Origin of the sequence: Candidatus Symbiopectobacterium sp. 'North America', from assembly GCF_015762685.1 — a bacterium.
In the GTDB taxonomy this organism is placed as follows: domain Bacteria; phylum Pseudomonadota; class Gammaproteobacteria; order Enterobacterales; family Enterobacteriaceae; genus Symbiopectobacterium.
This window is the reverse complement of record NZ_PEHF01000026.1, coordinates 57672-115342: the sequence shown is the minus strand read 5'-3', so window position 1 is coordinate 115342 and position 57671 is coordinate 57672. Positions and strand designations below refer to the sequence as shown.

The 57671-nt window shown below is 52.8% G+C and carries 47 protein-coding genes and 13 pseudogenes (1 of these 60 only partly in view); 28 read left to right on the top strand and 32 right to left on the bottom strand.

Annotated features, from left to right (window positions below):
• Positions 1-72: 72 nt before the first annotated feature.
• Positions 73-1131, top strand: a pseudogene (mltB, locus tag CS369_RS06140) (lytic murein transglycosylase B); the annotation flags it as partial.
• A gap of 2 nt (positions 1132-1133) precedes the next feature.
• Here the strand turns inward: mltB and CS369_RS06130 are convergent.
• From CS369_RS06130 to nifJ, 10 genes and pseudogenes are all read right to left on the bottom strand, one after another.
• Positions 1134-2489: pseudogene (locus CS369_RS06130) on the bottom strand (glycoside hydrolase family 1 protein).
• Between the two features lie 72 nt (positions 2490-2561).
• Entirely contained in the window at positions 2562-4031 is a 1470-nt protein-coding gene (locus CS369_RS06125) for an FGGY-family carbohydrate kinase (protein ID WP_196906391.1), read from the bottom strand.
• 35 nt (positions 4032-4066) lie between these two features.
• Positions 4067-4708 (bottom strand): PTS transporter subunit EIIC, encoded by a 642-nt coding sequence (locus tag CS369_RS06120; RefSeq protein WP_280514735.1) that lies wholly within the window; start codon positions 4706-4708, stop codon positions 4067-4069.
• 35 nt (positions 4709-4743) lie between these two features.
• Positions 4744-4974, bottom strand: coding sequence for a PTS transporter subunit EIIC (locus CS369_RS24500; protein WP_196906389.1), 231 nt, complete (start codon positions 4972-4974; stop codon positions 4744-4746).
• A gap of 20 nt (positions 4975-4994) precedes the next feature.
• Complete coding sequence (locus CS369_RS06110; protein ID WP_196906388.1) at positions 4995-5318, bottom strand: hypothetical protein; 324 nt, start codon at positions 5316-5318, stop codon at positions 4995-4997.
• 106 nt (positions 5319-5424) lie between these two features.
• Complete coding sequence (locus tag CS369_RS06105; protein ID WP_196906387.1) at positions 5425-6357, bottom strand: PRD domain-containing protein; 933 nt, start codon at positions 6355-6357, stop codon at positions 5425-5427.
• Position 6358: 1 nt separating this feature from the next.
• Complete coding sequence (locus tag CS369_RS06100) at positions 6359-8143, bottom strand: sigma-54-dependent transcriptional regulator (protein ID WP_196906386.1); 1785 nt, start codon at positions 8141-8143, stop codon at positions 6359-6361.
• A gap of 155 nt (positions 8144-8298) precedes the next feature.
• Positions 8299-8592 carry a PTS sugar transporter subunit IIB gene (locus CS369_RS06095; protein WP_196906385.1) on the bottom strand — a complete coding sequence of 98 codons (294 nt, stop codon included), beginning with the start codon at positions 8590-8592 and terminating at the stop codon, positions 8299-8301.
• Between the two features lie 15 nt (positions 8593-8607).
• The gene (locus CS369_RS06090; RefSeq protein ID WP_196906433.1) at positions 8608-8979 is read right to left on the bottom strand and encodes a PTS lactose/cellobiose transporter subunit IIA; all 372 of its coding nucleotides are present in this window, start codon (positions 8977-8979) and stop codon (positions 8608-8610) included.
• Between the two features lie 294 nt (positions 8980-9273).
• Positions 9274-12779 (bottom strand): annotated as a pseudogene (nifJ, locus tag CS369_RS06085) (pyruvate:ferredoxin (flavodoxin) oxidoreductase).
• Between the two features lie 477 nt (positions 12780-13256).
• On the opposite strand from nifJ, the gene nifH reads away from it, so the two are divergent.
• From nifH to nifM, 10 genes and pseudogenes are all read left to right on the top strand, one after another.
• On the top strand, positions 13257-14138 hold the full coding sequence (gene nifH, locus CS369_RS06080; RefSeq protein ID WP_196906384.1) for a nitrogenase iron protein: 882 nt from the start codon (positions 13257-13259) through the stop codon (positions 14136-14138).
• A 57-nt stretch (positions 14139-14195) separates the two neighbouring features.
• The gene (nifD, locus tag CS369_RS06075) at positions 14196-15644 is read left to right on the top strand and encodes a nitrogenase molybdenum-iron protein alpha chain (protein WP_196906383.1); all 1449 of its coding nucleotides are present in this window, start codon (positions 14196-14198) and stop codon (positions 15642-15644) included.
• A 55-nt stretch (positions 15645-15699) separates the two neighbouring features.
• Positions 15700-17268 carry a nitrogenase molybdenum-iron protein subunit beta gene (nifK, locus tag CS369_RS06070; RefSeq protein ID WP_196906382.1) on the top strand — a complete coding sequence of 523 codons (1569 nt, stop codon included), beginning with the start codon at positions 15700-15702 and terminating at the stop codon, positions 17266-17268.
• Between the two features lie 73 nt (positions 17269-17341).
• Positions 17342-17560 carry a putative nitrogen fixation protein NifT gene (nifT, locus tag CS369_RS06065; protein ID WP_196906381.1) on the top strand — a complete coding sequence of 73 codons (219 nt, stop codon included), beginning with the start codon at positions 17342-17344 and terminating at the stop codon, positions 17558-17560.
• Between the two features lie 13 nt (positions 17561-17573).
• A pseudogene (locus CS369_RS06060) lies at positions 17574-18236 on the top strand (NifB/NifX family molybdenum-iron cluster-binding protein).
• 3139 nt (positions 18237-21375) lie between these two features.
• Positions 21376-22121: pseudogene (locus CS369_RS06055) on the top strand (aminotransferase class V-fold PLP-dependent enzyme); the annotation flags it as partial.
• 24 nt (positions 22122-22145) lie between these two features.
• Positions 22146-23305, top strand: a pseudogene (nifV, locus tag CS369_RS06050) (homocitrate synthase).
• Positions 23274-23531 (top strand): nitrogenase-stabilizing/protective protein NifW, encoded by a 258-nt coding sequence (locus CS369_RS06045; RefSeq protein ID WP_196906380.1) that lies wholly within the window; start codon positions 23274-23276, stop codon positions 23529-23531. The pseudogene nifV and the gene CS369_RS06045 overlap by 32 nt, the downstream one beginning before the upstream one ends.
• On the top strand, positions 23528-23971 hold the full coding sequence (locus tag CS369_RS06040; protein ID WP_196906379.1) for a nitrogen fixation protein NifZ: 444 nt from the start codon (positions 23528-23530) through the stop codon (positions 23969-23971). Before CS369_RS06045 ends, CS369_RS06040 begins: the two co-directional genes overlap by 4 nt.
• The gene (gene nifM, locus CS369_RS06035; protein ID WP_196906378.1) at positions 23971-24762 is read left to right on the top strand and encodes a nitrogen fixation protein NifM; all 792 of its coding nucleotides are present in this window, start codon (positions 23971-23973) and stop codon (positions 24760-24762) included. Before CS369_RS06040 ends, nifM begins: the two co-directional genes overlap by 1 nt.
• Here the strand turns inward: nifM and CS369_RS06030 are convergent, their stop codons facing one another.
• The 3 genes and pseudogenes from CS369_RS06030 to CS369_RS06020 form a co-directional block, all read right to left on the bottom strand.
• A complete protein-coding gene (locus CS369_RS06030; RefSeq protein WP_196906431.1) occupies positions 24763-24984 on the bottom strand; it encodes a GNAT family N-acetyltransferase in 222 nt (73 codons plus the stop codon).
• On the bottom strand, positions 24985-25176 hold the full coding sequence (locus CS369_RS06025) for a hypothetical protein (RefSeq protein ID WP_196906377.1): 192 nt from the start codon (positions 25174-25176) through the stop codon (positions 24985-24987).
• 145 nt (positions 25177-25321) lie between these two features.
• Positions 25322-25854, bottom strand: a pseudogene (locus CS369_RS06020) (flavodoxin).
• A gap of 392 nt (positions 25855-26246) precedes the next feature.
• On the opposite strand from CS369_RS06020, the gene CS369_RS06015 reads away from it, so the two are divergent.
• The 4 genes from CS369_RS06015 (at position 26247) to CS369_RS06000 (ending at position 31802) form a co-directional block, all read left to right on the top strand.
• Positions 26247-27734: a PAS domain-containing protein gene (locus tag CS369_RS06015; RefSeq protein WP_196906376.1), complete on the top strand. Its 1488-nt coding sequence runs from the start codon at positions 26247-26249 to the stop codon at positions 27732-27734.
• Positions 27731-29296 (top strand): nif-specific transcriptional activator NifA, encoded by a 1566-nt coding sequence (nifA, locus tag CS369_RS06010; protein WP_196906429.1) that lies wholly within the window; start codon positions 27731-27733, stop codon positions 29294-29296. The genes CS369_RS06015 and nifA overlap by 4 nt, the downstream gene beginning before the upstream one ends.
• A 592-nt stretch (positions 29297-29888) precedes the next feature.
• Complete coding sequence (gene nifB, locus CS369_RS06005; RefSeq protein WP_196906375.1) at positions 29889-31289, top strand: nitrogenase cofactor biosynthesis protein NifB; 1401 nt, start codon at positions 29889-29891, stop codon at positions 31287-31289.
• A gap of 159 nt (positions 31290-31448) precedes the next feature.
• A complete protein-coding gene (locus CS369_RS06000; protein WP_307833665.1) occupies positions 31449-31802 on the top strand; it encodes a nitrogen fixation protein NifQ in 354 nt (117 codons plus the stop codon).
• A 4-nt stretch (positions 31803-31806) separates the two neighbouring features.
• Here CS369_RS06000 and CS369_RS05995 read toward each other — a convergent pair.
• From CS369_RS05995 to CS369_RS23175, 3 genes and pseudogenes are all read right to left on the bottom strand, one after another.
• Positions 31807-33985, bottom strand: a pseudogene (locus tag CS369_RS05995) (TonB-dependent siderophore receptor).
• Positions 33986-34166: 181 nt separating this feature from the next.
• Positions 34167-34631 carry a TetR/AcrR family transcriptional regulator gene (locus CS369_RS23180; RefSeq protein ID WP_244664813.1) on the bottom strand — a complete coding sequence of 155 codons (465 nt, stop codon included), beginning with the start codon at positions 34629-34631 and terminating at the stop codon, positions 34167-34169.
• A complete protein-coding gene (locus CS369_RS23175) occupies positions 34625-35368 on the bottom strand; it encodes a TetR/AcrR family transcriptional regulator (protein ID WP_244664812.1) in 744 nt (247 codons plus the stop codon). Before CS369_RS23175 ends, CS369_RS23180 begins: the two co-directional genes overlap by 7 nt.
• A gap of 126 nt (positions 35369-35494) precedes the next feature.
• Between CS369_RS23175 and CS369_RS05985 the strand changes: the two genes are divergently transcribed.
• On the top strand, positions 35495-36739 hold the full coding sequence (locus CS369_RS05985) for a multidrug effflux MFS transporter (RefSeq protein ID WP_196906374.1): 1245 nt from the start codon (positions 35495-35497) through the stop codon (positions 36737-36739).
• A gap of 56 nt (positions 36740-36795) precedes the next feature.
• Here CS369_RS05985 and yghU read toward each other — a convergent pair whose 3' ends face one another.
• From yghU to CS369_RS05955, 6 genes are all read right to left on the bottom strand, one after another.
• Positions 36796-37626, bottom strand: coding sequence for a glutathione-dependent disulfide-bond oxidoreductase (gene yghU, locus CS369_RS05980; RefSeq protein ID WP_196906373.1), 831 nt, complete (start codon positions 37624-37626; stop codon positions 36796-36798).
• 217 nt (positions 37627-37843) lie between these two features.
• Positions 37844-38425: a hypothetical protein gene (locus CS369_RS05975; RefSeq protein WP_196906372.1), complete on the bottom strand. Its 582-nt coding sequence runs from the start codon at positions 38423-38425 to the stop codon at positions 37844-37846.
• Positions 38426-38521: 96 nt separating this feature from the next.
• The gene (locus CS369_RS05970) at positions 38522-39301 is read right to left on the bottom strand and encodes an Ig-like domain-containing protein (protein WP_280514734.1); all 780 of its coding nucleotides are present in this window, start codon (positions 39299-39301) and stop codon (positions 38522-38524) included.
• A gap of 15 nt (positions 39302-39316) precedes the next feature.
• Positions 39317-39922, bottom strand: coding sequence for an Ig-like domain-containing protein (locus CS369_RS05965; protein ID WP_196906370.1), 606 nt, complete (start codon positions 39920-39922; stop codon positions 39317-39319).
• 12 nt (positions 39923-39934) lie between these two features.
• Entirely contained in the window at positions 39935-40756 is an 822-nt protein-coding gene (locus tag CS369_RS05960; RefSeq protein WP_196906369.1) for an inverse autotransporter beta domain-containing protein, read from the bottom strand.
• A gap of 33 nt (positions 40757-40789) precedes the next feature.
• Positions 40790-41206, bottom strand: coding sequence for a hypothetical protein (locus CS369_RS05955; protein WP_196906368.1), 417 nt, complete (start codon positions 41204-41206; stop codon positions 40790-40792).
• 496 nt (positions 41207-41702) lie between these two features.
• On the opposite strand from CS369_RS05955, the gene CS369_RS05950 reads away from it, so the two are divergent.
• From CS369_RS05950 to CS369_RS05940, 3 genes are read left to right on the top strand one after another with little or no spacing between them, the layout of a single operon-like run.
• Complete coding sequence (locus CS369_RS05950; RefSeq protein WP_196906367.1) at positions 41703-42056, top strand: DUF1971 domain-containing protein; 354 nt, start codon at positions 41703-41705, stop codon at positions 42054-42056.
• Positions 42056-42421 (top strand): DUF1971 domain-containing protein, encoded by a 366-nt coding sequence (locus CS369_RS05945; RefSeq protein WP_307833664.1) that lies wholly within the window; start codon positions 42056-42058, stop codon positions 42419-42421. The genes CS369_RS05950 and CS369_RS05945 overlap by 1 nt, the downstream gene beginning before the upstream one ends.
• Positions 42418-42600, top strand: coding sequence for a DUF1869 domain-containing protein (locus CS369_RS05940; protein WP_196906366.1), 183 nt, complete (start codon positions 42418-42420; stop codon positions 42598-42600). Before CS369_RS05945 ends, CS369_RS05940 begins: the two co-directional genes overlap by 4 nt.
• Before the next feature lie 52 nt (positions 42601-42652).
• Here CS369_RS05940 and CS369_RS05935 read toward each other — a convergent pair whose 3' ends face one another.
• From CS369_RS05935 to dctP (CS369_RS25080), 7 genes and pseudogenes are all read right to left on the bottom strand, one after another.
• Complete coding sequence (locus CS369_RS05935) at positions 42653-43462, bottom strand: 3-keto-5-aminohexanoate cleavage protein (RefSeq protein ID WP_196906365.1); 810 nt, start codon at positions 43460-43462, stop codon at positions 42653-42655.
• A gap of 16 nt (positions 43463-43478) precedes the next feature.
• Complete coding sequence (locus tag CS369_RS05930) at positions 43479-44141, bottom strand: aspartate/glutamate racemase family protein (protein WP_196906364.1); 663 nt, start codon at positions 44139-44141, stop codon at positions 43479-43481.
• Between the two features lie 13 nt (positions 44142-44154).
• The gene (locus CS369_RS05925) at positions 44155-44562 is read right to left on the bottom strand and encodes a heme-binding protein (RefSeq protein WP_196906363.1); all 408 of its coding nucleotides are present in this window, start codon (positions 44560-44562) and stop codon (positions 44155-44157) included.
• A gap of 54 nt (positions 44563-44616) precedes the next feature.
• The gene (locus CS369_RS05920; protein ID WP_196906362.1) at positions 44617-46086 is read right to left on the bottom strand and encodes a TRAP transporter large permease; all 1470 of its coding nucleotides are present in this window, start codon (positions 46084-46086) and stop codon (positions 44617-44619) included.
• Between the two features lie 18 nt (positions 46087-46104).
• Positions 46105-46488, bottom strand: a complete 384-nt coding sequence (locus tag CS369_RS05915) for a TRAP transporter small permease (protein ID WP_196906361.1) — start codon at positions 46486-46488, stop codon at positions 46105-46107.
• Positions 46489-46607: 119 nt separating this feature from the next.
• Positions 46608-47021, bottom strand: coding sequence for a TRAP transporter substrate-binding protein DctP (gene dctP, locus CS369_RS24495; RefSeq protein ID WP_280514731.1), 414 nt, complete (start codon positions 47019-47021; stop codon positions 46608-46610).
• Between the two features lie 94 nt (positions 47022-47115).
• Positions 47116-47493: pseudogene (dctP, locus tag CS369_RS25080) on the bottom strand (TRAP transporter substrate-binding protein DctP); the annotation flags it as partial.
• Between dctP (CS369_RS25080) and CS369_RS23170 the strand changes: the two are divergent.
• The 5 genes and pseudogenes from CS369_RS23170 to CS369_RS05890 all read left to right on the top strand — a co-directional run bounded on the left by CS369_RS23170 (position 47425) and on the right by CS369_RS05890 (position 51624).
• Positions 47425-47595: a hypothetical protein gene (locus tag CS369_RS23170; protein WP_244664823.1), complete on the top strand. Its 171-nt coding sequence runs from the start codon at positions 47425-47427 to the stop codon at positions 47593-47595. The pseudogene dctP (CS369_RS25080) and the gene CS369_RS23170 sit on opposite strands and share 69 nt — an antisense overlap.
• Before the next feature lie 481 nt (positions 47596-48076).
• Positions 48077-49384 (top strand): annotated as a pseudogene (gene otnK, locus CS369_RS05905) (3-oxo-tetronate kinase).
• Positions 49384-50004 (top strand): annotated as a pseudogene (gene otnC / locus CS369_RS05900) (3-oxo-tetronate 4-phosphate decarboxylase). Before otnK ends, otnC begins: the two co-directional pseudogenes overlap by 1 nt.
• An 18-nt stretch (positions 50005-50022) precedes the next feature.
• Entirely contained in the window at positions 50023-50805 is a 783-nt protein-coding gene (otnI, locus tag CS369_RS05895; RefSeq protein WP_196906426.1) for a 2-oxo-tetronate isomerase, read from the top strand.
• A gap of 102 nt (positions 50806-50907) precedes the next feature.
• Positions 50908-51624, top strand: coding sequence for a DeoR/GlpR family DNA-binding transcription regulator (locus CS369_RS05890; protein WP_244664810.1), 717 nt, complete (start codon positions 50908-50910; stop codon positions 51622-51624).
• 13 nt (positions 51625-51637) lie between these two features.
• Here the strand turns inward: CS369_RS05890 and CS369_RS05885 are convergent.
• Both CS369_RS05885 and CS369_RS05880 read right to left on the bottom strand, forming a co-directional pair.
• Positions 51638-52006: pseudogene (locus CS369_RS05885) on the bottom strand (NUDIX hydrolase).
• Between the two features lie 37 nt (positions 52007-52043).
• Entirely contained in the window at positions 52044-52628 is a 585-nt protein-coding gene (locus CS369_RS05880; RefSeq protein WP_196906359.1) for an NUDIX domain-containing protein, read from the bottom strand.
• Between the two features lie 72 nt (positions 52629-52700).
• On the opposite strand from CS369_RS05880, the gene CS369_RS05875 reads away from it, so the two are divergent.
• Positions 52701-53456 (top strand): DeoR/GlpR family DNA-binding transcription regulator, encoded by a 756-nt coding sequence (locus CS369_RS05875; protein WP_196906358.1) that lies wholly within the window; start codon positions 52701-52703, stop codon positions 53454-53456.
• An 8-nt stretch (positions 53457-53464) separates the two neighbouring features.
• Here the strand turns inward: CS369_RS05875 and CS369_RS05870 are convergent, their stop codons facing one another.
• The gene (locus CS369_RS05870; RefSeq protein ID WP_244664809.1) at positions 53465-55192 is read right to left on the bottom strand and encodes an HD domain-containing phosphohydrolase; all 1728 of its coding nucleotides are present in this window, start codon (positions 55190-55192) and stop codon (positions 53465-53467) included.
• 387 nt (positions 55193-55579) lie between these two features.
• Here CS369_RS05870 and CS369_RS24485 point away from each other — a divergent pair, with 387 nt between their 5' ends.
• The 3 genes and pseudogenes from CS369_RS24485 to nrfA all read left to right on the top strand — a co-directional run.
• Entirely contained in the window at positions 55580-56146 is a 567-nt protein-coding gene (locus CS369_RS24485) for an EAL domain-containing protein (protein ID WP_280514729.1), read from the top strand.
• Entirely contained in the window at positions 56130-56435 is a 306-nt protein-coding gene (locus CS369_RS24480; protein WP_280514728.1) for an EAL domain-containing protein, read from the top strand. The genes CS369_RS24485 and CS369_RS24480 overlap by 17 nt, the downstream gene beginning before the upstream one ends.
• Before the next feature lie 365 nt (positions 56436-56800).
• Positions 56801-57671: pseudogene (gene nrfA, locus CS369_RS05860) on the top strand (ammonia-forming nitrite reductase cytochrome c552 subunit) (it continues 552 nt past the right edge of the window).

Here is a 57671-nt window from a genome sequence, read left to right as displayed (position 1 = left end):
TGACTTTCTGATGCGTTATTTGGCTGTTGTGTTACCCCTGCACCCTCGGCGGCTGATCCTGCCACCCAACCGCCGGTATCCGGTGGCTTTTTGTTGCAACCTGAGCATACCGGACCACTGCAACAGGGCGATTTTGTATTCAACAAAGAAACTGACCGTTTTGTTGCCCGCATGGTGCAAGAGCACGGGTTCGATCGCCAGCAATTGCACGATGTTTTGATACAGGCCAAAAAGCTCGATTGGGTGATCCGTTTGATGGATCAGCAAGCGCCGGTCTCTGCCGGTGGACCTCCGACCCCAAACGGTGCCTGGGTGCGCTATCGCAGCAAGTTCATTACGCCGGATAACGTGCAAAATGGGGTGATGCTCTGGAATCAGTACAGCGATGCCTTACAACGCGCCTGGCAAACCTATGGCGTGCCGCCCGAGATCATCGTCGGCATTATTGGCGTGGAAACCCGCTGGGGACGAGTGATGGGAAAAACCCGCATTATCGACGCCTTGGCCACGCTGGCATTTGCCTATCCGCGCCGTGCCGACTATTTTGCGGGTGAGTTGGAAACCTTCCTGCTGATGGCGCGTAAAGAGGGGGACGATCCGCTCTCGCTCAAAGGCTCCTATGCGGGTGCCATGGGTTACGGTCAGTTTATGCCATCGTCGTTTAAGCAGTATGCCGTCGATTTTAACGGTGACGGACATATCAACTTGTGGGATCCGGTCGATGCTATCGGAAGTGTGGCCAACTATTTCAAGGCGCACGGCTGGACTGCTGGTGCCGAGGTAGCGATCCCGACACAAGGACAAGTACCCAACACCTGGGACAGTGGTTTCAAAACGCGCTATCCGGTGGCGACGCTAACGGCGGCCGGGCTGCGTACTGCCCAACCGCTGATTGGTTATACCGAGGTCAGTTTGCTGCGTTTGGATATGGGCAACCAATTCCAATACTGGTTCGGCTTGCCGAATTTCTATACCATCACCCGCTACAACCACAGCGTCCACTATGCCATGGCGGTGTGGCAACTAGGGCTGGCGGTGAAGCAGGCTAGCCAGCCAGTGGGTCGCAGCCCAGCCTGCGCTGGGAATAATCATCACTCAGGGGCGTTGCCGTTATTGCGGATCAATGCCTGATACTAATAGAAACTGTCCTTCTTGATGCGTGTTAACGGGGTGGGATCGAACTCATCCCGATCGATATAGACAAAGCCGTAGCGCTTCTTGAAACCATCGTTCGAACTGAGCACATCGATAAAGGTCCAGGGGGTGTAGGAGAGAACCTGCGCGCCGTCCTGAATGGCGAGAAGCATCTGCTCGATGTGATCGCGAATATAGGCTATACGGTATTCGTCGTGCACCTGACCGTCTGCCGTGAGTTCATCCGGTGTACCCAACCATTCTCTGTCACCATCAGCGGTAGCGGATAGCGTTCGTGCAGTTCACGGAAGGCCAGGCGAAAGCCGATCGGGTCCGATCTGCCAGCCATATTCTGTCGCCTTCAGGTAGGGGTTCTTTTCGCGCTGATAGTAACCGGGGACTATGGACGCCAAACGATCGCCAGTTTCGTCTTTGATGCGTTCAATTTCCTGTGCGGTGATGTCTGCTGGACAGGCGCTGGCAACGTTGGTGCGATAGTAGTTAAAGGCGATGAAATCCGGCGCATGCTGGCGCAGGTAGTCAAAATCACCGTCTTCCACCTGCGGATACCAGCCGTGCTGTTGCAAAAATGCGGTGTAGTAACCGGGATAGTCACCATAGCAATGCACGTGCAGCATGGCGTGGTTGCGCAGATCGTGGTTCTGACGCGCGGCTAAAACATCTTCAGGGTGCGGTGAGGCCGGGTAGATAGGCACATAGGAGACCGCCGGACCAATCTTCCGCTGGGGCAGCAGTTCATGACAGGCTTCAATCGCCTTGGCGGTCGCCAGAAACATGTGGTGGTTCATCTGGTAGCGGCGGCGATCAGCCTTGTTGGCATCCAAACCCTGCAATCCCATGAGCACATCCACGGACAGCATCAGGTTCTGTTCGTTGATGGTCAGCCAGTATTTCACCCGATCGCCAAAGGCGCGAAACAAGGTGCGCGCATATTTCTCGAAATCGGCGATCGATTCACGCGCCAGCCAGCCACCGTACTTTTTATTCAACCCTTCCGAAAAGTCGAAATGGTACAGGGTGACGATGGGCTCAATGTGGTGGTGGCGTAATTCATCGATCAGTGCCAGATAAAAATCAATCCCTGCGTGATTCGACTCGGCTTCATCACCATTGGGGAAAATACGGGTCCAGGCGATGGAAAAACGGTAGGAACGCAGGCCCAGCTCGGCCATCGAGGCGATATCTTCCCGCCAGTGGGTGTACTGTCCACTGGCGGCTTTGGTGTCGGCCTGTAGATGAGATTTCAACAATGCGCGCGTGTCTGCGGTGGAAAGCCCTTTTCCATCATCCAGATAGCCGCCTTCTACCTGAAAAGCGGAGGTCTTGCGCCCCACAGAAAGTCGGCCGGAAAGTCAGTTTTTATCTTGTTCAGCATGCGATCACCTTGGTGTATGAGTAGAGAAAGATCATGAATAAATGTGTTCCTGCACGATGCGGCTTTTTACCGCCTGCGCCTGATACAGCGCCACGTTATCGGGCTGCGGTAAGAAGCACCGCGTATGTTGATGACGGGCGATCTGTTGGTGGGCTTGCGCGTAGCTGCGGTAGTGTTGCAGCGTGACCACGGCAGAGATCCAGGCACCCGCCGCCGTGGCGTTATCTTTGAGCGCCACCACCGGACGGTTGTAGATATCCGCCTGAATCTGGTTGAAGGTGTCGAATTGAGTGATGCCACCCGCGGTATAGATATCGGTTATTCCCCCCACCAGCGGAGCGATGCCCTGGATCTGGTGATGGAGTTCATGGGCAATGCCCTCCAGAATGGCGCGGGCGAAATCCCCCCGGGTGTGGTGCAAGGCAATGTCATAAAAGAACGCTTTTGCCTCTCCGGGCTGTTGTTGGGCGAGCTTTCCTTTGAAAAAAGGCGACAGCACCAGCCCGTATCCCCCGGGCGAGGCGGCACTGGCCTCCTGATTGATGGTGTGGTAGTCGCCGTCAGCTTGATAGAACGTGCGGTTGAACCAGTCGTAAGCGCAACTGGCGGAGAGCAACGCGCCCTCAATCACGATGTTGCCCGGCAGGGCGGCGTGGTTGTAGGCAAAATGGCTGTCGAGTGGCGCAGTACCCAGTGTAGTGGCCATGCCCATGACGTAAGCACCGGTACCGACATTGGCGATCACACGGTCAGAAGCGAACTGCCCCATGCCCAACGCGCAGCATTGCTGATCGCCACCGGCGGTGATCACGGGAATGCCCGCTGGCAAACTGACCTGCGCGGCAATGGAGGGGAGCAACGCCCCCGCCACGCTGGCGGGAGGGAGCAAGGTGCAGAGCTTGTCCTCATCGAGTTCGAACAGCGCTAATAAGCTGTCATCCCACTGCCGGGTGCGCAGGTTGAACAGGTTGGTGCGTGACGCCAGCGAATAGTCGGTACAAAAACGGCCAGTCAGCGTATGCAACAGGAAATCATGAATGCCGACCAGCTTTGCGGCGCGTTGATACAGCGCCGTTTGGTTTTGCTTCAGCCATCCCATTTTTGCGGCGGAAAACACCGGTAAGATCGGTAAGCCGCAGCGTTGATGCACCTGGGCGGAGGCACCAGCCAGACTGTCACACAGAGCCTGAGTGCGCGTGTCTTGCCACATCAGCGTGGGTGATAATGCGTTGCCTTGCGCATCGACAGCAATAATCGACGAACGCTGTGACGTCAACGCCAATGCGTGTAGCGTCAGCCCCTGATCAGAGAGAAACAGCGCCGCCGCGCGCAGCAGCACCGCCAATGCATCACGCCAACGTTGCGGATCCTGTTCGACGCGACCGTCATCAAAATAGTGTGACGTGGTGCTGACGGCGTGCTGAAACTTCGTTGTACCCTGTACATCGAACAGCACCAGCTTCATTTGTGTGGTGCCGGTATCAATCACTGCGATCGTCATCTGTGCGGCCTCCCTTGTTTTAAAACTGTGTCGCCTCAAGCCTGCGTGGCCTGAGTACGCATGATATTATCCAGCCGTTTGAAAAACGGATAGTAAATCAGCGTGTTGAGCACGATCAGGAACACCTGCAACAGCGCAAACAGCCAACTGCCCTGGATAAAGGCGTTAGCAAACACCGGCATCTCGATCACGTTGAATACGCCAATCATGCGTGGCAGTACGTCGGTCGCTATCAGGAAATAGGCGACGGTGACGTTCAGCGCCGGGGCAAATACGAAAGGAATCGCCAACATTGGGTTAAGTACGATGGGAATACCGAAAATAATCGGCTCCTTGATGCACAGGAACGAGGTTGGCAGCGCCATTCGGCCTAACTTCTTCAACCCCTCACTTTTGGCTTTAAAGGCCATCAACAGGTTCAGGCCCAACGTGGAACCACTGCCGCCCAGACTGGCCCAGACGCCCCAGAACGCATAGCCGACAATGTGCGGCAGCGGATCGCCGTTTTGGAACACGGTCAGGTTTTCCAGATCCATCGCCAGATAAAGCGGTTTCCAGATAGTGCCGGTCACCATTGTGCCGTGAATGCCAAACAGCCACAGCACGTGTGCTACCACCACAAACGTGATCATGCCGCTGTAAGAGCCGGTGATCCCGAGCAAGGGTTGCTGGATAATAAAGTAAATGTAGGCATGCAGGCTGCCGGCGGCGGTCAGTTTGAACAGGGCTGCAATGGTGGCAAAATAATGACGTTGATGATGGCGGGGATCAGGCCGTTAAATGTTTCCGCCACCACAGGAGGAACGTTGTCGCCCATGCGTATGGTGAGATGGCGATCGACGACAAAGGAATAGATTTTATTCACCAGCAGGGCAACCATAATCGCCACAAACAACCCGCCAGCCCCGAGATATCTAAACGGCATTACCTCCGTGCCATCCACAATCGTCACCGGGCTGGTGATCAGATGGCAATCGAGCTGACCACCATTTCATTATGGCCGAGCGAACCTGCCAATTTATAAGCAATAAAGAAGCACACGTAAATCGACATTATTTTTAACGTCACGCTGGCGGGTAATGCAATCGCCTGCTGTAATCCGTACGTTTTAATAAATGCCAAATAACTGTCAATTGGCAGATTTGTTAATAACGTGGAAAACGCTCCGATAATAAATACCGGAAGTACAGCGGTAAAACCGTTGGAAATTGACATCAAATATTTGTTGCTTTGCATGTGCGAGGCGGCCAATTGCAGCCCGGGCATGGTATTTTGTAGGTTAGCCATCTTTCTTTCCTTTATAATTATACGTACCGGATAGAAAATTTAGGGTATAGAACGCTCGGCAAGTTAACTCGCCTGGTCGATGTTTTATATATTTTCTACACATTCATTATGGATATGCGTTAATAACCTCTTTTGTCGGTTGACTGATGTCCTGTGAAATAAAAAAACGGCAAAGGGTACATATTTCGTCTTCACTTATAGCCAGCGAAAATGCCTGTTCAATGGCGCTCAACTCGTGACGAATAAGACGAATCATCGCGTCATGCTGCTGTACATAACGCACCTTGTCGGGAAAATCGCTATGGGTTGGTCCCTCCAGCAAACGATCGAGCAAGCACGCCAGATGCATGGTCAAACCGATAAGCATATTGGAAGAGAGCGTGATCCCCAGCGCTGCAGACACGCGCGCGTTAAACCCTTTGATGGCAAGCAGCGCCGTATCCGGTTTCACATGCTGCAAAATCTGTGTCAGCGTTTCGGCTACCAGCAGGTAGGTGGATTCTCGCTCGATCAGCCGATCCAACGCTGTCACGCCGTCGTAGTACAGCACATCGGCCAGATCGAACTGCGTGAGCGCAGTGGCGATGGGGAACGGGCTGACCAGCGCAACCAACGTATAGCGTTGGCCCAGTGCGACCAGTTCCTGATTGAGCTGGGCATCGTTATCAAAACGCTGCGAGAGCACGGCGACGCGCTGCATACGACTCGACAGCGCCTGTGACAGGCGGTTTTCCAGTACTTTTGCCGTGCCTTCTCCCATGGTGCAGATCATGACGATGGCCAGTTTCTTCTCGGTAGTCGCGGGGACGCGGGCGGGGGCAGGTTCACGATCGCGCGGTACTTCCTGTTCGAGTAACTGATTGACCATCAGCACGTTGTGATACACCTCCTGCAAGGGCAGGCCGTTCATGGCGCTCGGGATCGCTTCGACAATGTGCATGGTACTGATTAACTGTATGGTTCGCGTTGCTACGTCGCAGTGCTGTGCCAGGGCGGCACCAAAGGTGGTCAGTGACCCCATATCAACCAGCAGCAGCACTTCAGATACGCCTTCGCTGGCTTGAATGTGACGAATGATGCGCTCCCGCCTTTTCGTAGAGGGGAACGTTAAAACCCACCGCATAATTGACCCCGAGCAGCTCGTTGGCGGTGGCAACCAGCGCGCTGGCGGTGTCCATCCCGTGCGCCACTACGATCACCTTGACATCGGTCTGCCGCTGCTCCAGATCCCACTCGCTGTAGACAAAGAACATGGCGAGAAATCCAGCTTCATCGATGGGCAGCGTGATTTCCATCACCCGTTCTATCATGCGCAGACAATCCAGGGCCGCATTGAAAGCATCCGGGTGGCCGGTGCGAATACGGTTCAACTGCGGATGGACAATGCTTTTGTTGCGACGCACGCGATCGAGTGCGTTTTCAATATGGGTTGCCAAACCGTAATAGACCTTATTGTCCAGCGTGCGCTGCAATTTCCCTTCGGCATAGCGGATGATCTCTTCGGTTAAACGCAGTACCGCTGGGGTAACCAGATTCTCCAGACGGCGTGTGTCATATTTGCCCTGATAACGGCTGATCCGGGTTTGGAAGTAGTCCGCGATATCTTTCTCAATCTCCTCTTCCAGCGTATTGCCTTCAATTCCCTGGCTGCGCAGTTCCGACATGCGTAGATTAAGCATGTCGTAAATGTCATTGAGCGCATCGTCTTCAAACAGCGGTGTGTTGCTGGTGCCAGAGAAAGTGACGCTCTTCTTGTTGATGCCAATAATGGTGTTCCAGATCTGGCGATGCTCAAGATGGGTATACAGCGCCTGACTGACGTGTTTCGGCAGCGTTCGACGGTTGATGGCGAAACTGGTTTTTTTGCCGGTCATGTATTCCGCATACGCGCCCGCACAGGCGAAGCGAATATCCGCTTTAAGCTGACCAATGTTGTTCGGGCAGTCATAGCTCAGCAGGGCGCGCAGGGCATTCACGGAGACGCTGATACTCTCCTGCAAATGCGCCGCTTCCTGATTGAAAAAAAACTGGATCAGCGCAAAACGCTCCTGGAAAGTGCGTTTTCTCAGGGCTGCCAGGTGGATAACCATCGGAAAACGTCGGGTAAAGGTGCGCAACAGGCTGGAGTCCGGCTCTTCCGTGGTAGCAGAAAAGATGCGTACGCTGGCGGTGCGTTCGACCTGCGTTTCCCCTAAACGGCGGAAAATTCCCTTGTCGATAAAGGTGAAAAAGATTTTCTGTCCTTCTGGCGGTAGACGGTGTACTTCATCCAAAAAAAGAACGCCGTGATTCGCCTTCTCCAGCAGGCCAACCTTATCTTCATCGGTACCGGTATAGGCTCCTTTTTTACACCCGAACAACTGTGCCAGCAGCAGTTGCGGATTGTCGGCATAGTCGGCGCAGTTAAAAATCACAAACGGCGCCTGTGCCGGTAGTTTGCCGATGGCTTTGGCATACTGGTACATAAGTTCGGCAAACAGGGATTTTCCCACGCCGGTTTCGCCCAGAATAAGCATATTCATCCCGTTGGGAGGGTAGAACACCGCTGCCTTGGCTTGCTCTATCGCCGGAAACAGGCTGGCGTTGCTGCCGATAAACTGCGCAAATTCGCCTTCACTGTTGCGGGCCAGAGCGCCTGGATTAATCGCCTGAAACAGCACGGATTTGCCTTTGATTTTGAAAGCTTTTCCTTCCGCGACCAGACTGTTCAGATCGTTGCTGACATTGGCTCTGGCATAGCCAAGCGCCTCCGCCAACTGCGGGGCGGAGATGCCAGATTCGACGCTAAGCGCCTTCAATTTGTCATAGACGATGTCGATCCGCATGCTCTGGTGCTCCTGATCCATTTGCGCAAAATAGGGCGGGTGCAAGGACTATCATTAGCCTGAAAACTATCTGCTGCCAATATACCGAGTGACGCACAACGCGGCGAAAGAATGCGCCAGTAATAACTATAGGCTCACAAATAATAACCACTGGCTCACAAATTACGGGCGAATTCGAGTACCTTTCCACCGTTCATCGAGCCGTAATCCACGGCATTGATGACAGCGATTTTTAAATTTGGGTAGCGGCTTTTCATCGTGCCTTCAATAAAACTCACCTGTGGGCCGATCAGTAATACGTCGGTTTTGTCGGAGAAATTTTTAAAATTACTTTCGGATGTCGCGTTAATTTCCACATCGAGCGCTTGTTTGACGGCATCTTCACGCATTCTTTTCACCAGCATTCCCGTGGAAAAACCTCCCATACAAACCAACGTAATGTGCAACATGACCTACTCCTCGTATCAATAGTGTGCCTGGGTAAGTGAGAGTGCTTGCACCTGTTTGCTTAATTCAGCCATATGCTGGTAGCAAGCCACCTGCTGCCGGGCCAAATCTTTAACCGTGATGGCGTTCATCAAATGATCCTGAGCATGCACCATCAACAGCGTGACCGGGTGATGTACGCCGCGCGCTTCATCTTCTATCAGATTGGTTTGTGCCAGATGAGCGACGCGCAATGCTTCGGTGGCCTGTTCCAACAACTCCTGTGCAGGCCCAAATTCCTGACGTGCCGCGCACTCAATAGCTTTGATGGCATGACTTCTCGCCTGACCCGCATTGACGATGATGTTAATCACCAACTCCTCAAAATCGCTATCCACCTGTTCGTTCATCACTACCGGCTCCTTAAATGATGACAATCACTGCTCTGTTTTTTACTGACAAGGTATAAGCAATAACAACGCTAATAAAATAAAGTAATTATTTTCATTGTGTTAATTGCTATTTTCGCAAACTGTATCGATCTGTTTAGCCTGCAAGCGAGGAACTGAGAATGTGGCGTAAACCGTTAGGTTGGAGAACAGGAAGAAGGTGCTGATAGCGGATATTGGTGGCGATGTTACGTCGGATTGACGCTAAATGCGTCAACCCGATAAAAATAACCCAACAAGCGATGAAAAATGCGATCAGCCCTCCGCCAAGCTGCGATAGCGCTCAAAGCGATCCTTGACATCTTGTTCGGTTTGTTCAAACAGGCTGTCAGCCACCGCCGGGTGCTGGCGTTTCAGCGAAGCGTAGCGCACTTCACCCATCAGGAAGGCTTGGAAATCCTCTTCCGGTTCATCCGAATCGAGCACAAACGGGTTTTTGCCTTTATCCTGGCGCAGCGGATCGAAGCGATACAGATGCCAATAACCGGCATCCACCGCGCGTTTTGCCTCGCGCTGGCTGCATCCCATGCCTGCGCTCAGTCCGTGGTTGATACAGGCTGCATAGGCGATGATCAACGACGGGCCAGGCTTCCGCTTCGGCAATGGCACGCAGCGTTTGCGCTTTACCAGCTCCCATGGCAATCTGCGCCACATAAACGTTGCCGTAGCTCATTGCCATCATACCGAGATCTTTTTTGCGCGTGCGTTTCCCTTCTGCGGCAAATTTGGCGATAGCCGCTACCGGTGTGGATTTGGACGATTGGCCGCCAGTGTTGGAATACACCTCGGTATCGAACACCAGCACATTGATATCTTCTCCGGAGGCCAGCACGTGATCCAGGCCGCCATAGCCAATATCGTAGGCCCAGCCGTCGCCGCCGAAGATCCACGGCGACGGTTTAGGCAGATAGTCGCGATTCTGATAGATGCGTGCCAGCAGCGGTGAGGTGGTCTGCTCCTGTACCAGCGGGCGATAACGGTGTCAGCCCGTCCCCGTGTGCCATCCCCGCGCTCTTTGTGCTCCAGCCAGTCGGTGAGCGCAGTATGCAACGCCGGAGTGACAGGCAACGCCAGCGCGGTTTGAATATCGCTCGCCAACTGCGCGCGCACCGCCCGACTGCCGAGCAACATCCCTAAACCGAATTCGGCGTTGTCTTCAAACAGCGAGTTAGCCCAGACCGGGCCTTGTCCCTTGTGGTTGGTGGTGTAAGGGATCGACGGTGCGCTTGCGCCCCAGATTGACGAACAGCCTGTCGCATTGGCCACCAGCATGCGATCGCCAAACAGTTGCGTCAGTAAGCGCGCATAAGGCGTCTCTCCGCAACCGGCGCAGGCACCGGAAAACTCCAGAAGCGGCGTTTCAAACTGGCTACCTTTTACCGTCGTTTTGCTAAATGGATTGACCTTGGGCGAAAGTGCCAGCACATGCTCCCACAATCCAACCTGATGCTGTTGGCTTTCAAGCGGCTGCATGGTGAGTGATTTACCGCGTGATGGGCAGATATCCACGCAGTTACCGCAGCCGGAGCAATCCAACGGCGATACGGACAGATGATACTCCACGCCTTGGCCCCTTGCGCGGGGGTGCTCAGCAAGGAAACCGGTGCTGCCGCGCGCTCCTCTTCATTCAGCAATGCAGGGCGGATAGCCGCATGCGGGCAGATAAAGGCGCACTGGTTACACTGGGTGCACCCTTCCGGCTGCCAGACGGGAACCTGAATTGCTATGCCGCGTTTCTCATAGGCCGCCGTACCGGGTGGGAAGGTATCATCTTCCATGCCGATAAAGGCGCTGACGGGCAACGTATAACCTTCCTGGCGGTTCATCGGCTCCAGAATCTGACGGATAAAATCGGGTACGGCGCGAGTGGGAAGACGAGTGTCATCGGGGAGCGTGGCCCACACTGCGGGGATAGCCACTTCTACCAACGCCTGCATGCCCTGATCGATCGAGGCGTGGTTCATCTCCACCACCTTCGGACCTTTACTGCCATAGGATTTTACTAGCGTGCTTTTTAAATAATCGGCGGCGGTTTCCGGGGGAATAATGTTGGTGAGCTTGAAGAAGGCGGCCTGCATAATCATGTTGAAGCGTCCGCCCAGGCCGAGACGTTGAGCAATCTGCACCGCATTAAGGGTGTAGCAGCGAATGTGGTTCTGGGCCAGATAGCGTTTCATGGCAGTGGGCAACTTTAACGCTAGCTCATCCGGCGTCCAGGTGCAGTTAAGCAGGAAAGTCCCGCCCGGTTTCAACCCGGCCAGCAGGTCATATTTTTCAACGTAACTCTGTTGCGAACAGGCAATAAAATCCGCGTGATGAATAAGATAGGGCGAGGTGATCGGGCTTTGCCCAAACCGCAAATGAGAGACGGTGATCCCGCCCGACTTCTTCGAGTCGTAGGAGAAGTAGGCCTGCGCATAAAGCGGCGTTTTATCGCCGATAATCTTTATGGCGCTTTTATTGGTACCAACCGTGCCGTCCGATCCCAGTCCCCAGAATTTATAAGCGGTGGTGCCGACGCGCGCTACATTCATCGCTGCGCTGGCCTGCGGCAGTGAGGTGTGGGTGACATCATCAGTGATGCCGACGGTGAAGCCATCCTGCAGCAGTGGGCGGGTGAGATTCTCAAAGACGGACACGATGTGGGTTGGCAGAATGTCCTTGCCGCCCAAGCCGTAGCGACCGCCGGCAATCAACGGCGGCTGAGCGTGACGGTAATAGGCATTTTTCACATCCAGACACAGTGGCTCCGTCTGCGCGCCGGGTTCCTTGGTGCGATCCAGCACGGCAATGCGTTGTACCGAATCCGGGATCTGCGCAAAGAAGTGCGACAGCGAGAGCGGGCGATACAAATGTACGGTCAGCAGTCCGACTTTTTCACCGCGCTGGTTGAGATAATCCACCGTTTCCTGAATGGTTTCGCATACCGATCCCATGGCAACGATCATCCGTTCTGCATCGGGCGCGCCGTAGTAATTAAACAGATGATATTCACGTCCGGTGAGTCGGGTGATGCCTGCCATGTAACTTTCCACCATTGCAGGCAGCGCGTCATAAAAACGGTTGGCAGATTCTCGTTCCTGAAAGTAGATATCTGGGTTTTGCGCCGTGCCACTCACCACCGGGTGATCGGGGTTCAACGCATTGCGACGAAAACGGTTTAGCGCGTCGCGGTCCAGCAGCGGTTCCAGCTCATCGTACTCCAGCACTTCAATCTTCTGGATCTCATGGGAAGTGCGAAAGCCGTCAAAGAAGTTGATAAAGGGAACGCGTCCTTTGATGACCGTCAGGTGCGCGACCGCAGACAGATCCATTACTTGCTGTACGCTATTCTCAGCCAGCATGGCGCAGCCGGTTTGGTGCACTGCCATCACGTCCTGATGGTCACCAAATATATTGAGCGAGTTGGTGGCCAATGCGCGGGCGCTGACGTGAAATACGCCCGGCAGCAGTTCACCTGCGACCTTGTACAGGTTGGGGATCATCAGCAGCAACCCCTGCGAGGCGGTATAGGTGGTGGTAAGCGCTCCGGCCTGTAGCGCACCGTGTACCGCACCTGCTGCACCGGCTTCGGACTGCATTTCAATCAAACGTACCGGCTGACCGAACAGGTTTTTTTTATGCTGCGTGGTCCACTCGTCCACGTTTTCCGCCATCGGCGTGGAGGGGGTAATGGGGTAGATGGCGGCCACGTAGGTAAAGGCGTAAGAGATGTATGCGGCGGCGGCATTTCCATCCATCGTTTTCATTTTTCTGCTCATGCGGGCTTCCTCATTGGTATGGCGCGGGTGTTTACGGGGCGGCTTGGCGGGCGCGCCATCGATTCGACGTTTCAGCGAGGCTTGAAGCACAGCCTGTGCCATTTCCATGATAAGATTAAAAGATGTTTTTATTTAATTAGTTACGATATTTTCTTGGCATCTGATGCAGTGTGTAATGCGGGAAAATTGCATGAAATAAGACAGAAAGGGCCACATCCTGTCGTGCAGCCAACAAACTGTCGCTCCTGTCACCGGAAAACCGCGTTGCCGCTCCTCTGTGGCCCGATTGTCCGTTTTACAACAATTGGTTTGCCCTTTGTCTTGTGTTTGTTTTCTCCCCGGCAAGCAAACTTCTTACAAAATAAATAATTTCAATTGATTACCTGTTTTGGCATGGATGGTACGTTCCCTGCAACAAGGGGAATGCAACACCTTCGGCGTACCACACGCCTCTAACCCGAAACAGGAGAAGCAATCATGGCTTTGCGTCAATGTGCCATCTATGGCAAAGGGGGGATTGGTAAATCCACCACCACTCAGAATCTGGTCGCCGCACTGGCGGAAATGGGCAAGAAGGTCATGATCATCGGTTGTGACCCGAAAGCGGACTCCACACGTTTGATTCTTCACGCTAAAGCGCAGAACACCATTATGGAAATGGCGGCAGAAGTCGGCTCGGTTGAAGACCTCGAACTGGAAGATGTGCTGCAAATTGGCTACGGCAATGTGCGCTGTGATGAATCCGGTGGTCCGGAGCCGGGTGTTGGCTGCGCAGGTCGCGGGGTGATTACCGCCATCAACTTCCTGGAAGAAGAAGGGGCGTATGAAGACGACTTGGATTTTGTGTTCTACGACGTCCTGGGCGATGTGGTGTGTGGCGGCTTCGCCATGCCGATTCGTGAGAACAAAGCGCAGGAAATTTACATCGTGTGCTCCGGCGAAATGATGGCGATGTATGCCGCCAACAACATTTCCAAAGGAATCGTGAAATACGCCAAAACCGGTAAGGTGCGTTTAGGGGGATTAATTTGTAATTCGCGCAATACCGATCGCGAAGATGAGCAGATCATAGCGCTGGCAGAAAAACTCGGCACGCAGATGATCCACTTCGTACCCTGCGACAATATCGTACAGCGCGCTGAAATTCGCCGTATGACGGTCATCGAGTACGACCCGAACTGTAAGCAAGCTAATGAATACCGCACACTGGCACAGAAGATTGTCAACAACACCATGAAAGTGATCCCGGTGCCTTGCACCATGGATGAACTGGAAGATCTGCTGATGGAATTCGGCATCATGGAAGAGGAAGACGCCAGCATCATCGGTAAAACCGCTGCTGAAGAAAATGCGGCCTGATCGCTCAACGGCGTCAGCCCCCGCCCGTGGGGGCCCTGATGCAGAAGGAACAGTGAAATGACAAACGCAACCCGTGAACGCAATCAGGCGATCATCCAGGAAGTGCTGGAAGTTTTCCCTGAAAAAACGCGCAAAGAGCGCCAAAAACACATGATGGTTACCGACCCGGCGCAGGAGAGCGTGGGGAAATGCCTGGTATCAAACCGTAAATCGCAACCGGGGGTGATGACGGTACGCGGCTGCGCCTACGCCGGCTCCAAAGGGGTAGTGTTTGGACCGATCAAGGATATGGTGCATATCTCACACGGCCCGATTGGCTGCGGCCAGTACTCCCGTGCAGGACGCCGTAACTATTACACCGGTGTCAGCGGTGTAAACAGCTTTGGCACGCTGAACTTTACCTCGGATTTTCAGGAAAAGGACATCGTGTTTGGCGGTGACAAGAAACTCACCAAACTGATTGAAGAGCTGGAAATGTTGTTCCCGCTCAGTAAAGGGATCTCCGTCCAGTCCGAGTGTCCGGTGGGGTTGATAGGCGATGATATCGAAGCGGTGGCCAATGCCAGCCGTAAAGCGATTGGTAAACCGGTGGTACCGGTGCGCTGCGAAGGGTTCCGCGGCGTATCGCAATCTCTCGGTCACCACATTGCCAACGACGTGATCCGTGATTGGGTGCTGGATAACCGTGAAGGTAAACCCTTTGAGTCTACGCCTTATTACGTGGCGATTATCGGGGACTACAACATCGGCGGTGACGCCTGGGCGTCGCGTATTCTGCTCGAAGAGATGGGGTTGCGTGTGGTAGCACAGTGGTCCGGCGACGGCACGCTGGTGGAGATGGAAAACACCCCTAACGTGAAATTGAATCTGGTGCACTGTTACCGCTCGATGAACTATATCTCGCGGCATATGGAAGAGAAGCACGGCATTCCCTGGATGGAATACAACTTCTTTGGCCCGACCAAGATTGCAGAATCGCTGCGAAAAATCGCCGGGCAGTTTGATGACACCATCAAGCAAAACGCCGAAGCCGTAATCGCCTGCTATCAGGCGCAAACGGAGGCGATTATCTCCAAGTACCGTCCGCGTTTGGAAGGTCGCCGGGTACTGCTGTATCTCGGGGGATTACGTCCACGTCACATCATCGGTGCTTATAAAGATCTCGGTATGGAGATTATTGGTACCGGTTATGAATTCGGCCACAACGACGACTACGACCGCACGCTGCCGGATCTGAAAGAAGGCACGCTGCTGTTTGATGATGCCAGCAGCTATGAGCTGGAAGCATTCGTCAAGGCGCTGAAACCTGATTTGATCGGTTCCGGCATTAAGGAAAAGTACATCTTTCAAAAGATGGGTGTGCCTTTCCGCCAGATGCACTCCTGGGATTATTCCGGTCCGTACCACGGCTATGACGGTTTCGCCATTTTTGCCCGTGACATGGACATGACGCTCAATAACCCCAATTGGCGTGAACTGACGGCTCCGTGGCTGAAATCGGCCTAACCCTTATCCTGATATCCCGTTTGTTCACCGATTTGTGGCGCGGGAGGAGTACACCATGAGTCAAACTGCTGAAAAAACCCATGCCTGCTTTCCGTTGTTTGAGCAGGATGAATACCAGGCGCTGTTTCACAAGAAACGCCCAATGGAAGAGGCGCATGACGAGCAGCGCGTGCGTGAAGTCTTCGAGTGGACTACCACGCCGGAGTACCAGGAACTTAACTTTAAGCGAGAAGCGCTGAACATTGATCCGGCGAAAGCGTGCCAGCCGTTGGGCTCGGTATTGTGCGCGCTGGGTTTTGCCAACACCTTGCCCTATGTACACGGCTCTCAGGGGTGTGTTGCCTACTTCCGCACCTATTTTAACCGTCATTTCAAGGAGCCCCTCGCCTATGTTTCTGACTCCATGACGGAAGACGCCGCTGTGTTTGGTGGGAACAACAACATGAATGCCGGTTTGCAGAACGCCAGCGCACTCTACAAACCGGAGATGATCGCCGTTTCCACCACTTGTATGGCGGAAGTCATTGGCGATGACCTGCAAGCGTTTATTGCCAATGCCAAGAAAGACGGGTTTGTCGACGCGCAAATGCCTATCCCCTACGCCCACACGCCGAGCTTTATCGGCAGCCATATCACCGGGTGGGACAACATGTTTGAAGGGTTTGCCCGCACTTTTACCAGCGGTGAAGACAATAACTATCAGCCCGGCAGTCTGGCGCGCCTGAATCTGGTTACCGGATTTGAAACCTATCTGGGCAACTACCGGGTACTGAAACGCATGATGGAACAGATGGGTGTACCGTGTGCCATCCTGTCTGATCCGTCAGAGGTACTGGATACGCCGGCAGACAGTCACTACCGTATGTACGCAGGCGGGACGACCCAGCAAGAGATGCGTGATGCACCGAACGCCATCGATACGCAGCTGTTGCAACCGTGGCACCTGATAAAAACCAAGAAAATGGTGCAGGAGAACTGGAATCAAACGGCTACCGAGGTATCTGTGCTGATTGGACTGGATGCGACGGACAAACTACTGATGGCAGTGAGTGAACTGACCGGCGTGCCAGTCGGTGATGCGTTGACGCTGGAGCGCGGCAGGTTGGTGGATATGATGCTGGATTCCCACACCTGGCTACACGGCAAACGCTTTGGTCTGTACGGCGATCCGGATTTTGTGATGGGCTTGACGCAATTCCTGTTGGAGTTGGGTTGTGAGCAGACGGTCATCCTGTGCCACAACGCCAATAAACGTTGGCAGAAAGCGATGAAAAAAATGCTGAGCGCTTCGCCTTATGGGCAGGAGAGTGAGGTGTATATCAACTGCGATCTGTGGCATTTCCGCTCGCTGATGTTCACCAACAAACCGGATTTCATGATTGGCAACTCCTACGGCAAATTCATTCAGCGCGATACGTTGGCGAAGGGAGAGCAGTTTGAAGTGCCGTTGATTCGTCTGGAATTCCCTATTTTCGATCGCCATCATCTGCATCGCCAAACCACCTGGGGGTATGAAGGGGCTATGTCGATTCTTACTCAGTTAGTTAATGCGGTACTGGAGAAGCTCGACAGAGATACCATGAAGCTTGGCAAGACCGACTATAACTTCGATCTTGTTCGTTGATCCCCAGGCCAGCGTGGCCCGCTTATCGGCCCGGCACTGTCCGGGCCGTCACCTTGCCACTGAGGAGGTGTTTATGCCGATAGTGATTTTTCGTGAGCGCAACGCACAACTGTATTGCTATATCGCCAAGCAGGATTTAGAGGCGAGGGTGATCGGTATAGAGTTTGACAGTCAGGGTTGCTGGGGGGGAGAAGTGGCGTTGGAAGGAGGAAAACGCTACTACGTGAACCCGCAAACGGAAAAACCGCAGTTTCCTGTCAGCCTGCGGGCCTCGCGCCCCAGCCTGGCATGAATGAGGAGAGAACATGTCTGATGATGATCGTCTGTTCTGGCGGCTGTTTGCGCTGATGCATTGCCTGCCGGAATTTTCCTCACCGCAACTGTTACGCTGGATTGCGCATGAGGATGAAGCCTCGCTCGATCTGGCCTACTTGTCGTCGCTGGATCAACCACAACTGATGGCGCGTTTTCCCGGAGATCGCGCGGTGATGACCCGGGGCCGCTGGCAGCGGGTGATGGCGTGTCTGCGCGGCGAAATGCCCGCACACCTGGCAGTTATGTCGCTGCCGGGGCGCGAACCGTAACTGCTGGTGGCATTTTCGTCACAGGATGGTATCGCGATCAACGGTCATTTTGGGCAGTGCCGCCTGTTTTTTATTTACGCCTTTGACTGCACGGGCTCGTGGCTACATGGGTTGCGTCGCTATCCCAGCGAACCGGGGGAGCAGGAAAGCAATGAAGTACGCGCTCAACTGCTGGCCGGGTGCCATCTGCTGTTCTGTGAAGCGATTGGTGGCCCGGCGGCGGCGCGGATTATTCGCCACAATATTCACCCGATGAAAGTACCGCCTGGCACCACCATCTCTTCACAACGTGATGCTTTGCAAACGTTGATGGCCGATCGCTTGCCTCCCTGGCTGGCAAAACGGCTAGAGAAGGTTAACCCGCTTGAGATGCGGGTATTTTAGTTATCGTGGTAATCATGCCGTTCCCGCGTGAGCGGGAACGTTTAACAGCGTAAAAGCCTCCCTTCCTGTAAACCCGCTGATTCACTCGCAGCAGCGAAAAACGCTAATCTGGCTTATCACCGCGTATGACGCCATGAAACGTTGTTATAATGATAAACCTAACCCGTTGAATTATTATCTCTGTTTCATTGGCTGTGAGGAAGATGGCAGTAGAGTGTTATCGTGACTTATTTACTTGCATGATTTGAGTTAGAAAAGCAGAACGTGCTCCCGTTGTGAAAATCATTTTTAAATACCTGCGTTATTATTTTTTTATAAAATCACAAGGAAAATAGACCATGCTAGGAATATCACCTGCATCTCCCTTAATTAATGCTGCTTTGCCTCCCGATGTTGCAACCGAAAGAAAGGAATATGGTAAGCATCATTCCGTTAACAATCATCTCGTTTCAATAACTTCACCGTCCGATGGTGACTCCAGGCGTTTAAAAAAACGAGCGCCAGCGTTAGCCATAACCTGCTGAGTTGGTTAACAGCATTATGTCCTGGTAATAATCCCCAAAAGATAGCAGAAAATAACCAAGTGAGTGTCATAGGGAATTCATTATTACAGCAAGCAGATGCTATTTCCGAACAGCGTCATGCGAGGCTGGCACCTATCTCATCGCCGTCCTTGAAGCTAAAGGGGAAAGCCAGATGGCTCATGGGGACAGGCATTTTGGCGGGTGCGACAGCGGGTACATTAACGTGGCGCAATTATTCAGCGAATCAGCCCAGTTCTGCAAAGGACGAGCCCGCAGGCGCGCTTAGACTCGCTCCACCGGAAAATGATCCACTGAGTGGTGATTATCATTCGGAAAATATGGGATATTTTGAACATATTCCTCCTGCGTTACAAAGCGATAATCTTATTAGCGAGTCCTACATCAAGCATAACGAAAAAAGTCATTCAGTTTCTGATAATAAATATGAAATAAGATCAGATGCTATCGGTTTTTTGAGAAGGAATAATCTTCTGGATAAAAAACTAGGCAATAAAAATATAAAAAAAGAGGTTTTGATCGCGGCAGTGGCTCAATATATCTATGGAGGTGGCATTGATAGTATTAAAACGCGAGACAGCAAAGAAATTAACATTGCTAAACACATTTTGACAGAAACGGACCTCTATGGTGGTCGAAAAAGGGAAAGTATTTTTCACGAATTTTCTCAGGCAGTAATCGGTCACTGGATTTTCCATCAGGTTCTCGGTATGGAGCAGGGAGAGTATGTAGCGGGTAAAATAAGATTAAACGATTATCCTTCCTATTTTACTGTAAGCAGCCTTAAACACATTTTAGGATTAAATCAGATCTTTAACGATGGCCTGCTTACCTATCAAGATATCCCTACAGATCGCTGGGGGGAATTTAATAGTATGTGGTACTTGTATTTGGAAAAAGAGCTCCCCATGCTGAAATGGCCAGAAGAAGATATTGATAAAATTTCACTTGGAAGTCAGGTTTTTGCCGATCTCTATGCAGGGTCTGCACTGTTAGATAAAGCGCATGATTTGACAAAATTCACTCTTAAAGAAACGCTGCAAATCGGAAGTGCTTTATGGGATATGGTTTCAAACGAAGGCGTCGTTCTGGATGATATAAGGTATTTTTTGTTTCCCTCCTTGCTTATTCCAGTAAGTAACAAGAATGAATTGTTAAGCACCAGTGGACATTCATTCAAATCGCAGGTTGCATCTGTGGATTATTATATTCAGTATCGAAAAGAGGTAATGGCTGTACAACAGGAATTAGTTAAGCAAATTGAGAAGTATACTGCCGCTGTCAATACCTGGCTTAGTAAAGGAAAATTGGCGGATAAAATTATTGCTGATTGCCCTACATCAGAGCTTCCTGGGCTACCTGATTTAGCCGATGGAATACGCTCTAAGCAACAAATGCGTGAAAAAAAAGAAAATCAAGCCAAGCAATTGTACTTGAATGATTTTGTAAAACCCTGCAAAAAAGCGCCGGATAAACTCGATGATGAATATAAAAAACTGACTGGTGAGGTGGTAAATAGTTTTCAAAAAATCGATGAAAAAATCATTTACTCTTCTTTTGGCTCAATTGATAAGACTGAGGCGGATTTTATTTTGTCATCGGATTTCATAATAAACCCAGTGCAGTTCTCAATGCGCGCCGATCGTCCTGTCTCCTGTGTGCGCAGATCCACACAAGTTACTGATTTATATGTTAAATTTAAAGATATCGATCTGTTTTCTGTAAGTAAAAACAATCAGGAAAGAATTTATGCTTTGAAGAGAAAAATGAATAACTCAACCTTTACCTATAAACTTATTCGGGTCGATCGTAACATCAGGAAATATATCGATAACAGACTTCTCGATAATGGCTTTACCAAAAATTACGTAGTTGAGAAAGATCAAGTAATCGACAGAGATAAATTTAATTTTAGCATTACAACGCTATGTTCTTCAATCGGGAATTCCAATAACGGCATTCATCCTGTGATAGACTATTTATCGAAAAAACACAGAGATGATTTCTATCATGACTTATATGCTTCCGGTAATGATAAATCTGAATTGCAAAAAGTGTGGGGTTTTGTCAAACATATAATCCCTTTTTATGATTGTATAGAGGGAATCGTCAATAATGATGCAGTACAAGCGGTTCCCGCTTGTATGATGGATATTATCGCTCTGATTCCTGTCGCAAGGCAGGCCGCAAACATGGCGGGCAAATTTGGAACGAGGTTGGAAAAAGGCTTACGCTACGGTAGTCGGACGTTAATGCGAGGAAAGGCGGGTGATGCGGGAACCATAATGCTTCGAGAGATCAAACTGCCCCACGTAAATGAATTTCTCGGGTTAAGTAAAAATGCATTGAGAGCCGTAGACCCGGGGTTTGAATTACTAAGCAAGGGCGATAAGTTTTTAGATAGAAAATTGGAGTCCTTTCTTAGAATGAAACAGAATAATGTCCCGTTAGCGGATAAAATTTCTTCTTTCCGCACGGCAGAAAATTTACCGTTAACAACTAAAACCTACACAATCGCGCGTTTGCCGCATTCAGAAATTAAGGTGCCGATACAAAAAGTAGGAGCGGATTCACGCGGTGAATATTATTCATTGGTCAACCCTGAAACCGGGGTGCTGTTTCCGGTGCCTGAGATGGCCGCGCTGGCCCATGAGCACGGTGCGCTGTTTCATTGTGATGCGGTTCAGGCGGTCGGGAAAATCCCGATTGTGCTCTCCAGCAGCGAGATCAACATGCTCTCGTGTTCGGCGCATAAGATACATGGGCCGAAAGGAGTTGGCTGTCTCTAACTGAAACGTTCTACCCGGTTCCGCCCCTTGCTGCGTGGCGGGCATCAGGAGCGCGGGCGTCGTGCTGGCACGGAGAATATTGCCGGTATTGTCGGGATGGGTAGCGCCTGCGAATTGGCAGAAGTGCACTTGCCCATGATTACAGCGGCGGTTGCCCCGCTACGTGACCGCTTACAACACGGGTTGGCCCAGATCATCCCAAACGTTATGGTGATGGGCGGGGAGCAACCGCGTACCCCTAACACGCTCAATATTGCCTTTGAGTTTATTGAAGGCGAAGCCATCCTGCTGTTGCTCAACTAGGCCGGGATAGCTGCTTCCAGCGGCGGCACCTGCACATCGGGTTCGCTGGAGCCGTCCCATGTGATGCGCGCCATGAGCATTCTTACACCGCGGCCCACGGCAGCATCAGCTTCTCGCTGTCGCGCTATACCCGTGATCGGGTGATCGACGCGTTGCCGCCGATCGTTGAACGGCTGCGCACACTCTCACCCTATTGGCAGCAGGGAAAACCGCAGGCGACGGCGGGCGATTTCGCCCCGACCTACGGCTGACACAGGGGAGAAACCATGGCCAATATGACGCTCAACGGCACGGTCATGATTAATGACACCACGTTGCGTGATGGGGAGCAAAGCCCCGGCGTGGCATTTCGCGCCAGTGAGAAGCTGGCGATTGCCCAAGCGCTGGTGGAGGCCGGCGTTAACGAGTTGGAAGTCGGTACGCCTGCGATGGGCGGCGATGAGCGGGCGCGCATGTCGGTGATCCGCCGTCGTTTGCCGGAAACCGTGATGATGACCTGGTGCCGGATGAATGCGCAGGAAATTCAGCAAAGTGCTGATTTGGGCATGAACTGGGTGGATATTTCCATTCCGGCTTCCGATCGGTTACGCCAGCAGAAGTTGCGCCAACCGCTTGATGCCTTGCTGCCGCAGCTTTGCCAATTGATCGAGCTGGCGCGTCGGCAGAGGTTGCGCGTCTGCCTGGGGTGTGAGGATGCTTCTCGCGCCAGCGATGAAACCTTAGCCACGCTGCTGGCGCGGAGCGCCTGCGCTTCGCCGATACTCTGGGCGTGCTCGATCCTTTTACCACCTTCACCCGCATCAGCGCCTTGCGACAAGTCTGGGCAGGGCAAATAGAAATGCACGCCCACAACGATTTGGGGATGGCAACGGCAAACACGCTGGCGGCGGTCAAAGCGGGGGCGACGCATGTCAACACCTCGGTGTTAGGGCTTGGCGAGCGCGCGGGAAATGCGGCGTTAGAAACGGTGGCACTGGAGCGCTGTCTGGGATACGACAGTGGCATCCATTTTTCGCTGTTGCCCGCACTATGCCAACGGGTAGCGAATGCTGCGCAGCGTACGATCGATAAGCAGCAACCTCTGGTCGGCGAGCAGGTGTTTACCCATGAATCCGGGGTTCACGTCGCGGCGCTGTTGCAGGACAGCGGCAGCTACCAGGAAATTGAACCGTCGCTGCTGGTGCGTGAATATCGGTTGGTGCTGGGTAAGCACTCAGGACGGCAGGCCGTCGAGGGCATTTTTGCCCGACTCGGTTATCAGCCAGATGTGGCGCAGACCGCGGCTCTATTAACCGCCGTGCGCGAATTTGCCGAAAGTACCAAGCGTAACCCGCTGGATTATGAATTGCTGGATATGTTCCAGTCGCTGTGCGACAGCACACTGTTACCGGGGAGGCGGGACGATGGAATGGTTCTACCAACTGCCCGGCGTTGAAACGCTGGATAGCGCCGAGGCTTTTTTCAGGTTTTTCTCCGTACCTTATGAAACGCAGGAGCTTCAGGCGTGCAACCTGACGGTGCTCAGCGAGTTTCATCGCCGCCTGCGGGCAGCGGTGCCGCTGCGTAATTCGCTGGAACTGGCACCGGATGCCGATTGGCAACTGGCTCGCCGTCTGCTGGCCGAGAGCTACCAGAGCAAACGGTCGGGAGCGCTATCATGATGACGTGCTTCGAATTTGGTGATGCGGTGCGCGTGGTGCGCCCGCTGCGCAATGATGGCACAGTGGCGGGTCTAAAACTCGGTGAGCTGCTGGTGCGGCGTGGCAGCATAGGCTATGTGCGCGAATGGGGCACCTTTCTACAGGATCAACTGATCTATCAGGTGCATTTTCTTGAGGTGGACAGGATTGTCGGCTGTCGCGCACAGGAACTGATCGCCGCAGATGCCCCCTGGCACCGTGGCGAATTTCAATACGGCGATTGGGTCATTTGTCTGCACGCACTGGCGGTAAACGGCCAGCCGGTAGTCAGTGCGGGCCAGCATGGGCAGATTCAGGCGACCGATCAGGGTGAACGCGGCGAGCGCTACACCGTAGTGTTTGGTGAACGCCGGTTTCAGGTTCCCTCCAGCACGCTGGAACTGTGTGAGGAGACATCCTGATGTTAGCCTGGCAGCGCTTCAGCCAGTGGCAACTGGCGCAAAAGTTGTGGAACCGGGCACCTGACACATTGTCTCCTGAGCGCCAGCGTGCGTTGGAACGGCAACTGGCGTCGCAGTTACGCTTGGAGCAGGCCATGGAGGACGCCGCATTGCAACATCGGCCGACGCTCTCTGACGCCTTGACCGCTGCCGTAACCGATGCGTTAGCGGCTGAGCTTGGCGAAGCCGGGTTTTCTGCGGTAGATCAGCAGGCGGTGATTTTGCATCATACCCTGATGGAATGGCAGATGGCGCAGGTATCAGCGCTGACTGCTGAACCGACGTCCGCGGAAGTGGATGACTGGTATCTGCGGCATGCGGAGCGATTTTGCCGTCCGGAACAGCGGCTGGCGCGCCATCTGCTGTTGACGGCTGACGACGGGGAAGAGGCGGTGGTGAAAGCGCAAATCCTGACGCTGCGGGACAAACTCACTCGCGAGGGAGAAACCTTTGCCGCGCTGGCGGAGCGTTACTCCCAGTGTCCGACCGCGATGGAAGGCGGTGTATTGGGCTGGGTCAGTCGCGGTTTGCTGTTTGCGCCGCTGGAACAGGTGCTGTTTGTACTGCCGCCGGGCGCGTTGAGCGAGCCCGTGGCGACCGATCTCGGTTGGCATCTGTTGCTGTGTGAAGCGGTTCGACCTGAAACACCGCTGGCACGGGAAGAAGCATTGCCGAAAGTCTTTCAGCACCTGCGGCACCAGCGACAAAAGCAGCAACAACGGGTGTGGCTACGTAGCCTGGCCGATGCGTAGCTATCGCGTTTTCGTCATTTTCACATAGGCGATGCCTTCTTTGTGGCACACCTCGCCAGCCACCTGAAAGCCAAAACGCACATAAAATTCTGTGGCGGTGAGTCGGGCGTTCAACATGATGTCATTGATGCCTTCCGCCTGGAGTTTCTCTAACACCTGAGTTAACAACCTGCTGCCATATCCCTGCCGCTGAAAGGCGGCATCTGTGGCGAATTTACGTATTTACCGGGCCGTATTTGTGAGCGGGAAAACAGAAAGACAGCTGACAAGCGTATCCTCCAGGTAGAGCCCGTAATGCTGGGCCTGCTCATCGCCTTCCATACGCAGAAAATCGAGAGGGCGATCGGGCCACAGCTCTTTTTGACGCAGCGGCAGACAGCTATCAGCAGTGATAGGGCGGACAGTGATAGGCATGGTTGTTCTCTTGCGGGGTAATCATCTCGGTGAGTATCAAGACTATGACGAAGCGGTTGAAGGGGAAAGCGGAAAATGCGGCGACGCTAAAAAAGACAAGGTGCATTTCGTCGTGAAGAAACACACCTTGTGGTCGATAACCACATCAGGCGGCCAATGCGGTTTTTATTTGTTCAAGCCAGCTGTACAGCCGTTCCTCGGTCAGATCGTACTGGTTGTCCTGATCCAAGGCTAACCCGACAAACTTGTCGTCAATCAGTGCGGCAGAGGTATTAAAATCGTATCCGGCACTCGGCCAGGCACCGACCACGCGGGCTCCACGATCGGTCACGGCGTCATACAACGCTTTCATGCCGCTGACAAAATTGTCCGGGTAGCCGACCTGATCGCCCAGACCGAACAGCGCAACGGTTTTGTCCGTCAGTTCCATGCCGGATAATCCGTCAATAAACTCCTGCCAGGATTCACCTTCGCACCCGGCATCCATGCCCGGTAGCTGTCTTTGCCCCAGCGTTGGCATGCCGAGCAGTTGCACGGGATAGGACAGAAAACTGTCCAGCGTTGTCCGGTTGATATTGACCGGCGCGTCTACCGCATCGCCCAGTTTTTGATGAATCAACTTGGCTATCTTGCGTGTTTTACCGGTATCGGTGCCAAAAAAATACCAATGTTCGCCATAACATGCTCCTGACTGACTCGATGAAAGTGGAATATTGGCGGTGGGTATCCGCACATTCTGGTGACTATCAGGGTGCGAAGATCGTGCCAGCTTTTTATGGGGATTGATTGGCGATAATTTGCACATTAATGGCGCAATATTGCACTATCAGTGACAATTCTGATGGTGATACCACCCGAGAAAACAGAGCAATAAGCCCGGTAAAACGCCGCCAAGGCGTAAAATGGCGAAAAAACCCGCATCAGGATCAATGTTCAGGCGAGTTAATGAATAAAAGGTGCATTATTTGCATGGTTATTAGCACCGGTAGCAGGCCGGAGAAGGTTGTCGGATCGTGGCACAAATTGTTGCGAACCTGACATAACAGCGTCGGTTGTTGTAAGGATAAGCCATGACCATGAACCTGATGACGGAGTCTTTCCCACTGGGGGAGATTGCCAGCCATTTATCGCGCCAACATCCGGCGCTGTTTTCTACCGTGGTGGAGCAATCGTCGGTGGCCATTTCCTTAACGGACCCACAGGCGCGCATTGTCTACACCAACCCGGCCTTTTGTCGCTTGACGGATTTTTCACTGTCGCAACTGTTAGGGGAAAATCACCGCGTGCTGGCGAGCCAGCAGACGCCGCGTGAGGTCTATCAGGAGATGTGGCACACCCTGCTGCAAGGGGAAGCCTGGCGCGGTCAACTGATTAACCGACGCGGCAATGGCAGCCTTTACTTGGCAGATATCGACATCACCCCCATCGTGAATTCGCAGGGGGAGTTGGAACACTATCTGGCCATGCATAAGGACATCAGCGCCCGCTATGCCCTCGAACAGCGGTTGCGCAACCACATGACGTTAACCACGGCGGTGCTGAACAATATCCCTGCCGCGGTGGTGGTGGTGAATGAAAACGACAGCGTGATCATGGATAACCTGGCCTACAAAACCCTGTGCGCCGATTGCGGTGGACAGGAACTGCTGGCGGTGCTGGATTATCATAATAATAAAGCGGCGCTGCGTGAGGGTAGGCCACAACCGGTGTCGGTGCGCGGCATGACGCGCTGGCTTGCGTTGGGCATCTGGGCGCTGCCAGGGGTCAATGAGGAGGCCAACCGCTATTTTACCGACAGCGCATTGCCGCGCACGCTGATTGTGATCACCGATTGTACGGAACAGCAACAGCAAGGCCAACTCGACCGATTAAAGCAGCAGATCACCAGCGGCACACTGCTGGCAGCGATCCGTGAATCGCTGGATGCGGCGCTGGTACAGATTAACTGTCCGCTCAATATGCTGGCGGCGGCACGGCGCCCTAACGGTGAGGATCGCAGCAATGTGGCGCTGGAATCGGCCTGGCGTGAGGGCGAAGAAGCCGTGGCGCGCTTACAGGCCTGCCGGCCATCATTGGCATTTGAACCGGCAGATGAATGGTCAGTCAAAGCGTTGCTGGACGATCTCTGTGCGCTTTATCACACCCGTTTGAACGGTTTGCACTGCGTGTTGGCATCGCCGCAACTGACCGGATTTGGTCAGCGAACACAGGTGCTGGCCTGCCTCAGTTTGTGGCTCGATCGCACGCTGGCATTGTCGACAGAGATAGCGTCCGCTGAGACTCTTCCCTTTGCACTGGCGGTGCAGATTTACGCGCGGGAAGAGGGCGACTGGCTATCACTCTATATTGAAGACAACGTCCCCCTGATGCAGGTGCGCTATGCCGCTGCGGCAGCGGCAACCATCAGTACACCGGGTAAGGGCATGGAGTTGCGCTTGATACAAACGCTGGTAGCGCACCATCAGGGCGCTATCGATCTGACATCGCGTCCGGCAGGCGGCACGTGCCTTATGCTCCGCTTTCCCCTCTCTGCGGTTTTGACTGGAGGTGCAAAATAACTCGCGTACCTGATACCGGCACTGTGGTGTGGCGTTTCGATCTTTCACAGCAATTTACCGAGATTCAACGTCTTAGCAGTGCCTTGAGCCGCTCAACCAATGTACGTGAGGCGCTGCAATCCGTGCTGCGAATATTGCATGACGATGCCTTTATGCAACATGGCATGATCTGCCTTTATGATACGCAACGTGGCGTGCTGACGGTGGAAGCGCTGCATCAAGCGGATGAACAGTTGATTGCCAGCGGCAGTCAGGTGCGCTACCGGCCCGGAGAAGGCTTGGTGGGCACCGTATTATCTCAGCACCAACCGCTGGTGTTGCCAAGGGTGGCTGATGACCAACGCTTTCTCGATCGCCTTGGCCTGTATGACTACAATCTGCCGTTTATTGCGGTGCCCCTGTTTGGGGTGGAGACCCAACCCATCGGCGTATTGGCGGCCCAACCGATGGCGCGTTATGAAGAACGGCTTCCAGCCTGCACGCGCTTTCTGGAAACGGTCGCCAATATGGTGGCGCAAACTGTGCGGCTGATGCAGCCTGCGCGCCCGGTGGCGGAAACGCCGAGTCCCGCCGAGCGCGCTCCGGTCTGTGCCACCCCGCGCCCGTTCGGGTTTGAAAATATGGTCGGGAAAAGTGCCGCAATGCGCCAAACCATGGAGATTATCCGTCAGGTATCACGTTGGGACACCACGGTATTGGTGCAGGGAGAAAGCGGTACCGGTAAGGAACTGGTGGCTAACGCCATTCATCACCATTCGCCGCGTGCCGCTGCACCCTTTGTGAAATTCAACTGCGCTGCCTTGCCCGATAACCTGCTGGAAAGTGAACTGTTCAGTCATGAAAAAGGCGCATTCACCGGTGCAGTGCGCCAGCGTAAAGGTCGGTTTGAACTGGCGGATGGTGGTACGCTGTTTCTTGATGAAATTGGCGAAAGCAGCGCCTCGTTTCAGGCCAAACTTCTGCGTATCTTGCAGGAAGGTGAAATGGAACGGGTTGGTGGCGATGAAACGCTACGGGTGAACGTGCGCATTATCGCCGCGACCAACCGAAATCTGGAGGAAGAGGTGCGTGCTGGTCATTTTCGCGAGGATCTCTACTACCGTCTAAATGTGATGCCGCTGGCACTCCCGCCGCTGCGCGAACGTCAGGAGGATATCGCCGAGCTGGCACACTTTCTGGTACGCAAAATCGGGCAGTATCAAGGCCGTGCACTGCGTATCAGCGATGGCGCAATCCGCTTGCTGATGAGCTATAGCTGGCCGGGCAACGTGCGCGAGCTGGAAAACTGTCTGGAGCGCTCCGCCGTGATGTCGGAAAGCGGGCTGATCGACAGAGATGTTATTTTGTTCAATCACCGCGAAGCGGCTCCCAAAGTGAGCGCGGCGGCACCCGTGCACGAAGAGAGCTGGCTGGATCAATCGCTTGATGAGCAGCAACGGCTGATTGCCGCGCTGGAGAAAACCGGCTGGGTACAGGCCAAAGCGGCGCGCCTGCTGGGTATGACACCGCGCCAGGTGGCCTACCGTATCCAGACGCTTGATATCAACATGCACCGGCTATAGGTTTTTTGCAGGAGACCTGCGGTGCATATAAGACACCTATTTTTGTACGTATCGCTGAGGTTTCGTGCGCGTGAACTAACGAGGTTATTTGCATTGTGCATCGCACGCGCCCGACACGGGTGCTCAAACGCCATCACACCCTGACCCCTGGCTTATCGAAGCGTCAGACTGATGACAAAGTCACTTTACCCCTCGTCATCCTCGGCGTAAGCCGGGGATCTCTGTAAGGATAAACGCGTTTCTTCGGCAAGAGATTCCCGCCTTCTAGGGAATGATGGTGGGAGTAGGACGGTTTGTCCGCAACCTCACGCCGCTCACCCAGCGGTCTCGTCCACCTCAGCGTTATTTTTTATGCGAGACAACCAACACATTGAAAAAATGACCTTGTGTCAAGTCCCACTCCACCAAGAACATATACACATTGTCGGGATTGTGGGATTAGAGACATTGTCGCATCACTGCAACAATCCTGACAAATAGCCGGTACAGAAAAATATTCCATCTATCTGTTTATATACACTTTTTATTAAATTTTCATGCGGTACGGCGTTTGCACCTGCCTAAGCAGGATTCCGTAACCGTAGGCACTCTTATGACAGCATTTCCTTCCGCATCCGTCGCCGCAGGCTGCCGGACATCTCAATTCAACGAGTTGACGCCGTTGCAGGCCAGCAAAGCCGCCCACCATCCTTGCTATTCGGTGAGCGGTCACCACCGTTACGCACGTATGCATCTGGCCGTCGCTCCAGCCTGTAACCTGCAATGCAACTACTGTAACCGCAAGTATGATTGCAGCAACGAATCGCGGCCCAGGGTGGTATCGACGCTGCTCACGCCCGAACAGGTTGTGGCACAGGCACGTCAGGTGGCCGCCGCCATTCCGCAACTGTCGGTGATCGGTATTGCCGGGCCGGGAGATCCGCTGGCCAATATGACGCGCACCTTTAACACCTTGACGCAACTGCGCGAGCAACTGCCGGATGTGAAACTGTGTTTGTCCACCAACGGCTTGCTGCTGCCAGACTCGGTGGATCGTCTGCTGGACGTTGGCGTCGATCACGTCACTGTGACGCTCAACACGCTGGAACCTGCCGTCGCAGCACAGATCTATGCCTGGTTATGGCTAGACGGCGAACGCTACACCGGCGAAGAGGCGGGCAGAATACTGTTGGCGCGTCAGGAGGAGGGCATTCGCCGTCTGACCGAGCGCGGGATATTGGTCAAGATTAACTCGATGCTGATCCCTGAGATCAACGAGGCTTCAATGCTGGCGGTCAGTGAAAAAGCCCGTGAGTGGGGCGCTTTTTTGCACAACATTATGCCGCTGATTGCACGCCCTGAACACGGCACGGTATTCGGTCTGCAAGGGCAGCCGGATGCGGAATGCATGGCACGCGTGCGGGCTCGCTGTGGTCAGGCGATGCCGCAAATGTCGCATTGCCAAAAATATAGTGCCGATGCAATCGGTATGCTGGGCGAGGATCGCAGCCAGCAGTTCCCGCTATCGGCGCTGCCTGCTACACCACAGCCCTACACGCCGTTGATGCATCAGCGTGCGCAGTTGCATGCCAGCATCGCGACGCACGGTGAGTCCAATGAGCCGGACGCCTGCTTGGTGGCCGTGGCGTCATCACAGGGCGATGTGATTGACCAGCATTTCGGACATGCGCAACGTTTTCAGATATACAGCCTGTCGACAGCTGGGGTGGTACGAGTCAATGAGCGTTTTACGCCGCAATACTGCCATGACAGCGCAGACTGCCCGCCAGAGGAAAATGGCGATCGCATGGCGTGCCTGTTGGAACTGCTGGCGGGTGTGCAGGCGGTATTTTGTGCGCGCATTGGCTATGGCCCCTGGCAGCAGTTGGAACAGCGCGGCATTCAGCCCTGTGTGGAAGGGGCCTGGCAGAACGTGACCGAGGTGCTGACCAACTGGTGGCAAGACCGGCAAGCACAGCAAACAGTGCAATCAAAGGCGCAAGGGGCAGCTTGATGACGCGCGGATTACTGGCTGCGGCGGCTGTTAACCCTCTATGAATCGGGGGCTGCCAGCTTTCCTTAACATATGGGGCTATCCACGGCGGCCTGGCGTGCCTTGCTGGCGCAAATGTGCTGGTCGGCTGCGTCGCTCACGCCAGCGCATTAACAGCGATTGATACTGTTAACCGAGTTGCAATCACACCGCAAAGCAGAGTGTGACCAGCTTGCCAATTGGCTGTGTGAGCATCTGGTGGAGGATGTGGCACCGATGCATCGCATCATTGCCAGCGCTTCGCTGGGGTTTAATCACTTGTGGCAAGATTTGGGGCTGGATTCACGGGTGGAACTGCGGGAATTGATGACGGACTGCTTTCCGTCGCTGGTGGCACTCAACGTGAATAATATGCGTTGGAAGAAGTTCTTCTACCGGCAGCGTTGCCTGCACAGTGAAGGGGAGCTGGTGTGCCGCTCCCCCAGTTGTGATGATTGCTGTGAATGGGCGCACTGTTTCGCGCCCGAAGTGTGAAAGGTTAGAACGATGTCGTCACGCCCAGATAGTAGGCTCGACCCGGTTCGTTGTAGGTCGAAGCCCCATCTGCGGCGCGGTACAGGCGTTTATCAAACAGTTTGCTGATGCCGCCGTTGACGCGCAGGTTTTTATTCACCTGATAGCTTGCGCCCGCCCCCCAGACGGCGTAACTGCCGATGGTGCGCGAAGAAAGGCCAAGACGCTGCTCCGTATGGTTGGTGGCAGTATGACGTGGCTTTTGTTCGCCATACTGTGTCCAACTCAGGTTAGCGGAGACAGCTTCGGTAACCTGCCAGTCCAGCAAGGTATTGACGGTATATTTGGGAATGACCGACAGTGGGTTACCGGTCTTTTTCTCTTTCGACTCGATCATGTATGTGGCATTAGTGCGCCAATCCAGCACATCGGAAATTACTGGTATACGCAGGTTGGCTTCCAGCCCTAGCACGATGGCTTTACCACCATTTTCCCAGCGTAGTACATTGGGGGTGCCAGGAGGGTTGATCAGTTCAGTACACGAGACGATTTTATTATTGTAGTCGTTGCGGAAATAGGTCACTCCAGCCTGATAACCGTTGTGGTTGAATTCCAGACCGATCTCTTTGTCGATGCTGACTTCAGGTTTTAAATCAGGATTACCCAGCAGATAGCATTCCGTATAAGCGGTGGTAAGCGGGCAGCCGTTACCGCGTGAATAGAGCAAATAACCAGGTGATGATTGGTACAGGTTTGGCGCTTTAAACACCCGCGCGATCCCTGCTTTCAGGCTAAACATTTCGCCCAGTTCCTGTTGCAGGTTAAGGCTGGGACTGTAGTTGCTGCCAAAGCGGCTATGATAATCAAAGCGCAACCCAGAAATCACTTTGGTTCCGGGCACAACCTCAATGTTGTCTTCCAGATAGAGAGCGCTCAGCTCTGCATTATTCTTACTGCTGCGTTGGCTGGGGTCGATAGAAGATCCTGGCAGTGTCACACCTGAATTGTCGGTATACGAACTGGAAGCCGGGTCATTTAACTGCTCGCGGTTCCATTCGGCACCCAGCGTTAGCGTCTGTTCGAGCCACTGATCGAGTGGAATGTTCACTTCGCCATTGACGCGGTAGTTATCCAGGCGGCTGGTGTTGTAACGTTCCGGATCGGTGATGGAGCCTTCAAAACGGCCATACAGCCCCTCTTCCAGACGGGTATTGTTGGTGTGATCGTAGGCGAAACCGAGACGCGATTGTCCCCAATCCCAAATATCGTTATGGGTCAGCGCGTAGTTCTGACGGTACATGCGGTTGGCTTCTGCGCCACTTTCTGCCAGCGCCTGAGGGATTGCCTGGCTACTGCTGAATTGGGTGTCTCCGGTATAGATATTACCCTAGCGGCTGTAGCCCGCATCAAAATCGATAATCTGTTGTGGCGACAGTTTCCATGACAGTTGGGTGTTGATATCGCGATTGCGCACCCCTTCGCGGCCTGCCGCATAAGAACCGTTCTGGTTATGGTTAATGTTTGGGTCATCAGCGTCGGTTTTATTGATATTGCCATACAACAGCATGGTGAGCGCTTCACCGTCCAACGGACCAGACAGCGTGAAATTGGTGCGACGTGTGGCGCCTTTCTTGCTGCTTTCCGGTTGATTTCCGTACAGTGACAATGTGCCCGTCCAGTTATTGGTGGGGCGTTTGGTGATGATATTCACCACGCCGCCAGCCGTACCGGAACCGTAGCGCGCCGCTGCCGGGCCGCGCAGTACTTTAATGCGCTATACGGCTTCGACCGGCACCCAGTTGGTATCGCCGCGCGTGTCTCGTTCACCGTCCCACGAATAGCGGATGGCGTTGCGCGAGGTGACCGGTCGGCCATCAATCAGAATCAGGGTATTTTCCGGCCCCATGCCGCGCAGATCGATCTGGCGGTTCTTGCCGCGTGCGCCTGTGGCACTGTTACCGGTCAGATTCACTCCCGGCATCTTGCGGATGATCTCAGACAGATCGTTGACCGGCGGTGATTTTTGAATGTCTTCTGCTGTGATAATCGACACACCCGGCTGCTGCTTTAACTCCTGCTCGGCAGTGGCTTTGACAGTGATGGTATCTTCATTGGCGGCATACACCATGCCGGAGACGGAACCGACCAAACCCGCGACGATCCAGTGTCAGCGGCGTGAGTGTGAAGCGAGGCGCTTTGTGCATTGTCCTTTTCCCTTTTGTCAGTAAGATGGGCTTCGCTGGCCCAAACGCTAATGATTCTCGTTCGCTAATCTGGCAAAAAATAGTACTTATGTACAGCTTTTGGTCAGTAAAATGTAAAGACGCAAGAAGCGTAAGTGAATGACAACAAGGTCAGGGCTCTCCCGCAGGAAAGCCGTCGGGATTAACGAAAGGCGTGATACAGCGCGGCAATCGCGGGGTAAATTTGCCGGTACGTCAGCGGCTGTTCATGCTGCGTTAACAGCGCGCGAATGAAAAAACCGTTCATCAGCGTCCCGAGAGGCAGTGCAGCATTGTCGGGCACGACCAGCTTTAACAGTGCAATCACGGTGTTGGACCATTCCAATGCCATCGGGCGTAGGGAAGGGGGCGAAATGGCGGCGGTAAACATTTCGTATTCGCGCGCCAGATCTTGGATGTCGGTGGTGCCGCGCAAAATAAACTGGGTCAGCACTTCGCAAGGGTCGTCATCGCGACGCGCATTGAGCCAGTGAAACATGTCTTCGCGAAACAGGGCAATGGCTTCACGCATCACCGCGTTCAGCAAGTCGTCCAGACTTTTAAAATGGTACGTGGTTGACCCCAGCGGTACTCCAGCTTCGGCCGCGACCGCGCGGTGCGTCAGCATTGCGATGCCGTCACGGCGGATAATCTGCGTAGCGGTGGCAATGATTTGTGCCTGCGCTCAGCAGACAGGCTGGCCCTGTTCACGCCGTTGGCGGATAACCAGGCGACGGCCGGTGTCGGGGGAAATGGCGGAGAACTGGGCGTGTAGGCCTGTATTGAACCTCGAGGTTTGTCGGCGGTTTTAGGGTTGCTATAAGCTGAGCGCACCTCATCACAGATATCATCAAGCATGGATTGCCGTTCTTCCAGGCTGAGGGCGGCAAAGCCAGCGCCGTGTAACAAAAACACCTCTTCAGCGGCAAGAAAAGCAATACGTAAGCGTTTGGTAAGCCGTGTGGCCTGTGCCAGACGCGCCAGTTGCATGCGGTAAAAGGTCTGTACCGGTGCCAGCATGGCAGGGGCGTGGACCAGCGCGGTCAACAAACCAATGGCGCGCGACGCGGTTTCTTCTGTCTCCTGTCCGATAGCGCTGATATGGCCCAGTATCTCTGCGCCCGGTGTCTCGCCATAAAGCGCGCTTTGCTGCTCTGCGTCATGTGAAAAACGGGTCAATTCGCGCTCCAGCAGCGTTTGTATCAGCTGATCCTTGCTGGGAAAACGGTAAACCAGCCCCCCTTTACTGATACCTGCCTGAGCGGCAACAGCATCAAGGGTGAAACAGTGCACGCCGCCGCTCAGCAGAACGGTTTCCGCTGCGTCAAGAATCTGGTCGCTATCAATGGTTTGTTTGCGTGCCATTTACCTACCTTGCATTTCCGACTGATCAGTCATATATTGGGCTGCATATTACGCATGCTAGCCGATTGGCCACCACTTTGCTGATGGTTATTACTTCTTTTGCATGTGGTTAACAAGGTTACATCAATGTCTGAGTCTTTACGGCCCGGCGTGCACCGTTTTGCCCTTATCGCCATTCTCGGGATACTGTGCGCGTTTGACGCCATGTCCATCGACCTCTATCTACCGGCATTCCCTGCGATTGCACACGCCATTGGTGCCGATGCGGCCGGTATGCAAACCTCGATTTCGGTGTTTCTTATCGGGTTGGCGTTCGGACAGATTCTTTATGGGCCGTTTACCGATAGCTACGGGCGAAAGGCGCCGTTGCTGCTGGGTATCGCGCTGTTTCTGGTTGCATCGATCTGTCTTTCTCATGCGGCCTCATTGACCGAGTTCGTTTTCTTTCGCTTGTTGCAGGGCATTGGCGGTGCGGCTGGATTGGTGATCCCGCGTGTGATTGTGGCCGATTTGTACGCAGAACGCGAAGCGGCCAAGGTGTTTTCGCTATTGATGCAGGTGATGGCGATCGCGCCGATTGTTGCGCCGCCGTTGGGTAACCTGTTGTCAGGTACGCTGGGCTGGCAGGCGATTTTCTGGGGACTAGGTATTGTCGGGGCGATCATGCTGTTTGCCACCTTGCGCTGGGTGCCTGAGAGTCTGCCGCGAGGCCAGCGCATGCAGGGCAATATCGGTTCAGCATTTGTCGGTTATACCGCATTGTTTCGCCAACGTATCTATATGGGATATACCCTGTCTGGGGCATTCACCATGGGCGGGTTGTTTACCTACATCGGCGCATCGGCATTTATTTTTATCGATTATTTTCATCTCTCTCCCACCCACTACAGCATCTTGTTTGCCGCAAACGCGCTGGGCATGGTGGTGTGCGGGCAGATCAACATCTTTCTGCTTAACCGCTGGAGAGAGCAGCATATTCTCGCGGTCGGACTAGGGATACATCTGGTTGGAACCTTGTTGCTGCTGGGGCTGTGGTTGAGCGGCGGCGCGACGCTGTGGCTGTTAACCGCTCTGCTGTTTATGACCATGAGCAGCCTGAGCCTGGTGTTTGGCAATGGCGTGGCGGTCGCTATGGGATCGGCGGCGGGTCAGACCGGCGTGGCATCGTCGCTGCTGGGGGTGATGCAGTATCTTTTCGGCGGAGCGGTCGGCGTGCTGCTCGGTGTTCTGCATGATGGCACACTGTTGCCGCCGTTGCTCATGCTGGCAGTGTGTGCGCTGGCCGCACTGTTATGCTGGCGCGATGCTCACCGCCAACTGGCGGGGAAACATGCCGCATTGTCCTCCACGGCATCAGATATTTCGCACTGATAGTGTTGGTGAAATAACAGTGCTATCGCCAGCGTGCGGGCGATAGCACCGAGGCATTAATCCAGATCGGATGCCTGATGGCGTTCCGCGACACCGTCGTTGCCAGTGCGGTTTACCTTGCGTCCACGGATGGCCGCCGGGCGCGCCGCAATCTCATCAGCCCAACGCTTCACGTGGGTATAATCCTGCACGGATAAAAATTCGCTTGCGCCATACAAGGTGCCTTGCACCAGCCAGCCATACCAGGGCCAGGCGGCGATGTCGGCAATGCTGTATTCCTCTCCTGCCAGATAGCGGTTTTCAGCCAAACGGCGGTTCAATACGTCGAGCTGACGCTTGGTTTCCATCGCGTAGCGGTTTATCGGGTACTCAAATTTTTCCGGCGCGTAGGCATAAAAATGGCCGAAACCGCCGCCGACGAACGGCGCAGAACCCATTTGCCAGAACAACCAGTTTAAGGCTTCGGTGCATGTAGCGGCATCGCGCGGTAGCAGGGCACCAAATTTTTCAGCCAGATAGAGCAAAATCGAACCGGATTCAAACACCCGCACCGGCGTTTCCCCGCTGCGATCGAGCAGCGCCGGGATCTTGGAATTGGGGTTGACCTCAACGAAACCGCTGGAGAACTGGTCGCCTTCACCGATACGAATCAGCCAGGCATCGTATTCGGCACCGGCATGTCCCAGCGCCAGCAATTCTTCCAGCATCACCGTGACTTTTACGCCGTTCGGTGTGCCCTGCGAATAGAGTTGCAATGGGTGCTTGCCGATCGGCAACGCTTTTTCGTGGGTTGGTCCGGAAACCGGCCGGTTGATATTGGCGAAAGCACCGCCTGAGGGGGCTGGCTGCCATACCTTAGGCGGAACATAGGTCGAAGAACTGGCCATGAAAAACCTCCATGATGGGGGACGTAGCGCGCAACAGACAGTAATCGCTGCCACGCGCACAAAAATTCACGGTCCAGTTATAGCGCTAATCTGTGGCAAAGTCAGCAATCGGACGCCGTAGCCACAGCATTCTCCTTTTTATTAATATGCCTATTTCCCTTGGCTACCGATCCGCTATCTGTTTGGTAAAATAGGCTCGACGCTATAGCGGGAGTGCTCACTCAGATTGAGTACAAACACCATATTCGATATAGGCCCCTGAGGGTTTTTTTTCTGTTGTGCTACCATCCTGAAGAATGACCAGATAGTGTTTACCTGGGGCTAAATTGGTTCTTGTCCAATATGCTGTGTTTATATCACCGCCCGGCCAACCGGCTGGACGTGGCCATTCTGACCATAACGAACCCGTTCCCCGGGTATTCTGCCCCAGGGTTAAGTGTATGGAGTCGGCAACATGCATCCCTAATGCCCTGCATGCATCTTGCGTGTCATTAAATGTTTTTAAACCACCCGATAAACGACTAAACCAACGTTTTACTTCAAAGCTATACCTGTAAGCATAGGTATTGTCTTTTGCGGTAATACTCACCGTTTTATTGAGACTGCTGGCTGCTAATGTAATATTTCCTTCACTATCAAGGGCCACAGAGGCGTCATCGCTTGAGTTCCAGGTATAGTTGATATTTGATGCTGCGTTACCATTAGCATTTATTTGGAATGTGGCACCTGGATAGCCCGTTTTCGGGAACTCATCTGTGTGCCGGAATGTTTTGCCATAGGGTGCCTCGATACCATTCACTGTACGCAATGTTAAAAAGTTAACCGTCGACGTATCATTATGCGTTTGTTCCGAAATGTTTGCGATGACAGCAAATGAACCACCTGTAGATTGACTTCACGCTACAGAAGACGATATTTTGCCATTTTGATTGGTTTTACCTGACGATGGCGATAGCGTAATCCCCGATTCAACGGACGAAAAATCAACGTTCACATTGGCGACGGGGTTACCAAGCGCATTCACCACCCTGGCCGTGACGGTATTGTATTCCTCATTTGCGATAGCACTATTTGCCGTAGTTTCTACTTGAATACTTAGATTCTGTACAAAGGTTGTCTTTACGCTTTGGCTGGCATTGTTATCCAATGTAGCTGTTACGATTGTTTGCCCTGCATTTGTGTTGGTGAGTGTTGTTGAGGCAACGCCATCGGGCCCCGTGGTGCCTGTCTGCGTTGCGATCATTGCATTATTGTCCGCCATAAACGTCAGCGTCTGACCAGCCAACGGGTTGTTATTGGCATCCGTCACGATAGCCTGCACATGGTTAGATGCCTCACCGTCAGCAACCGCATTGTCCTGGGTAACGGTCAGGTTGGTTGTACTTATTTGCGCCGTGCTGTCATCAGCAATAAAGCTGGTACTGGCTTGCTTACTGGCGTTATTGGCCAGTCTGGCTATTACCGTACTCACTCCCGCTCGGGTATTGGTGAGCGTGGCCGAGGCGATGCCCTCCGCGCTCGTGGTGCCAATAACGGTGGTCACCGTCGCGCCATTGTCAGCGGTGAAGGTTACCGCCTGACCAGCCAACGGGTTGTTATTGGCATCTGTCACGATAGCCTGCACGTGGTTAGACGCATTACCGTCAGCGACTGCATTGTCCTGGGTAACGGTCAGGTTGGTTGCAATAATTTACGCCGTGTTGTCATCGGCAACAAAGCGGGTTTCTACTCGCTGGCTGGCGCTATTGGTCAGTCTGGCTGTCACGGTGGTCACCCCAGATTGGGTGTTGGTGAGTGTGGTGGAGGCAATGCCTTCCGCGTTGGTGGTGACCGCGACGTTGGTAACAGTTGCACAGTTGTTAGTGAGAAATGTCACGACTTGACCAGAAAGGGGATTGCTCCCTGCATCGGTGACGAATGCCTGCACGGCGTTGGTATCAAGACCGTTCGCTACCACATTATCTTGGGTGACTGCCAAGTTGGCGGCCATCAGGGTAGGCTCCCCTGGCATTACCGTTATCCTCAGCGTTGCTCTGGGTGACATATTGCCTTGAGTGTCATAGGCTACTGCGCTGAGGGTATAGGTATTAACCTGCCTACCACGCGTAAGTTGATAAGGAGGGAGCCTGATATCAGCCGTCTGCACAGAGACCGATGAGAGTGAGCCGCCCGCTGACGTCAACGCGCTGCTGTCCCACTCGATACGATCAATCGCGTATTTAGCGGTGACGTTAGCGGTGACTGATGTGGCAGATCCTCCCTGACCGGTGAGCTGCTCTGGAAGCGTCAGATGCAACAACTCCTGTTTCTAATAATCCAAAACAATATTGTTATTACGCTCAACCAAGTCATAACGACTGCCTGCCAAGGTGCGTGAAGCAGCAACGGCAGAAGGGTTAATGTGTGAGCGCCAGGATTCACCCAGCCGATATTTCAACTGAGCGCTAATGTTGCTGCTACTTTGGCTACCTTTGCCCATTCGGTGATCTGCCCCCACGGTCAGTAATGGGAATGGGGTATAATTGATGCCAGCGGTCAAGATCTGCGGATTTTTCTGGCGTTGGTCTTTACCAAATAAGGCAACGTCATTCCCGCGATATTTTTCATACATCATCTTGCCTCCCACTTGCGGATAAAAGGGGAGATAAGCTTCCGCACGAATATCGTAACCATTGGCAGGGCGTTCGTTATAGTCAGAAAAATCACGAGACTGATGCCAGTCAGAGGTGCGAAAGTAACTGTTGGCAGATAATTTTAAATAGTCGGTCCAGGCTTCCGTACCGAACCCAATGCGTTGGTTTTTGCCGGTAAGATCATTATCGAAGAAAGTATTGACGCCGTACATCCAGTCATTATGAACGGTTCGAAGGCCCGCACCTATATTAATGGTATTGCGGCTGTCCTTATTACGTGCCCCCAATTGTGTAAAGGCCATTGATTTCTGGTTATCGTAAAGGGGAATCAATACATCCAGATTACTGTTATTTAGTGAGAAGTCGTCATCAATGTTCAACTGCACGCGCGCGGTACCAAATTGACTTAACCACTGCTGGGTTGATGCATTAAGTTCATTGTTGGCGGCACTACGCAACATCCGCTCTCCGGATTTTGCCGTGTTTTCGTTTGCCAATGCTGTCGCCCCAGACTGAACATGGCTGGCAAATTAAGTGTACGCTGCAGGGGCAATATGATTATTCCTGTTATTATCAATAGATAAAAGGGGGGCTGTGCGAGGGATATCTATCTCATCGCCTGTTGTTAATTGCTCAAACGGTTTGGAAAATAGGCGATAACGATTTATTTTTTTGAGATCGTCAACCGTTAATTCAAGCTTTTTTGCAACAGTATCAATGGGTTCATTAACACCAAGCGTGTAAAGCTCCGTAGGGTTACTGAATACGGAATCATGTGCTCTCTGTGCAGCTGCAATGGTGGGAGTAAGAGACAGGCTTAATGGTAAAAATAATTGGATGGCAATGTTAACCCAAACAATCATTGCCTTGTTTTTAGATAATACCGGTGCTGTTATTGGCGTACCGCAGTAATCATGAGAGGATTTTTCATCCAAATAATTGCGCATCAGAGTTATCCTGAAAATGATAATTGCATGATATGTTGGGGTGCAATGCCACCCAGAACGGAGTTTTTATAATGAGCAACCCTGATGAGAATAGGGTGCTCAACGGAATTACATGAGGGATTCTAAACTACTTTTCGTGTTGATAATGTAGGTGTTTATTATGTTTTTATAAGTGTTTTTATAAAACAGTAAAGTATTTAATTTAATAGTAAGTTAAATATGACTGTGTGTTTTAATGTTGTTTTATAAGGTTGAACGTATTTAAAAAAGAAATACTATACCGGATAACAATAAAATAAATTCGTGGTGATTTATTTTAATTTAACCTTGTTCGATATTAACCACCTTGTCTTTACAGGAGGTGTTAATGGTTTTTATCGATAAGAGTACGTTATTTTTAAAATTGTATTTTATACGAATCTTTTGTGTTGTCAGCATTGCATGAAGTCGTTTGAAAGGGTTCAAACGCATGCCGTACCCATAAAGGGGGATAAACATGCTACCTATTCCGCAGCAATGTATTCATACGCGCTCAACGCCTTTTTGGAATAAGGGGACCGCGCCTGCCAGCATTTTTAAACGCCATCTGGATGCGGGCACCCAACCCGGCGTTTACCCGCGTTTATCCGTGATGCGTGGTGCCGTGAAGTATCTAGGTTTTGCCGATGCAATCACGCCTGAACCTGAGCGTGAGTTGCTGATTACTGCCGGGCACTTTGGCGTATTCCCGCCAGAGAAATGGCATTGCATCGAGGTCATGACCGAAGATAGCTATTTTAATATCGAATTTTTCGTTGCGCCCGACGTATTAAAATCTGCACCCGCCATGGTCAGCACTATCAAGGAATAATGATGATATCAATTCCAGAAAATTATATTCATAAATATGCCTCGACGTTCTGGAGCCATGACTCATTACCGGAACTGGTTCTCGGTATCCATGCGAGTAAGCCGGGCGTTTATGGTAGCTTATCGGTGATGCAAGGCGCAGTCAGCTATCAGGTATTTTCAGCGGCAGATGCGCCAATGCCTGATAGCGAAACGCGCATTGAAGCGGGAGCGTTTTGGGTAATGACACCCGATCAATGGCAGCGTATCGCGCCGTTGACCGAAGATAGCTATTTTATGATTGATTTCTTCGCCGATCCTGAGGTGAAGCTGCAAGGGTTTGGGTTGAATAAAGTGTTGAACGTCGTAGAGCGAGGTATAGAATGAGCAAGATAACGTACACGGTGACGGTCACCAATAACAGCAACGGCGTGTCGGCCGATTATGAGACTGAAACCCCAATGACCTTATTAGCGCCGGACGTGGCGGCAGAAGTGGTCAGGGAGTTGATCAATACCGTGCATGCGTATGACACAGAAGAGGAACATAACGTCTGCGGCTGGTAGTAAAAAGGAAGTAGCAGACGCCCATTGACGTCTGCTTGATAGCGTTATCCCGTCAGGCCAATGACTTTAAACCAAACATCTGCCGGGCATCCTCCGGTGTGGCAACCTCGAAACCGATATTTTTGATGATGGTGCTCATGCGTTCAATCAATATCGCGTTGCGATCCACCCTCTCGGTGGGTGACAGATAGGCGCTGTCTTCAAATCCGACTCGGACCATACAGGCACCCAACCCTAATGCCGCCGTTAATATTGAAAAATCATCGCGCCGCCCGTAGTGGGTGATGTTCCACAGCGCATCATGGGGGATATATTGGCTAAACAGTGCCAACGTAGCGGGCGTTGCCAGGCAGCCACCTTTATGGCCTAGCACCATGGCATAGATAACCGGCGTTGGCAGCGGCATTTCCTGCGCGATAAGCTGCATGTTATGGATCATGCCCAGTTCGAACACTTCGATTTCCGGCACGATACCGGTCTGCACACAGCGCTCGGTGACGTACTTGATCTCCGGCATTGGGTTGCGATACACCACATCGCCCAGATTCACGGAACCGGCATTCAGTGACGACATCTCAACCAGCGGACAGTCCAGCGGTGAGCAGCGCTCTTCGATGGTCATATCCGAAACGCCGCCCGTTGAGCCCTGAATAACCATATCAGTGTGTTGGCGAATCAAACGTAGCGTTTCCTGAAATTGCGTCGGATCGCGCGTCAATTGCCCATTACGCTCCCGCACGTGCAGATGCGCCATCGCTGCACCGGCATGGTAGGATTCGATCGCCTTTCGGGCGACATCTTCCGTATGGGCGGATGTGGTGTCTCCCGCCACCGGCGCGACGGAAATAACAATTTTTCTCATACCTTTGCCTCTACGGTTAGTTCTGCGCATCCAGCGGCTGTTTCAACAACTGAATCCCGCGCTCTGGTGAGGTCAGCACCGGCACCGGCAAATCACCGACGGACGCCAATACGCGCGACATTGATGCCTGAGCCAGCACGATGGCATCACAGTTTTTCCCGAACGCCTCATGAATACCCGCCGCCACGATGGCATCGTGTTTATCCAGTTCACCGGCCAGAAACGCAGTGAACGCGTCGGCCATCAACTGTGAGTGAATCACTGTCTGTTTAACGAGTTCGGCTGCTTTGCGTTGAATCAGCTCAAGAGTGGGGGCCAGGGTAGTGCCAACCGTCGCCAGTACGGCAATGGTCTGGTAGCGTTCAACCGCCTCTAGCGCCATGGCCTCATCAATACGCATCACCGGAATTGGGCTGATAAACTGGCAGCGTTCTACGCTTGCACCAATCGAGGAGCAGGCGGTGAAGAAAAGGTCGCAGCCAGCAAGATTGGCGCTGGTGACATAGGCGGCGATGCGTGCGTTGATGGCGGGTGTGACACCGCCTTGTGCCATGACATCAGCAATCATGGAATCTTCCACGATGTGCATGAGTGTGACGTCCGGCATGATACGTTTTGCCAGTTCGTCCACCATGGCGAGCGTCCCTTTACTGGTGTGAAATATGGCCCCTTTTTTCATTGTTAACCCCTTATTATTCTGAGAGCGTGGAAACGATCAGTTCAGCCGCTTCAACATCTTCAGCGACGCTGATTCCGCCTACGGCGACGGCACCCGCCACCGTTTGACCGCACAGTACCGGGATGCCGCCAGGCAGCGGTGAAAAGTTGTCGTCAGCAAAATAGGAAAGTGCGAGATTCTCCCTTTGCAGCCGCTCCAGCAGTTTCGCCGTGGGAATACCAAACTGTGCGGCGGTGTAGGCTTTGCGCTGTGTCAGCGTAGCCGTGAAGGCCTTGGTGCCATCCATGCGCGCGTAGGCCAGCAGCACGCCGCTGCGATCGCACACCGCCACGGTCAACGGGCGGCCCGCGTATTTGTCTTGTGATAGCGCCAGCGCGAGATTAACGGCGCGCTGCGCTTGTTCAAACGTCAGATTTTCCATGCTATTTCCTTATCCGTTGTCAGCAGCAGGATCGAAGGGTGTGAGCGGCTGTTGTTATAAGAACCCAATGGAAACCCATGGGGACATGGCAACAATAATCAGCCCGATGGTCGCAGCCCCCAGATAAGCCCAGATATAGGGCAGTGGCTCATTCGGGTCGGTTTTACTGACCGCGCAGCAGCCGTAGTAGCCAACGCCAAACGGCGGCGCGAACAGCCCAATGCCCATTGCCAGCACAACAACCATGGCGTAATGCACTTCGTGTACGCCCAAATCGCGTGCAATGGGGAACAGCAGAGGCCCGAAAAGCACAATAGAGGGAATGCCTTCCAGCACGCTGCCCAGGATGATGAACGCCACCACAGAGATCGCCACGAAGGTCATCCCACTGCCCAGTGAAGCCATTAGCGTGGCCAGATCTTTGGAGAAGCCCGATTGGGTTAAACCCCAGGTCATGGCCGTTGCCGCACCGATGATGAAAATGATGGCCCCGGACAGTGATGCGGTATCGATCAGCATCGACCAGGCGCGTTTCAAATCAAAATGACGGTAATACACGGCACCAACCAGTGCGGTGTAGGCGACGCCAATGGTAGAAACCTCCGTTGCAGTCGCGACGCCCTCGATGACCGCGGCACGGATGATGAACGGCAGGATCAGCGCGGGCAGCGCAATCACAAACAGCTTGGCGATCTCTTTTTTCTTATAGCGTTTAACCTGGCTAAAATCTTCGCGGCGGTTACGCCACCAGATAACCAGGCACAGCATGGCGCCGAGCACGGCGGAGGGCAGCAGCCCACCGACAAACAGCGCGGCGATGGAAACCCCGGTGACGGAGCCGATGGTGATCAGCACGATGCTGGGCGGAACCGTTTCCGTTTGCGCACCGGTGATGGAGAGCAGGGCGACCAAATCCCCGCGCTTGGCAACGCGCGAGGTCATTTCTGGCAGCAGTACCGGCGCAATCGCCGCCTGATCGGCGGTTTTAGAACCCGAGATGCCGGAGACCAGATACATGGCACCCACCAGCACATAGGAGAGCCCGCCGCGCACGTGGCCGAGCAGACTGGAAAGGCACTGCACCATGACTTTCGCCATGCCGGTCATCTCGATCAAGCCACCGAGGAACACAAACAGCGGTACGGCCAGCAGCATCATGTGCGACATGCCTTCTTCCAACCGTCCGACTATCGTCGGCATTGGGGTACGCGTGATCAGTGCCAGATAACCGAAGGTGGCGAGTGCGAATGAAAATGCGATAGGCACACCGGACAGCACGCCGATGGCGACAATCACCACAAAGAACAGGATCAGGTTCAGCTTGCCGAGCGGCATCAGAATCGAGCCGGAGAAGGAGAAAGCCACCACCGCGATCGCCACGACCAGCAGGCCTAGATAGGTAGCCAGTGAGCGCGGTGCTGACAGCATCAGACGCAGCAGCATGGTGATCAGCATCAGCGTGATGCCAACCGGGATCGACGCCGCACGCCAGAATACGCTGATCTCGAGAGCTGGCGTCACCACAATCAACTCTTCCAGCGCCTATTCCCAGGCGGGTTCGAAAATCAGAATCAGGAAGGCCAACGACACGCCCATCGCCAGGGCTTCAACAAAGGCGCGTTTACCCTCGGACAAATGTGACACCAGTGCCGTCATGCGCATGTGCTGTCCGCGTCTCAGCGCAATGACCGCGCCCTGCATGGTTAGCCAGACGAAGCCAATGGTTGCCACTTCGTCGGACCAGACCAGCGGTGCGTGAAACACGTAGCGGGAGATAACGCCGGAGAGCAGGACGATAATTTCCGCCAGCACCAGAAGCCCCGCCAGTGCCTCGATGCCACGGCCCATATAGTCATAAAAAATTTCCAGACCATTGGCGAGTCTCCCCGGTGGCAGGAGCGGCTTGATTTGATGTGAAACTTCCATTCGCTTTACTCTTGTGAATTTTTGATAAACCGGATCGTTCAGAACAAACAGTGGTCTCAACGGTTCGCCACGGTGCTAGAGGCGTTTACCTTGGCACGTGGCAATCGCTCTGAACGCCTTTAGGAGAGTTTGCCCACCGCGCCTTCCAGCAGGGCCCAAAATTTCTTGTGCCAGGTGGCGTAGTAGCCGCTCTCTTTGAGTTTTTGACGGAAACTGCTGGGGTCGGTGGTGTTGAAGATAAGACCGGTCGCTTTCAGATCGTCCAGCAGGCTGGCGTTCAGGCGGCTGATTTCCGCACGCTGATTCATCGCGCCTTCTTTGAACGCCGTGGCGACAATTTGCTGTAAATCCGGCGGCAAACTCTGCCAGGATTTTTTGTTCATGATGCACCAGTAGCCGTCCCAAATATGGTTGGTCAGCGAGCAATATTTCTGCACTTCGAACAGCTTGCCGGTTTTCAGCACTACCAGTGGGTTTTCCTGCGCATCGATCACGCGGGTCTGCAACGAGGAGTAGACTTCGGAATACTGCATGCCGACTGGCGCTGCCCCCCATGCCTTTAAACATATCCACGATGATCGGGCTGACCGGTACGCGAATTTTCAGCCCCTGCATATCGGCCACGGTGTTTACCGGCTCGGCATTGCTGGTTATCTGGCGGAAACCGTTGTCCCACATGTTTTCCATTGCGTGCAGCCCCACGCGGTCAAACCCTTGGCGCACCAGTGCACCGAGCGGGCCATCCATGGTTTTCCATACTTGATCGTAATCGGCGAAAGCAAAGCCAACGGCATTGATCGCCGCCACCGGGGCCAGCGTGGCAATCACCCGCGAAGGGGGGTTGAACATATCGATACCGCCGCGCCTTACCTGGGCCAGCATGTCGGTATCGCCTCCTAACTGGTTGTTCGGGAAGACATCAATCACCACGCGCCCTTGAGTGCGCTCTTTGATCAGATCGGCGGTTTTCTGTGTCCAGATGCTGAACGGATGCTCTTGCTGCAAATTGGTGCCGTATTTGAAATGGAATTCAGGCTGCGCGGCGTTAGCAATAAAAGGGAATCCCATAACCGCAGTGGCCGGCGCGACAACGGCGGCGGCTTTTAGAAATGTGCGTCGTGTGATGTTCGACATGATGTCCTTTCTCAATCATTCTGGTTAGGTACAGAGAATATTAACCGGGTAGAACCGCTGGATCGGCCGGTTGGCTTATCTCTCGTTCAGTTCTGAAGCTGTTTGTTGTTTTTTGTTAAGTCCTGCGTCGGGTGAGGTTACGAGCATCGACCGCTGACGCGTTCTCGTTTTTATTTCTATAACATGCTTATTTATCATGTTTTTATTATGGTTTATAAATGTTGTTACCTGAGTGCTAGCGCGTTTTGTGTCCAGCATCAGTATGCGTTAATCGAAATACACCACAATGACTTAACGCCATATTTGTGACTTTTGTATAACATTTCGACGTAATTTAAAAATAAATCACAAAAAAATGCGCAAATCGGCGATAGCGTGACCCATATTTAATATTTTTTCACAACCAGCGATGATAATGAGGCACTTTCCTCGACGACGGAACAGGGTTATCTCAATGCCAACCAACATACAACGGCCTCACGCCGTGCCGCCCAGAATAGGTGTTATCGCCGATGATTTTACCGGTGGCACCGATATCGCCAGCTTTTTGGTCAACGGTGGTTTGTCCGCCATTCAGGTGACACAACTGGATGAACAAAAAATCACAACTGATGTGGATGCTATCGTTGTCAGCCTGAAGAGCCGTTCCTGTCCGTCAGAAGAAGCGGTCGCCCTGAGCCTGGATGCATTGCGCTGGTTGCAACAACACGGGTGCGAGCAGATCTACTTTAAATATTGCTCGACTTTCGACAGCACAGCACAAGGCAACATAGGCCCGGTAACGGATAGCCTGTTGGCGGCATTGGCACAGGACATCACGCTGTTATGTCCTGCACTACCGGTGAACGGGCGCAGCGTCTATCACGGTTACCTGTTTGTGAACGGCGTGCCGCTGGATGAGTCTGGCATGCGTAACCATCCCTTGACGCCGATGCGCGATGCCAACGTGATGCGCATAATGGAAGCACAGGCAGCCGGGCGCGCGGCAAAAATTCTCTTTTCTGTGATTGATGCGGGCGTGCAGGCGGTGCAGCAGGCGATTGCTGATTTGCGCCAGGCGGGCTATCGCTACCTGGTGCCTGATGCGCTGACCGCTACACACCTGGAAACCATTGCCGAGGCGAGCCAAACACTGCCGCTGCTTACCGGTGGCTCGGGTCTGGCGGGGGGACTGGCTGCTGTGCTGACGCGAGGTTCATCGTCGCGCAACGTTGATGCCAGTGAAGCGGGCAAACCCGCTGACGGCAGCAAGACTGTGATTTTGTCGGGCTCCTGCTCCGTGATGACTAATGCGCAGGTTGCCGCCTATGCGGCTGAAGCGCCCGCGCAGCCCCTTGATGTTGCCCGTTGTATCGAAGGTCTTGCGGATTATGTTGTAGAGGTGACGGAGTGGGTCTGCCAACAGCAAGGCACGCTTGCGCCGCTCGTTTACTCAACCGCTGGCAATGATGTGGCGCGCATTCAGGCGCGTTACGGCGCCCAACAGGCCAGTGCTGCGGTGAAGGCTTTCTTTGCCGCATTGGCGCTGGCGCTCGCCTAGCACGGAGTCGATCATTTTATCGTGGCAGGCGGAGAAACCTCTGGTGCGGTGATGCAGCGCTTGCAGGTCGGGGCGCTGAATATAGGCCCACAAATTGCGCCCGGAGTTCCCTGGGTGCATGCGGCGAATGCTACACGCTTTTTCGGCCTTAAATCCGGTAATTTTGGCGACGAACGCTTCTTTTTTACCGCACAGGATTTCTATCAGAAGGATAGTAAATAATGGAACGTGAACTGCGTGAACAGATGGTTTCCTGTGGTGCGTCATACTATCAACGCGGATATTCCGTCGGTTCTGCCGGAAACCTGTCGCTGCGCCTGCCGGATGGTCATATTCTGGCGACGCCCACCAACTCGTGTCTGGGATCGCTGAAGGCCGAACGGTTATCCAAAGTGACGATGGACGGAGAACAAGCGACCGGCGATCGCATGTCCAAGGAGATTGCGTTCCATTTGGCGATTTATCGCCAGCGCCCGGACTGCAACGCCATTGTGCATTTGCATTCGACCTATCTGCCCGCGTTCTCGTGTCTGGACAGTCTCGATCCGGAAAATATCATTCGTCCTTTCACCCCTTACTATGTAATGAAAGTAGGCAAGATGCCGCTGCTGCCTTATTTTAAGCCCGGCAGTATCAGGATTGCGGAAACATTGGCGCAGTGAGCGCACGAGGCTAATGCCTTTTTATTGGCAAATCATGGTCCGGTGGTGTTGGGAACGTCGCTGACGGAGGCTGCCAACGCCATGGATGAACTGGAAGAGACCGCAAAGCTGATGTTTTTGCTCAAAGATAGCAACGTGCGTTATCTCACTGAGGCCGAAGTCAGTGAGCTGCGTCCCTGAGGGCGAAAAGGAGACATGATGCCCAGATTTGCCGCTAATCTCTCGCTGCTGTTTACCGAAGTGCCGTTTCTGGCGCGGTTTGAAGCCGCAGCCAGAGCCGGGTTCAGTGCGGTAGAGTTTTTGTTTCCTTATGCTTATCCGGCGGAGGATATTGGTCAGGAACTGCGTCGCAATGGATTGCAGCTTGCCCTGTTTAACGTCAACCCCGGTGATTATGCGGGCGGTGAACGCGGTTTGGCGGTGCTGCCTGGCCGCGAGCGTGAATTTAAAGAAACTCTGGAGCAGGCTTTAGACTATGCAGGGCACCTGGGGTGCAAGAAGCTGCACGTGATGTCGGGCAATACCCCAGCCTCGCTGCCAATCGACGAGGCCACAGCGTTATGGCTTGCCAACATGCGGCTGGCGGCAGATCGGTTGGCGCAGCAACAGATAACACTGCTGTGCGAGGCGCTCAATCCGCGCGATGCGCCGGGGTATTTCCTGCACGACCAACGCCTTACCGATCGACTGGTGAGCATGATTGACCGACCTAATGCACGCGTACAGTTAGATCTCTACCATGCTCAGATTACCCACGGCGATCTCAGCATGCTGATCCGTTCGCTCGCAGGACGTATCGGCCACGTACAGATTGCGTCGGTGCCGGACCGGCATGAACCAGTATCGGGGGAAATCAATTATGCCCATATCTTCCGGGAACTGGAAAAGGCGGGAGACCGTGACTGGATAGGCTGTGAGTACCATCCCGAATCCGGCACGCGGGCAGGGCTCATCTGGCGGAAAGCGTTTGACGAATCATAAACAGAATTGAACAATACGCCTTGGCAATAAGCGTATTCCATCAGGCGGTTAGCGGCATACGGCCGGTGAAAACAGCATAAAAAGGCGATAGATGATCCCCAATTGATACTCACAGCACTGGTTGAACGCGAGCTGATCTCGATTACCGAATTGACCGAGCTGTTGGGCGTGTCACACATGACCGTACGCCGAGACATTCAAAAGCTGGAACAGGAAGGTCGCGTGCTTTCCGTGTCGGGAGGCGTGCAACTGTCGGAGAAAATCACCTCGGAGCCGTCGCACCTGACCAAGCGTGCGCTGCAATTTGCCGAAAAAACGCTGATCGCCCATGCTGCGGCGCAGTACGCTCAGCCGGGCATGTCACTCTATCTGGATGCGGGCACGACCTCGCTGGCACTGGCGCAGTCATTGGAATCTCGGGACGATCTGATGGTGATCAATTACCTCATCGAACATTCCGAATGCAAGCTCTACCACACCGGTGGGTTGGTGCTGCGGGAGAACTGTTCCTGCGTCGGCGACAGTTCCACCCATTTTCTGCATAACCTTAACGTGAATATCAGCTTTATTTCCTCCTCGTCGTGGAATGCGCGTTGGATCTCCATGCCGACCGAAGCCAAAGTAGCCATCAAGAAAGCGGCGGTGGCGGCAGCGAATAAACGTATCCTGATTTGTGACTCCAGCAAGTACGGCAAGGTGGGCACGTTTAATGCGGTCTCACTGGAAGAGATGGATATCGTTATTAGCGACAGCAATTTGCCGGAAAGCGCAAAAAGTGCATTGCTGCAAACCGGCGTGCACCTGGTGGTGGCGGAGTAGGGAACGCAGGGTGTTACGCGCTGACCTGTGGGATGGTGTCTAGCGTATAATAGATGTTCAGTCCTGCACGCAGCGCCACTTCGATATTCTTATCCGCGCCGTTGGACTCACCGGGAATGCGGTATATTGCATCACATTGCATGATCAGCCGGTGGGCCACGGGGTAGAGAAATGCCTCGCTGATGGCGTCGCCGATCTGTTGCGAGCCCGCAGCGTTAGCTAATAGCAAGGCCAGCCACTCGCCAATCACCGGAAAATGCCCTTTCTGATAGACGGCCAGCGCGGCGGCTTACAGACGTGCCAGGTTGCTGGCGATACGCGCCGTGTCGCCCTCGGTGCCGCTACGATATGGCCCGGCGATTAAAATCAGTTGTGCTGCTATAGGTTGTGTTGCTGTAGATAGTGTCGACATAGTGACCTCAAAGCATGCCTTTCAGTGCGATGTACTGTAACAACATGATGGTTTTTCCATCGGCGATCAGGCCGTCATCAATCGCCCCAAAGGCCTGTTCTAAAGGCATTTCCAGCACTTCTATATCTTCCCCTTCCGCTTTAATCCCCCCTCCGGAGCTTGCACGATCGTGCGCGTGATATTCTGCAATAAAGAAAAACAGCTTCTCGGTGACCGAGCCAGGGCTCATAAAGGCCTCGAACACTTTTTGCACGTTGGTGATGCGGTATCCTGTCTCTTCCTCCGCTTCGACCTTAATGCGGCTTTCCGGATCCAGGTTATCGAGCAGGCCGGCTGAGGTTTCGATCAGAAAACCGTGATAGCCATTCACATAGGTTGGAAAACGAAACTGGCGGGTTAGCACCACCGTACGCTGTTGCCGGTTATACAACAGGATGGTGGCACCGTTGTCACGATCGTAAACTTCACGGTTCTGTCGCTGCCATTCACCGTCGCGACGTTGAAAATCAAAGGTGTATTTTTTTAGCGTATACCAGTCGTCAGAGAGGATTTGGCAGTTTTGTATGCGTATTTCTGCATGTTTAAATGGCATTTTATGGCCTATTGGTGTGTTTTGGGCAGCAAAAACATGCAAGTTCAATTAATTTCATTCATTGGGGGATCAATGCTGACGCCACAACGTAAAAAAGCCATTCTCGAAAAGCTTGCCACTGATGGGCAGGTGTTATCTAAAACACTCAGTGAGTGGCTTGAGGTTTCGGAAGATACGGTGCGCCGTGATTTACGGGAATTGTCCGCAAAAGGGCTGCTGCAAAGGGTACACGGTGGGGCCGTTCCTGTCGCCGATGCCAAAGTGACCTTTTCCGAACGTCAGTCGCTGCGCATGGATTCAAAGATGAGGGTGGCGAAAAAAGGCGCTGAACTGATCGCGCCCGGTCAGGTGGTGATGATTGATGGCGGCACCACCACGTCTGAGTTGATCAAATTCCTGCCCATTGATTTATGCATTACCGTGGTAACGCATAGCCCAAGCATTGCGCTGGGTTTGGTTGAGCACCCGCTGATTGAAGTGATTTTGATTGGTGGCAAGCTTTATAAACACTCTATCGTGACCGTGGGTGCCGCCACTTTGGAAGGGATTGCGCAGTATCACCCGGATATTTTCTTTATGGGTGTCACCGGTGTGCATCCGGAATCGGGGCTCACCACAGGCGACTATGAAGAAGCCTGCATCAAGCGTGCGCTATCAAAACGTGCGGCCGAGATCATTGTGCTGGCCTCGGCAGAAAAAATAAACGCTGCTTCACCGTTCGTTATCGGTGATTTGTCATTGATGAATACGCTGGTGGTGGAAGATGACACCGATGCGACATTGCGAGCGGCACTGGTGACCACAGGTGTTAGCGTTGTTAACGCCTGAGCCCCACGCTATAACTTCTGCACCTTGAGTCCATATTCTTGCGGGTTGGCGATGTTAACCAGTTTGCCAACCTGCACTAAATCCCCTTTGGATAACACACTGCTGATATTGGTATCGGGAAAGCGCAGATTTTTTACCAAATGCACCACCGTAGGCCGGCCTTTGTTGTCAATATCAAGGATCCAGCCCAGGAAACCGGCCGAGAATTTCGCCAGGCTACCGATAGGATAAGGGCCATAAATCTGGATATATTTTACCAACAGCGACTTATCGTAGACGTCGTGGGCTTCATGAATTTTGCGGTAAGCCTCAAGTGGCGTGCGGGGCGAGATGCTGTTACGTGCGTGTCGCAATGTGTTGACCGTTTTAATCACCGATACCAGCCTGACGAGCGGTGACAGCTGTGTGCCCGATTTGCCCGCCGGATAGCCGCTGCCATCAAGAAGTTCATTGGCGTTTTCGATCACTTCACGGCACACCGGGCTCATTTCCCAGCCAAGTTCGCCCAACGTATGGCACAACACGGTAATGTGGCCGCGCAGTATGGCTTTCTGCGCCGGGTTCATATTGACCTTCAGTGAGGGAAGGTTGGCATTGACTAACAGCGGTTTACCCATGGTGTGCAGCAGCGTACCGAGAACGGCTTCGAGTATTTGCGTATCGTGAGGATCGTGAAGCAGCAACATGTCAGCTAATGTTCCAGAGACCTGAACCGCATGCCGTACCCAGTCGGCTTCGTCGCGCAGGAAAGAGAGCGCATACAAGAAGGCTTTACGATCGTTTTTGACCAGATACAGCAAGGTGTCGACGCAGTCATAAAAAATTTCCAGCGGCAGCTGGTTGCGGGTTTTTACGTACATCAACCCAATTTGGAGGCGATGAGCGACTTCCAGTACGCCGCGTTCCATTGGGGTTTGGCGAGTACGCTTCTCGCGTTCCTGATTTTCCCGTAACAGAATGCTTTTCTCCTTGGCACTCGGAATGAACAGTGGAGATTGATAGATCATGCTGCCGGTGATACCGGTGCGAAATGCCGCCTCTCTTTCCACTTCATTCGTGCAATGAAACAGTGCTTCAGATTGCGATGAAGATAAATTAATGAATTGAACACCCACCGCGGCATAACCGTTATTGCCAAAGGGACGCATATGCCTAATTTTTCCCTCGGCAAACAGTGTGGTTCCATTAGGAAATTCTATCGTTATACCCGGAATCTCCTGACCCACCTCCACGGCAATACTTTCAACCAGATCGATTTCGACCAGGCATCCACCGGTTGAAAGATTGCGCAATTTTCCAGTTACGGTAAGCACATGGCGATAGATTTCAACGCGCACGCGTGCCTGCATTCCGAGAATAAAAGGAATACGAATGGCGCCACGATTTTCATTGATAAACACCGACTCTGGCAGTTGGCATTCAAGTCGGTACAGCATGCTATCTACCTTAAACAACTTGGTTGGGATATTACACAGACTGTAGGTTTCTCGCTCGCTGTTATCGACGCCGTTGAGGGCCTCCAGATCAAAATTGAGCCCCCCTTCATGGAGGTAGTGCTCAATATCCGATCCAGAGTATTCGACTTCCAATATCATACTGCTGGTATCGAGACTGAGCTCCCTGACATCGGCTTTCAGGGGGTACGGCATATTTTTGGCATAAATTGACATCGCGTGCGGATGCTGAATTAGCGAACGAATAACATTATTTGGCGGGGGGGCGTAATGCTCCATCATACGATATCCCTCTTGGTGTAGATAAGCCCTGGTGTTTGGCGACGCTTCCGTTTTCTTAGCCGAATTGCAAGCAAATTATTTGATGGATTAGAGATGGTAATAATCAAAAAAATCTAATGATTTATTTGTTAAAAGCAAACGCCAATCCAGTCAATAAGTCAATAAACTCAGCGTTTTTTTCATCCTAACAAGGATTATACGCGGTTACAATGACTCTATTATTGGACTAAATTGAGGGATTTTTGGATAAAACGATATAATTTTCTTTTCATGTAAAAAATATTGAAATTTATCCTTATAAAATTCTTTTTAAATGGTTTTTAATGCTGGTTTGTGATATAGATTTTAACGATCATTAAATTACGTGCAATATGCGTAGTCTATCAAATGGAGATTTTTGATCATTCTAAACAATTTTCAAACGCTTTGAATAAATATTTAGAATTTATAAGGGCGAAATTAAAAAGCCCAATTCCTATGGAGAGGGAGCAAAACGGTAAGATGAACACGACTCTGTTATACGTTAATGGGAAGCGGATTTGGCTAAAAGCCGAGTACCAACCTATCATTCATCTTCCTGAAAATAGAATCTTCAGGTATGAAACCCTAGCCCGGTTTTACACTTCAAACGGCGAGTTAATCCCAACGCAATCAATGATAGAAGAGATCGAAGCGTGCGGATTGATTAACCAGGTCACCGATTTTATCTTCGATCTGATCTGCCGATTAATATATTGTAAGAAAACGTTATCAATCTCCTTCAACCTCTCTCCGCTTATTTTCAACAATATTGAGTATCTGGATAAGTTGTATCAAATATGCTTATTATATGATGTTAATCCGAGCTCTATAGAAATAGAGTTGAGTGAAAAAATTACGCAAAAACAATTGATGGAGGGCGTCACGTTTTTTAAACAAAGCGAAAGCGTATGGCTTCATGATCTCACTCGATGATTTTGGTGCCGGGTGTTTGAAGACCGACAGCCTTTCTTTGTTTAATTTCGATATGATAAAAATCGATCGCTCGATTGTTAATGGTATTGGAACGGATCCGAGTAAGTTGGAAAGGATGCAAAAATTATTGCATGTATTAATTCCTCTCGGTGTCAATATCATCTGTGAAGGTGTCGAGAAGGCGGCGGACTTAAACAAGTTGAAACGTTATTTACCCATTTTTATTCAGGGGTATATTTTTTACCGTCCTTTGACGCTTAATCAGCTCAAGCTACTGGAAAATTTTTAACCTTTCCCCCTGTCGTTGCCCCACCGTCCATCAGGTGTCTGTAGGCACCTGAATCCCACCGTTGGCTAGCCGTATCCCATAGCGGTTTCGCACTCCACTGGCAAGGCGAACAGAACGCTGTCGACCTTAAAACCACAAAAAAATGTGGATATGCGATGGCCTTCATAAATACGCTGACACATTTCATCACTTCTTCTTACTTTTGATCAAAAGCAATATTTTGAATGCATCTTTTTTTGCTACTGATAGTCGCGGGTAATATCATGACAATTTTTGTAGTTATGTCGTATTGCTGTCATCAAGATAGTTAAAATGGCCGCCAGTGGGTGGCTCAATTCGGACATATACGCATGGTCAGGATCAGCATGTTAATCCCCTCTCTATGGGGCATGGTAGCCAGCCTTTTTCTTCTTTTTCCCGTGCTCGCGGAGGAAGCAGCGCCTGCTAAAGCGCTTGCTGCGGTTGAAGCGCGTAACGATACATTCACGCAAAAACCCCCCCGATCAGTACAACTCGTGGAAAGCGACCAGTGAACAATCTGAGCGCCACGATGCCCTGTCCGAAGACCCGAATATGGTAATTCTTTGGGCAGGTTATCCGTTTTCACGGGATTAAAATAAACCACTCGGCCACGCTTTTGCCCTTACTGATGTGTGCGAAACCTTGCGTACCGGGGCGCCAAAAAATGCTGAAGACGGTCCGCTACCCATGGCGTGTTGGAGCTGTAAAAGTCCGGATGTTGCCCGCCTGATTCAGCAGGAAGGGGAGGACTGTTATTTCAAAGGAAAATGAGCGCGCGGCGGGCCGGAGATCGTTAACGATCTTGGCTGTGCTGACTGCCACAACACCGCTTCGCCAGAGTTCGCACAGGGGAAACCTACCCTGACGCTTTCCCGCCCCTACGCCGCCAGAGGGATGGCGTCGATCGGTAAGCCATTTGAAAAAGCCGGTCGTTTCGACCAGCAAGCGATGGTCTGTGGGCAGTGCCACGTGTAGTACTATTTTTCCGGCAAAGACAAAGCGGTCAAACTGCCGTGGGACAACGGCACCAAAGTGGAGTACATGGAAAAATACTATGACGCGATTGCCTTCTCTGACTGGACCAACTCGCTCTCTTGTGCACCAATGATCAAGGCACAGCACCCGGAATATGAAACCTGGAACGCGGGCATTCACGGCAAAAACAACGTGACCTGTATCGATTGCCACATGCCAAAGGTGAAAAACGCAAAAGGT

Bases quoted from the DNA above. Each gene is read 5' to 3' on its own strand.
- CS369_RS05925 (WP_196906363.1), bottom strand. From the start codon at position 44,562: ATGGAAAATCTGACGTTTGAACAAGCGCAGCGCGCCGTTAATCTCGCG.
- CS369_RS05985 (WP_196906374.1), top strand. From the start codon at position 35,495: ATGTCTGAGTCTTTACGGCCCGGCGTGCACCGTTTTGCCCTTATCGCC.
- CS369_RS06125 (WP_196906391.1), bottom strand. From the start codon at position 4,031: ATGACGATCGCAGTGATTGATACCGGCACCACACAAATGAAGCTGGTG.
- CS369_RS05875 (WP_196906358.1), top strand. From the start codon at position 52,701: ATGCTGACGCCACAACGTAAAAAAGCCATTCTCGAAAAGCTTGCCACT.
- CS369_RS05950 (WP_196906367.1), top strand. From the start codon at position 41,703: ATGCTACCTATTCCGCAGCAATGTATTCATACGCGCTCAACGCCTTTT.
- nifD (WP_196906383.1), top strand. From the start codon at position 14,196: ATGACAAACGCAACCCGTGAACGCAATCAGGCGATCATCCAGGAAGTG.
- CS369_RS06090 (WP_196906433.1), bottom strand. From the start codon at position 8,979: ATGAACGAACAGGTGGATAGCGATTTTGAGGAGTTGGTGATTAACATC.
- nifT (WP_196906381.1), top strand. From the start codon at position 17,342: ATGCCGATAGTGATTTTTCGTGAGCGCAACGCACAACTGTATTGCTAT.
- CS369_RS06110 (WP_196906388.1), bottom strand. From the start codon at position 5,318: ATGGCTAACCTACAAAATACCATGCCCGGGCTGCAATTGGCCGCCTCG.
- CS369_RS05935 (WP_196906365.1), bottom strand. From the start codon at position 43,462: ATGAGAAAAATTGTTATTTCCGTCGCGCCGGTGGCGGGAGACACCACA.
- nifH (WP_196906384.1), top strand. From the start codon at position 13,257: ATGGCTTTGCGTCAATGTGCCATCTATGGCAAAGGGGGGATTGGTAAA.
- nifK (WP_196906382.1), top strand. From the start codon at position 15,700: ATGAGTCAAACTGCTGAAAAAACCCATGCCTGCTTTCCGTTGTTTGAG.
- CS369_RS23175 (WP_244664812.1), bottom strand. From the start codon at position 35,368: ATGGCACGCAAACAAACCATTGATAGCGACCAGATTCTTGACGCAGCG.
- CS369_RS06025 (WP_196906377.1), bottom strand. From the start codon at position 25,176: ATGCCTATCACTGTCCGCCCTATCACTGCTGATAGCTGTCTGCCGCTG.
- CS369_RS06100 (WP_196906386.1), bottom strand. From the start codon at position 8,143: ATGCGGATCGACATCGTCTATGACAAATTGAAGGCGCTTAGCGTCGAA.
- CS369_RS05880 (WP_196906359.1), bottom strand. From the start codon at position 52,628: ATGCCATTTAAACATGCAGAAATACGCATACAAAACTGCCAAATCCTC.
- CS369_RS05945 (WP_307833664.1), top strand. From the start codon at position 42,056: ATGATGATATCAATTCCAGAAAATTATATTCATAAATATGCCTCGACG.
- otnI (WP_196906426.1), top strand. From the start codon at position 50,023: ATGCCCAGATTTGCCGCTAATCTCTCGCTGCTGTTTACCGAAGTGCCG.
- CS369_RS06045 (WP_196906380.1), top strand. From the start codon at position 23,274: ATGGAATGGTTCTACCAACTGCCCGGCGTTGAAACGCTGGATAGCGCC.
- CS369_RS23180 (WP_244664813.1), bottom strand. From the start codon at position 34,631: ATGCTGACGCACCGCGCGGTCGCGGCCGAAGCTGGAGTACCGCTGGGG.
- nifB (WP_196906375.1), top strand. From the start codon at position 29,889: ATGACAGCATTTCCTTCCGCATCCGTCGCCGCAGGCTGCCGGACATCT.
- CS369_RS06015 (WP_196906376.1), top strand. From the start codon at position 26,247: ATGACCATGAACCTGATGACGGAGTCTTTCCCACTGGGGGAGATTGCC.
- CS369_RS24485 (WP_280514729.1), top strand. From the start codon at position 55,580: ATGGAGATTTTTGATCATTCTAAACAATTTTCAAACGCTTTGAATAAA.
- CS369_RS24480 (WP_280514728.1), top strand. From the start codon at position 56,130: ATGATCTCACTCGATGATTTTGGTGCCGGGTGTTTGAAGACCGACAGC.
- yghU (WP_196906373.1), bottom strand. From the start codon at position 37,626: ATGGCCAGTTCTTCGACCTATGTTCCGCCTAAGGTATGGCAGCCAGCC.
- CS369_RS06040 (WP_196906379.1), top strand. From the start codon at position 23,528: ATGATGACGTGCTTCGAATTTGGTGATGCGGTGCGCGTGGTGCGCCCG.
- nifM (WP_196906378.1), top strand. From the start codon at position 23,971: ATGTTAGCCTGGCAGCGCTTCAGCCAGTGGCAACTGGCGCAAAAGTTG.
- CS369_RS05940 (WP_196906366.1), top strand. From the start codon at position 42,418: ATGAGCAAGATAACGTACACGGTGACGGTCACCAATAACAGCAACGGC.
- CS369_RS05955 (WP_196906368.1), bottom strand. From the start codon at position 41,206: ATGCGCAATTATTTGGATGAAAAATCCTCTCATGATTACTGCGGTACG.
- CS369_RS06095 (WP_196906385.1), bottom strand. From the start codon at position 8,592: ATGTTGCACATTACGTTGGTTTGTATGGGAGGTTTTTCCACGGGAATG.
- CS369_RS05870 (WP_244664809.1), bottom strand. From the start codon at position 55,192: ATGATGGAGCATTACGCCCCCCCGCCAAATAATGTTATTCGTTCGCTA.
- dctP (WP_280514731.1), bottom strand. From the start codon at position 47,021: ATGCAGTATTCCGAAGTCTACTCCTCGTTGCAGACCCGCGTGATCGAT.
- CS369_RS05930 (WP_196906364.1), bottom strand. From the start codon at position 44,141: ATGAAAAAAGGGGCCATATTTCACACCAGTAAAGGGACGCTCGCCATG.
- CS369_RS05915 (WP_196906361.1), bottom strand. From the start codon at position 46,488: ATGGAAGTTTCACATCAAATCAAGCCGCTCCTGCCACCGGGGAGACTC.